Annotated in this window: 43 protein-coding genes and 2 pseudogenes (1 of these 45 running past the window's edge); 10 read left to right on the forward strand and 35 right to left on the reverse strand. The window is 64.1% G+C overall.

All coding sequences use genetic code 11. From position 1 onward, the window contains the following. From BUB09_RS12290 to BUB09_RS12390, 21 genes and pseudogenes are all read right to left on the reverse strand, one after another. Nucleotides 1-2,987: pseudogene (locus BUB09_RS12290) on the reverse strand (peroxidase family protein); the annotation flags it as partial. Between the two features lie 174 nt (nt 2,988-3,161). Continuing rightward, nucleotides 3,162-12,596 (reverse strand): calcium-binding protein, encoded by a 9,435-nt coding sequence (locus tag BUB09_RS17010; RefSeq protein ID WP_072898050.1) that lies wholly within the window; start codon nt 12,594-12,596, stop codon nt 3,162-3,164. A 416-nt stretch (nt 12,597-13,012) separates the two neighbouring features. Next, complete coding sequence (locus BUB09_RS12305) at nt 13,013-13,831, reverse strand: SDR family NAD(P)-dependent oxidoreductase (RefSeq protein WP_072898051.1); 819 nt, start codon at nt 13,829-13,831, stop codon at nt 13,013-13,015. 10 nt (nt 13,832-13,841) lie between these two features. Further along, the gene (locus BUB09_RS12310; RefSeq protein ID WP_072898052.1) at nt 13,842-16,256 is read right to left on the reverse strand and encodes an efflux RND transporter permease subunit; all 2,415 of its coding nucleotides are present in this window, start codon (nt 16,254-16,256) and stop codon (nt 13,842-13,844) included. After that, a complete protein-coding gene (locus BUB09_RS12315) occupies nt 16,253-17,365 on the reverse strand; it encodes a beta propeller repeat protein (RefSeq protein WP_084083397.1) in 1,113 nt (370 codons plus the stop codon). The genes BUB09_RS12310 and BUB09_RS12315 overlap by 4 nt, the downstream gene beginning before the upstream one ends. 171 nt (nt 17,366-17,536) lie before the next feature. Beyond that, a complete protein-coding gene (locus tag BUB09_RS12320; protein ID WP_072898053.1) occupies nt 17,537-18,748 on the reverse strand; it encodes an acetyl-CoA C-acyltransferase in 1,212 nt (403 codons plus the stop codon). A 26-nt stretch (nt 18,749-18,774) separates the two neighbouring features. Next, nucleotides 18,775-19,233, reverse strand: coding sequence for a MaoC family dehydratase (locus BUB09_RS12325; RefSeq protein ID WP_072898054.1), 459 nt, complete (start codon nt 19,231-19,233; stop codon nt 18,775-18,777). Nucleotides 19,234-19,269: 36 nt separating this feature from the next. Continuing rightward, a complete protein-coding gene (locus tag BUB09_RS12330) occupies nt 19,270-20,055 on the reverse strand; it encodes an SDR family oxidoreductase (RefSeq protein WP_072898055.1) in 786 nt (261 codons plus the stop codon). A 33-nt stretch (nt 20,056-20,088) separates the two neighbouring features. Continuing rightward, the gene (locus BUB09_RS17670) at nt 20,089-21,261 is read right to left on the reverse strand and encodes an acyl-CoA dehydrogenase family protein (protein WP_366486452.1); all 1,173 of its coding nucleotides are present in this window, start codon (nt 21,259-21,261) and stop codon (nt 20,089-20,091) included. Between the two features lie 69 nt (nt 21,262-21,330). Then, nucleotides 21,331-22,398 (reverse strand): annotated as a pseudogene (locus BUB09_RS17675) (acyl-CoA dehydrogenase family protein); the annotation flags it as partial. Between the two features lie 124 nt (nt 22,399-22,522). Then, nucleotides 22,523-22,954: an acyl-CoA thioesterase gene (locus BUB09_RS12340; RefSeq protein WP_072898057.1), complete on the reverse strand. Its 432-nt coding sequence runs from the start codon at nt 22,952-22,954 to the stop codon at nt 22,523-22,525. Next, the gene (locus BUB09_RS12345) at nt 22,951-23,829 is read right to left on the reverse strand and encodes an SDR family oxidoreductase (RefSeq protein WP_072898058.1); all 879 of its coding nucleotides are present in this window, start codon (nt 23,827-23,829) and stop codon (nt 22,951-22,953) included. Before BUB09_RS12345 ends, BUB09_RS12340 begins: the two co-directional genes overlap by 4 nt. A 50-nt stretch (nt 23,830-23,879) precedes the next feature. Then, on the reverse strand, nt 23,880-25,031 hold the full coding sequence (locus BUB09_RS12350) for an acetyl-CoA C-acetyltransferase (RefSeq protein WP_072898059.1): 1,152 nt from the start codon (nt 25,029-25,031) through the stop codon (nt 23,880-23,882). Next, the gene (locus BUB09_RS12355) at nt 25,024-26,118 is read right to left on the reverse strand and encodes an acyl-CoA dehydrogenase family protein (protein WP_072898060.1); all 1,095 of its coding nucleotides are present in this window, start codon (nt 26,116-26,118) and stop codon (nt 25,024-25,026) included. Before BUB09_RS12355 ends, BUB09_RS12350 begins: the two co-directional genes overlap by 8 nt. A gap of 12 nt (nt 26,119-26,130) precedes the next feature. Next, nucleotides 26,131-27,294 carry an acyl-CoA dehydrogenase family protein gene (locus BUB09_RS12360; RefSeq protein ID WP_072898061.1) on the reverse strand — a complete coding sequence of 388 codons (1,164 nt, stop codon included), beginning with the start codon at nt 27,292-27,294 and terminating at the stop codon, nt 26,131-26,133. A gap of 78 nt (nt 27,295-27,372) precedes the next feature. Continuing rightward, on the reverse strand, nt 27,373-28,131 hold the full coding sequence (locus BUB09_RS12365; RefSeq protein WP_072898062.1) for an enoyl-CoA hydratase family protein: 759 nt from the start codon (nt 28,129-28,131) through the stop codon (nt 27,373-27,375). Nucleotides 28,132-28,499: 368 nt separating this feature from the next. Continuing rightward, nucleotides 28,500-29,705 carry an NAD(P)H-dependent flavin oxidoreductase gene (locus BUB09_RS12370; protein WP_084083399.1) on the reverse strand — a complete coding sequence of 402 codons (1,206 nt, stop codon included), beginning with the start codon at nt 29,703-29,705 and terminating at the stop codon, nt 28,500-28,502. A 2-nt stretch (nt 29,706-29,707) separates the two neighbouring features. Continuing rightward, a complete protein-coding gene (locus BUB09_RS12375) occupies nt 29,708-30,604 on the reverse strand; it encodes an enoyl-CoA hydratase (RefSeq protein ID WP_072898063.1) in 897 nt (298 codons plus the stop codon). After that, nucleotides 30,601-31,395 (reverse strand): CoA-transferase subunit beta, encoded by a 795-nt coding sequence (locus tag BUB09_RS12380; protein WP_072898064.1) that lies wholly within the window; start codon nt 31,393-31,395, stop codon nt 30,601-30,603. Before BUB09_RS12380 ends, BUB09_RS12375 begins: the two co-directional genes overlap by 4 nt. Before the next feature lies 1 nt (nt 31,396). After that, nucleotides 31,397-32,272: a CoA transferase subunit A gene (locus BUB09_RS12385; RefSeq protein ID WP_072898287.1), complete on the reverse strand. Its 876-nt coding sequence runs from the start codon at nt 32,270-32,272 to the stop codon at nt 31,397-31,399. 5 nt (nt 32,273-32,277) lie between these two features. Continuing rightward, nucleotides 32,278-33,177, reverse strand: a complete 900-nt coding sequence (locus BUB09_RS12390; RefSeq protein ID WP_072898065.1) for a VOC family protein — start codon at nt 33,175-33,177, stop codon at nt 32,278-32,280. Between the two features lie 240 nt (nt 33,178-33,417). Between BUB09_RS12390 and BUB09_RS12395 the strand changes: the two genes are divergently transcribed. From BUB09_RS12395 to BUB09_RS12405, 3 genes are read left to right on the forward strand one after another with little or no spacing between them, the layout of a single operon-like run. Next, the gene (locus BUB09_RS12395) at nt 33,418-33,873 is read left to right on the forward strand and encodes a nuclear transport factor 2 family protein (protein WP_072898066.1); all 456 of its coding nucleotides are present in this window, start codon (nt 33,418-33,420) and stop codon (nt 33,871-33,873) included. Between the two features lie 29 nt (nt 33,874-33,902). After that, a complete protein-coding gene (locus BUB09_RS12400; protein WP_072898067.1) occupies nt 33,903-34,676 on the forward strand; it encodes a glucose 1-dehydrogenase in 774 nt (257 codons plus the stop codon). A gap of 34 nt (nt 34,677-34,710) precedes the next feature. Beyond that, nucleotides 34,711-36,270 carry a FadD3 family acyl-CoA ligase gene (locus tag BUB09_RS12405; RefSeq protein WP_217650298.1) on the forward strand — a complete coding sequence of 520 codons (1,560 nt, stop codon included), beginning with the start codon at nt 34,711-34,713 and terminating at the stop codon, nt 36,268-36,270. 18 nt (nt 36,271-36,288) lie between these two features. Here the strand turns inward: BUB09_RS12405 and BUB09_RS12410 are convergent, their stop codons facing one another. Next, on the reverse strand, nt 36,289-37,167 hold the full coding sequence (locus BUB09_RS12410; RefSeq protein ID WP_072898069.1) for a class I SAM-dependent methyltransferase: 879 nt from the start codon (nt 37,165-37,167) through the stop codon (nt 36,289-36,291). Between the two features lie 5 nt (nt 37,168-37,172). After that, complete coding sequence (locus BUB09_RS12415) at nt 37,173-37,973, reverse strand: SDR family NAD(P)-dependent oxidoreductase (protein WP_072898070.1); 801 nt, start codon at nt 37,971-37,973, stop codon at nt 37,173-37,175. A 218-nt stretch (nt 37,974-38,191) separates the two neighbouring features. On the opposite strand from BUB09_RS12415, the gene BUB09_RS12420 reads away from it, so the two are divergent. Continuing rightward, a complete protein-coding gene (locus tag BUB09_RS12420) occupies nt 38,192-40,519 on the forward strand; it encodes a TonB-dependent receptor (protein ID WP_072898071.1) in 2,328 nt (775 codons plus the stop codon). 75 nt (nt 40,520-40,594) lie between these two features. On the opposite strand, the gene BUB09_RS12425 is transcribed toward BUB09_RS12420, so the two are convergent. Then, entirely contained in the window at nt 40,595-41,617 is a 1,023-nt protein-coding gene (locus BUB09_RS12425; RefSeq protein ID WP_072898072.1) for an AraC family transcriptional regulator, read from the reverse strand. Nucleotides 41,618-41,720: 103 nt separating this feature from the next. Between BUB09_RS12425 and BUB09_RS12430 the strand changes: the two genes are divergently transcribed. Continuing rightward, the gene (locus tag BUB09_RS12430) at nt 41,721-42,020 is read left to right on the forward strand and encodes a response regulator transcription factor (protein WP_072898073.1); all 300 of its coding nucleotides are present in this window, start codon (nt 41,721-41,723) and stop codon (nt 42,018-42,020) included. A 44-nt stretch (nt 42,021-42,064) separates the two neighbouring features. Here the strand turns inward: BUB09_RS12430 and BUB09_RS12435 are convergent, their stop codons facing one another. Both BUB09_RS12435 and BUB09_RS12440 read right to left on the reverse strand, forming a co-directional pair. Further along, nucleotides 42,065-42,925, reverse strand: a complete 861-nt coding sequence (locus BUB09_RS12435; protein ID WP_072898074.1) for an SDR family NAD(P)-dependent oxidoreductase — start codon at nt 42,923-42,925, stop codon at nt 42,065-42,067. Between the two features lie 117 nt (nt 42,926-43,042). Next, a complete protein-coding gene (locus BUB09_RS12440; RefSeq protein ID WP_084083401.1) occupies nt 43,043-43,966 on the reverse strand; it encodes a methylated-DNA--[protein]-cysteine S-methyltransferase in 924 nt (307 codons plus the stop codon). A 174-nt stretch (nt 43,967-44,140) separates the two neighbouring features. Here BUB09_RS12440 and BUB09_RS12445 point away from each other — a divergent pair, with 174 nt between their 5' ends. Both BUB09_RS12445 and BUB09_RS12450 read left to right on the forward strand, forming a co-directional pair. Then, nucleotides 44,141-45,106 carry a patatin-like phospholipase family protein gene (locus BUB09_RS12445; protein ID WP_245793277.1) on the forward strand — a complete coding sequence of 322 codons (966 nt, stop codon included), beginning with the start codon at nt 44,141-44,143 and terminating at the stop codon, nt 45,104-45,106. Nucleotides 45,107-45,122: 16 nt separating this feature from the next. After that, entirely contained in the window at nt 45,123-46,448 is a 1,326-nt protein-coding gene (locus BUB09_RS12450) for a phospholipase D-like domain-containing protein (protein WP_072898075.1), read from the forward strand. Nucleotides 46,449-46,502: 54 nt separating this feature from the next. Here the strand turns inward: BUB09_RS12450 and BUB09_RS12455 are convergent, their stop codons facing one another. The 7 genes from BUB09_RS12455 to BUB09_RS12480 all read right to left on the reverse strand — a co-directional run bounded on the left by BUB09_RS12455 (nt 46,503) and on the right by BUB09_RS12480 (nt 54,024). Further along, entirely contained in the window at nt 46,503-47,060 is a 558-nt protein-coding gene (locus BUB09_RS12455) for a chlorite dismutase family protein (RefSeq protein ID WP_072898076.1), read from the reverse strand. Between the two features lie 284 nt (nt 47,061-47,344). After that, nucleotides 47,345-48,112, reverse strand: coding sequence for a hypothetical protein (locus BUB09_RS17015; protein ID WP_139250275.1), 768 nt, complete (start codon nt 48,110-48,112; stop codon nt 47,345-47,347). Nucleotides 48,113-48,475: 363 nt separating this feature from the next. Continuing rightward, nucleotides 48,476-49,282, reverse strand: a complete 807-nt coding sequence (locus tag BUB09_RS12460) for a thiol:disulfide interchange protein DsbA/DsbL (protein ID WP_072898077.1) — start codon at nt 49,280-49,282, stop codon at nt 48,476-48,478. Nucleotides 49,283-49,331: 49 nt separating this feature from the next. Then, nucleotides 49,332-49,829, reverse strand: coding sequence for a TspO/MBR family protein (locus tag BUB09_RS12465; protein ID WP_072898078.1), 498 nt, complete (start codon nt 49,827-49,829; stop codon nt 49,332-49,334). Nucleotides 49,830-50,103: 274 nt separating this feature from the next. Continuing rightward, nucleotides 50,104-50,865 carry an SDR family NAD(P)-dependent oxidoreductase gene (locus BUB09_RS12470; protein WP_072898079.1) on the reverse strand — a complete coding sequence of 254 codons (762 nt, stop codon included), beginning with the start codon at nt 50,863-50,865 and terminating at the stop codon, nt 50,104-50,106. 62 nt (nt 50,866-50,927) lie between these two features. Beyond that, nucleotides 50,928-52,646, reverse strand: a complete 1,719-nt coding sequence (locus tag BUB09_RS12475) for an FAD-dependent oxidoreductase (RefSeq protein WP_072898080.1) — start codon at nt 52,644-52,646, stop codon at nt 50,928-50,930. Between the two features lie 253 nt (nt 52,647-52,899). After that, on the reverse strand, nt 52,900-54,024 hold the full coding sequence (locus BUB09_RS12480; protein ID WP_072898290.1) for an acyl-CoA dehydrogenase family protein: 1,125 nt from the start codon (nt 54,022-54,024) through the stop codon (nt 52,900-52,902). 328 nt (nt 54,025-54,352) lie between these two features. On the opposite strand from BUB09_RS12480, the gene BUB09_RS12485 reads away from it, so the two are divergent. Beyond that, on the forward strand, nt 54,353-55,450 hold the full coding sequence (locus tag BUB09_RS12485) for a 3-ketosteroid-9-alpha-monooxygenase, oxygenase component (protein WP_072898081.1): 1,098 nt from the start codon (nt 54,353-54,355) through the stop codon (nt 55,448-55,450). A 91-nt stretch (nt 55,451-55,541) separates the two neighbouring features. Here the strand turns inward: BUB09_RS12485 and BUB09_RS12490 are convergent, their stop codons facing one another. After that, nucleotides 55,542-55,922 carry a steroid Delta-isomerase gene (locus BUB09_RS12490; RefSeq protein ID WP_072898082.1) on the reverse strand — a complete coding sequence of 127 codons (381 nt, stop codon included), beginning with the start codon at nt 55,920-55,922 and terminating at the stop codon, nt 55,542-55,544. 151 nt (nt 55,923-56,073) lie between these two features. Continuing rightward, nucleotides 56,074-56,280 (reverse strand): hypothetical protein, encoded by a 207-nt coding sequence (locus BUB09_RS17225; RefSeq protein ID WP_175550195.1) that lies wholly within the window; start codon nt 56,278-56,280, stop codon nt 56,074-56,076. On the opposite strand from BUB09_RS17225, the gene BUB09_RS12495 reads away from it, so the two are divergent. Then, complete coding sequence (locus BUB09_RS12495; protein ID WP_072898291.1) at nt 56,279-57,430, forward strand: helix-turn-helix transcriptional regulator; 1,152 nt, start codon at nt 56,279-56,281, stop codon at nt 57,428-57,430. The genes BUB09_RS17225 and BUB09_RS12495 overlap by 2 nt on opposite strands. A gap of 191 nt (nt 57,431-57,621) precedes the next feature. Then, nucleotides 57,622-57,671, forward strand: the 5' portion of a protein-coding gene (locus BUB09_RS17020; RefSeq protein ID WP_139250276.1) for a hypothetical protein. It continues 163 nt past the right edge of the window; 50 of the gene's 213 nt are visible here — the first part of the coding sequence; the start codon lies at nt 57,622-57,624; its stop codon lies off the right edge, out of view.

Here is a 57,671-nt window from a genome sequence, read left to right on the forward strand (position 1 = left end):
CTGACATACAGAGATCCGTTCTCGAATCGGATTTGGCCGGTTGCGTTGTCGCTGAACTGGGATGACCCAATGAAGCTGAGTGTCATGCCCAATGCATTCGACAGACCAGCAAAGTCGAGCTTGTCAGTGCCAGAGACAAAGTCAGTAATCAGGTCAACGAAATTCACGCCATCAGAGTTGGCTATTGCACTAAAGCCAAAGTAGTCAGCGCCAGCGCCGCCGACCAGACGATCGGACCCGCCTCCGCCCACCAACGTATCAATACCAGCCCCTCCGTTCAGCGTGTCATTGCCCCCGCCGCCAACCAGGCTGTTAGCTGCACTATTGCCCATCAGGACGTTGGCCGCACCGTTGCCTGTGCCATTGATTGCGGCGGAGCCCGTCAGAACTAGGTTTTCGACGTTAGCACTTAGCGTGTGGCTCACTGAGGACTGAATGACGTCGGTTCCTTCGTTAGCCGCTTCAACGACCACATCGCTCGTCGAATCGATCACATAGGTGTCGTTGCCAGCACCGCCCGTCAACGAGTCGTTACCCGTGCCGCCATTCAACGTATCGTTACCCGCGCCAGCAGCAATCGTATCGTTCCCGGCACCACCGGCAAGGCTGTTGGCGGCCGTGTTACCTGTCAGCACATTGGCCAGCTCGTTACCGGTGCCATTGATGGCGGCCGAACCAGTCAGCGTGAGGTTTTCGACGTTCGCCGCTAGCGTGTGGCTCACCGACGACTGCACCAAGTCGGTCCCCTTAGGGGCCAACTCAACGATCACATCATTCGTCGAGTCGATCACATAGGTGTCGTTGCCAGCACCGCCCATCAGCGAGTCGTTACCCGCACCACCATTCAACGTATCATTGCCCGCGCCAGCGGCAATCGTGTCGTTTCCGGCACCGCCGGCAAGGCTGTTAGCAGCGGTGTTACCCGTCAGCACGTTGGCCAGCTCGTTGCCGGTGCCATTGATGGCGACCGAACCGGTCAGCGTGAGGTTTTCGACATTCGCCGCTAGCGTGTGGCTCACCGACGACTGCACCAAGTCGGTTCCCTCATTGGCTGCCTCAACGACCGTGTCGCTAGCCGAATCGATCACATAGGTGTCGTTGCCAGCACCGCCCGTCAACGAGTCGTTACCCGCACCACCATTCAACGTATCGTTACCCGCACCAGCAGCAATCGTGTCATTTGCTGTACCACCATCGAGGCTGTTGTTAGCGATGTTGCCCGTCAGCACGTTGGCAAGGTCGTTGCCGATGCCATTGATGGCGGCAGAACCGGTCAGTGTGAGGTTTTCGACGTTCGCCGCCAGCATATAGCTGACGGACGACTGCACCAAGTCAGTCCCCTCATTGGCCAACTCAACGATCACATCGATCGGCGAGTCGATCACATAGGTGTCGTTGCCTGCGCCAGCGGCCATCGTGTCGATCCCGAATTGGCCATCGAGGATGTTGTCAGCGGTGTTGCCCGTCAGCACGTTGGATAGGTCGTTGCCAGTGCCATTGATGGCAGCAGAACCGGTCAGTGTGAGATTTTCGAAGTTCGCCCATAGCCGGTAGCTCACCGACGACTGCACCAAGTCGGTCCCCTCATTGGCAACCTCAAAGATAGCGTCGTTTGCCGCATCGATCACGTAGGTGTCGTTGTCAGCACCGCCCATCAACCAGTCGAAGCCCGTACCGCCATTCAACGTATCGTCACCTGCGCCACCGACGATGAAGTCGTCACCGTCGCCGCCGGCAAGGCTGTTGGCAGCGGTGTTACCCGTCAGCACGTTGGCCAAGTCGTTGCCCGTGCCATTGATGATGGCCGAACCGGTCAGCGTGAGGTTTTCGACGTTCGCTGTGAGGGTATAGCTAACGGACGACTGCACCAAGTCGGTTCCCTCATTGGCTGCCTCAACGACCGTGTCGCTAGCCGAATCGATCACATAGGTGTCGTTGCCAGCACCGCCGGCAAGACTGTTGGCAGCGGTGTTACCCGTTAGCACATTGGACAGCTCGTTACCGGTGGCATTGATGGCGGCCGAACCGGTCAGCGTGAGGTTTTCGACATTCGCCGCTAACGTGTGGCTCACCGACGACAGCACCAAGTCGGTTCCCTCATTGGCTGCCTCAACGACCGCGTCGCTAGCTGAATCGATCACATAGGTGTCGTTGCCAGCTCCGCCCGTCAATGAGTCACTGCCCGTACCGCCATTCAACGTATCGTTACCCGCGCTAGCGACAATCGTGTCGTTGCCGGCACCACCATCGAGGCTGTTGGCGGCTGTGTTACCCGTCAGCACGTTGGCCAGGTCGTTGCCAGTGCCATTGATGGCGGCCGAACCGGTCAGCGTGAGGTTTTCGACGTTCGCTGTGAGGGTATAGCTAACGGACGACTGCACCAAGTCGGTTCCCTCATTGGCTGCCTCAACGACCGTGTCGCTAGCCGAATCGATCACATAGGTGTCGTTGCCAGCACCGCCCGTCAATGAGTCATTGCCCGTACCGCCATTCAACGTATCGTTGCCCGCGCCAGCGGCAATCGTGTCGTTTCCGGCACCACCGTTAAGGCTGCTATTGTTGACAGACTCGTTAATTAGTACGTTTGCCAGGTTGTTGCCGGTACCGTTGATCGCAGAGTTGGTGAGAATTAGGTTCTCGACATTGTCGCTAAGCGTGTACGACCCAGCGATTGCCTTAACAGTATCCAATCCCTCGTTAGCCAATTCCACTATGACGTCATTTTCCGAGTTGACTATATAAACATCATCGCCGGCGCCACCATACATCGTGTCGCGACCTGGCCCGCCGTTTATAGTGTCATTTCCCTCTGCACCGCTGATGCTGTCGTTCCCATTGTCCCCACTAAGAAAGTCATTTCCTTCATAACCAAAGATGACGTCGTCACCACCATTGCCGTTGATTGTGTCGTTGGCCGATGTTCCGTAAAGGTCGTCTGCCCCCTCACTTGAGCTGGCAATAACTGTATTATTTTTACTTGCGCTCATTTTCAAAATCTTATTGTTAGAATAGATGATTCATATACAAATCCAGCCTATAAATACCAAGTGTCAACAATATTTATTCTTGTGTCATAAACTAACTTTATCTAATTGAGAGACATCTCTTAAATAAAATAAGCAGCGGGGACCGTTACCGATCCCCGCTACTTCGCAATCGACTTACAGGATGAAGTCAGCAGCCTGCAGGGAGTTAACACCAGCCAAGTCGATGATCATCTCAGCAGCTGAGTCGGCGTTGGTGCTGACATACAGAGACCCGTTCTCGAATCGGATTTGACCGGTTGCGTTGTCGCTGAACTGGGATGACCCAATGAAGCTGAGTGTGATGCCCAACGCACTTGACAGACCAGCCAAGTCGAGCTTGTCAGTACCAGAGACAAAGTCAGCAATCACGTCAACGGAGTTCACGCCATCAGAGTTGGCTATTGCACTAAAGCCAAAGTAGTCATTGCCGGCGCCGCCGACCAAGTAGTCCGAACCGGCACCACCGCGCAACGTGTCGTTGCCACCGCCGCCATTGATTACATCGTCACCACCTCCGCCTGAAAGCGTGTTAGCTGCACTGTTACCGGTGATCACATTCGCCAGTTCGTTACCAGTGCCGTTAACAACAGCGTTGCCTGTGAGTGTTAGATACTCAATGTTCGCACTTAGCGTGTAGCTGACTGACGACGTTACGCGGTCGATACCTGCGTTTGCAGCCTCCGTGACGACGTCGGCGGCGTTGTCAACGATATAGCTGTCGTTACCAGCGCCGCCCACCAATGTATCGACACCCGCCCCGCCATTTAGCGTGTCATTGCCCCCGCCGCCAACCAAGCTGTTGGCGGCGCCATTGCCTGTCAGGACGTTGGCCGCGCCGTTGCCCGTGCCATTGATTGCGGCAGAGCCCGTCAGAAGCATATTTTCGACGTTATCGCCTAAGGTGTAGCTCACTGACGACTGCACTACATCGGCACCCTCACTTGCCGCCTCAACGATCACATCGCTCGTCGAATCGATCACATAGGTATCGTTGCCTGCACCGCCCGTCAACGAGTCATTGCCCGCACCGCCATTCAACGTATCGTTACCCGCGCCAGCGGCAATTGTGTCGTTCCCGGCACCACCAGTAAGGCTGTTGGCAGCGGTGTTACCCGTCAACACGTTGGCCAGATCGTTGCCAGTGCCATTGATGGCAGCAGAACCAGTCAGCGTGAGATTTTCGACGTTCGCCGCGAGCGCGTGGCTCACAGACGATTGCACGACGTCGATACCCTCATTGACCGCCTCAGCGACTGCATCACTGCCGGAATCGATCACATAGGTGTCGTTACCAGCAGCACCCGTCAACGAGTCGTTACCTGTACCGCCATTTAACGTATCGTTACCGGCACCAGCAGTGATCGTGTCATTCCCGGCACCACCAGCGAGGCTGTTATCCGCAGTGTTGCCCGTCAGCACATTGGCCAGCTCGTTGCCTGTTCCGTTAATGACAGCAGCGCCGGTCAGTGTGAGGTTTTCGATGTTCGTCGCGAGCATGTAGCTCACAGTGGACTGCACCACGTCGGTGCCCTCATTGGTCACTTCAACGACTAAATCGTTCGTCGATTCGATCACATAGGTGTCGTTGCCGGAGCCGCCCGTCAACGAATCATTGCCTGCACCGCCATTCAAGGTATCGTTGCCCGCGCCAGCAGAAATGGTGTCGTTCCCGACGCCACCATCGAGGATGTTGGCAGCGGTGTTGCCCGTCAACGCATTGGCAAGGTCGTTGCCAGTTCCATTGATGCCGGCAGAGCCGGTCAGTGTAAGGTTTTCGACATTCGCCGCGAGCGTGTAGCTCACCGACGATTGCACGACATCGGTTCCCTCATTGGCCGCCTCAACGATCGCATCGCTAGGCGAATCGACCACATACGTGTCATTGCCTGCACCGCCTGTCAACGAGTCATTACCTGTACCGCCATTCAAGGTGTCGTTGCCCGCGCCAGCAGAAATGGTGTCGTTCCCGGCACCACCATCAAGGCTGTTGGCGGCGGTGTTGCCGGTCAGTGCATTGGCAAGGTCGTTGCCAGTTCCATTGATGACTGCCACACCGGCCAGCATGAGGTTTTCAACGTTCGCCGCGAGCGTGTAGCTGACCGAGGACATCACGTCGTCGACACCCTCGTTCGCCGCCTCGACCACGACGTCCGCCATGTTGTCGACGACGTAGCTGTCATTGTCCGCGCCGCCAACCAGCGAATCACCTCCGGCTCCACCATCCAGCGTATCGACACCACCGCCGGCCCGGATCGTATCAACACCACCGCCGCCGACAAGGCTATTGGCAGTCGAATTACCGGTGAGCGCATTCGCCAAATCGTTACCGATGCCGTTAATGGCGGCGCTGCCAGTAAGGGTGAGGTTCTCAACGTCAGCCCCAAGCGAGTACGTCACCGCCGAGAGCACTGTGTCCTCGCCCTCGCCAGCAAGCTCAACTACCACGTCGCTGGCGTTATCCACGACGTATACATCGTTACCTGCGCCACCAACCAACGAATCGGTGCCAATGCCGCCATCGAGCGAATCATTATCGCCGCCACCTTCAAGCGTATCGTTGCCATCTGAGCCCAACAGCGTGTCATTGCCGGCCAGACCTTGGATCGTGTCTGGATTGAGCGTTCCAACCAGCGAATCCGCACCTGCTGTTCCCACGATCAAGCCGGTCCCAACCGGCGCAAATGCGGGTATAAAGTTGTCAGCGACCAAGGTCGATGCTGTGACGTTTTGTAGCACCGCGACGTTGATGTAGCTACCGCCGCCCCCGGATTTGCTGAACTGTACCGCTGTATCGGATCCACTCTGAATGACTCGCAAATGCCCAGAGGCGAATGGATCACTTGAGGCGATGTAGTTTGTGGCAAGAGTCAGGTAACTGCGAACGTCGAGAACGTCTCCGGCACTACCGCCAGTAAAATCGGTGACGATCAGATTCATCGTCAATCCATTGATATTCGCGATCGTCTCTAAAACGTCCCGGCCCGAACCCAGAGTCACACGATGCGTACTTCCACTGACGACCACTACATCGTTACCGTCCCCAGCGTCGGTAGTCGATGAACTGCCGTTGAAGTTGGTATGCGCACGAACATAATCGTCGCCAGCGCCCGCACTGATCGAGTGGGTGCCAGAGTCGTAGACAGCCGTAACGCTGTCGTTACCCGCACCAGCAGTGACCGTCAATGATCCGCTGACAAATGTGACGCCGTCGCCGGTCGCGTCGATTACATCATTACCTTCACCGGCATCGACGACATCCGACCCAAAGCCGGCTTCAAAGAACTGGAACGTATCAGCCCCATCACCTCCGACCAGCGTGTCGTTGCCCAAGCTGCCTCTAATCGTGTCGTCTCCCGCACCACCGATGATGCTGTTGGCTGCCTCATTTCCAGTAATAACATTAGCAGCACTATTGCCGGTGCCATCTATAGCCGACGACCCTAGCAGCATTAGATTCTCAACGTTCTCGGCAAGTGTGAAAGAGACCAATGAGCGAACGCTATCGACTCCTTCGTCAACACCCTCGTTGATGACATCAGCCGCGGAGTCAACTAAATAAGCGTCGTCGCCCGTGCCGCCGACCATTGAGTCATCACCAGAGCCGCCGTCCAATGAGTCATTGTCAGCGCCGCCTTCGAGTGTATCGTTGCCCTCTGCGCCCGCCAGCGTATCGTCACCGCCAAGACCTTGGATCGTGTCAGCGCTGGCCGTGCCGACCAAAGAATCTGCACCCGACGTACCCACAATGGCCCCGGACAGATTCGGAGAGAATCCGGGCAAGAAGTTATCGGCGACCAACGCGGTTGTGACCACGTTCTGCAGGACTGCAACGGTGATGTAGTTACCGCCGCTGCCGGTCGAGCTGAACTGTAGGACCGTATCAGCACCGCTCTGCACCGCGACCAGATGGCCCGATACGAACGGGTTGCTTCCAGTCGTATAGTTGGTCGCCAACGCGAGATAGCTGCGGGCGTCGAGAATGTCGCCCGCGCTGCCGGTTGCAAAGTCAGTAACGGTAAGGCTCATCGCCAGGCCGTTGACGTTGGCACCCGCCTCGAGAAGGTCACGACCTGCGCCAAGAGTCACCCGATGCGTACTTCCGCTGACAACCACCACGTCATTTCCGTCACCCGCATCGGTGACGGATGAACTGCCGTTGAAGTTAACGTGGTTTCGGATGTAGTCATCACCAGAGCCCGCGTTGATCGAGTGGGTGCCCGCATCGTAGACCGCTGTGATGCTGTCATTGCCAGCGCCGGCGTTCACTGTTAGCGAGCCGCTGACGAAAACGATACCGTCACCGGTTGCGTCGATTACATCGTTACCGTCACCAGCATCGACTACATCGGAACCGAAACCGGCCTCAGAGAACAGGAATGTATCAGCGCCGTCACCACCGACCAGGGTGTCGTTGCCAAGGCCGCCCCGAATCGTGTCATCTCCAGCGCCGCCAACGATGCTGTTGGCTGCGTCGTTGCCGATCAGTATGTTGGCGAGCTCGTTACCCGTCGCATCGACCGCGGATCCGCCGATCAGAGCGAGGTCTTCTACATTAGCGGAAAGGGTGTAGGAAACTGACGAAAGGACGAAGTCGATACCTTGTCCAGCCGCTTCGCTGACGACATCAGCCGACGAGTCAACGAAGAACACATCGTCGCCCAATCCACCGGCCATCGAGTCATTCCCCGTGTCGCCGTCCAGCGTATCGTCTCCACTGCCGCCAATCAGAGTATCCGCCCCAGCACTACCGATTAAGTAGTCGGCGCCATCCAGTCCGGAGATCGAATCATTGCCATCCAGTCCGTTGATCGTATCGGCGGCGGAGGTACCCGTAAGTACATCGTTACCTGCTGTCGGCTGGCTGGGGCCTGCAGGAGGCGCTGCACTCGGACCGTTGAAGTTGGTGGGGATCAGCGTGCTCACATTGACGTTCTGAAGGGTTACGATGGTCGCAAATTGGTTCGTAGATCCCTTGCCATCAAGGTCGACCTGCACCAATGTGTCGGCGCCGCTCTGTAGCAGACGCAGATGCCCGGACGCAAAAGGGTCCCCGCCAGCATAGTTGGTGCAAAACTGGAGGAGTGGACCCAAGTCAAGCACATCGCCGCCGCTACCTGCAGCAAAGTCGGTGACGACAACAACATCTGGGGCCAATCCGACCAACAACCGATAACTGGAGACCGCAACGGTATCGACGCCCACACCGAGTGTGATCTGTGCTGCAGTCACGGCGTGCCCGCTACTCAGATCAATAAAGTCAAACAGATCGTCGCCAGCACCACCATCAATCGTTAAGGATCGCGACGTAGACAATAAGTTACCAACCGCGACCGTGTCGTTACCGTCATCGCCGTTTACGACGTCATTTCCAACATATGTGTAGAAGAAGTCAGCGCCATCACCTCCGCTGAGCGTGTCATCACCGCTGCCACCATCCAAGGTATCGCGACCAGCATCACCAAATAGCAGGTCATTGCCCCCGTCACCGAATAATGAGTCCCCCCCGGCATTGCCAAGGATGCTGTCAGCGCCGAGCGTACCGAGTAAGCGATCAGCTGACGCTGTTCCCGCCAGCAACTCAACCGCTGCGCCGGGCACCACCCGCACACCGCCGAGTGTGAAGTTGCTTGATGTCAGCGTGGATGCGGTCGTGTTAACCAGTGTCAGCATCGTCACGAAGCCGGAAGCGACATCGGCCCCATCAAGATCAACCTGGACAAGGGTATCAGCACCGCTCTGCAGCAGTCGGACATGGCCCGATGCGAACGGATTATTGCCCGCGATATAGGTCGTGTAATTCGAGACCAGACCGCCGAGGTCGACGACATCACCTCCAGCACCGCTGGCAAAATCGGTAATACGTACGTTGTCGGGGGTGTTACCCACTGCCAGCCGGTAGCTCGAGACGGAGATCGTGTCGACACCACCGCCGAGCGCAATATTGGCGGTCGTGACGGCGGCGCTAGAACTGACGCCAAACAGCACGACATCATCGCCAGCACCGCCGCTGATCGTCAGTGCGCGATTTGCCGCGACGCCGCTGTCCGTTGTGACATCGATAACATCATCGCCGGCGTCACCGTTGAGGATGCCGCTACCGTCGCCGTCATAAATGGCATCGTCACTATCACCAGCGCCGATCGTGTCGTCGCCTGCACCGCCGACCAGGGTGTCACGTCCCTGGTCACCGGCGAGCACATCGTTACCGGCGTCGCCATAAAGCAGATCGTTCTGCGAGCCACCACTGAGCGAATCGTTGCCGTTACCACCCGACAGCGTGTCAATCCCATGACCACCTAGTATGGTGTCGTTGCCGTCACCCCCACTTAGCGAGTCGTTGCGCCCGGCCCCAACGATCGAGTCAGCACCGCCAGCACCGCTAATAGTGTCGTTGCCGTTACCGCCGTTGATAGTCTGGTTCGCCGAACTTCCACCGTTGAAGACGCCAGCCGGGTTAGCCGAGCCATTAGGAGCGTAGTTGGTGCCATCGAGAACAAAGTTTTCGAAGGTCAGCGCCGAGGGCGCAATATTCAGAAGCGTAATCAGCGTGACGTAGTTGGACCCCGATCCCGATCCGTCCAGATCGATCTGAACCAATGTATTCGTACCGCTTTGCTGAAGCCTTACATGACCCGAAGCAAACGGATTCACACCGGGTGCACTGCCGAAGTAATCGGTGTAAAGCAGCAACTCTCTCAAATCGATGACGTCGCCGCCACCACCGGCCGCAAAGTCAGAGACGCGCACGATATTAGCCGACAACCCTGCAAACAGACGGTAGGTTGAAATCGACACGGTATCGATACCAGCACCGAGGCTGGCCGATATCGTGGCAATGCCGGACGCAACCTCGGGCCCGTTGTAGAGGACGTCGTCACCCGCACCGCCGGATACCGTTAACGACCGGTCAACGGATCCGTTATCAGTGGACGATGTATCAAGAACATCATCGCCATCGTCACCACTGATGCTGTCATTACCTCCGTTTGCATGCAGCGTGTCATCGCTGTTACCGCCAAACAATGTGTCGCTACCGCTTCCACCTCGCAGAACGTCGAGTCCTTGATCACCGAAAATGACGTCATCACCGATACCGCCAGAGACCGTGTCGTTACCCTCACCCGCAACGATGCTGTCGTTGCCGATAAATCCGGTAATCGAATCGCCGCCGATGCTGCCGGTGCGGGTCTCAACGACACCGCTCGGGATCACCGGTGTCCCGTTATAAACAAAGTTGCTCGACCCGAGATTCGCGGCCGCAACATTGGACAAGGTCACCATTGTTGCAAATGCAGACTGGGTCCCCGATCCGTCCATATCGAGTTGAACGAGGGTGTCAGATCCGCTTTGGACCAACCGGACGTGGCCCGTTGCAAACGGATCACCGCCGAAATAGGACGTGACCCACGCAAGCAACGGCGTCAGATCAATAACATCGCCGCCGGCCCCCGCTACAAAATCCGCTATTCGAACCTGATCGATCGTGCCTTCGTACAAACGATTGAGACTCGAGACCTCAACGGTATCAACGCCAGACCCCAAATTGACGATCGCTGTTGTAGCGCCTGCGTAAGTGGAGTATCCCCACGTCACGCGATCATCACCGCTGCCTGCATTAACGGTTAGATTGCGTGCGCCACTGTAGCTCAAAGACGACATATCAATGGCGTCGTCACCGTCACCGCCATCGACCACGTCGTTGCCTTCGGCCGCGATAATAGAGTCGGCGCCTTCTCCGCCATTAAGGGTGTCATCATCCACCCCACCATTAATGGAATCGCGACCCTGACCGCCCTCGATGACGTCGTTTCCGCTATCGCCTCGAATGGAGTCGTTTCCGGCGCCGCCAACAATACTGTCGTTGCCAATGACACCCGCGATCGAATCAGCGCCATCGGCCCCAGCACGAGTTTCGACGGCACCGCCCGGGATAACCGGAACGCCGTTGTAAATGAAGTTATTGGAGGTTAGGTTTGATGCACTGACGTTCGATAGGGTCAGCATCGTCTCGAACGACGAGTCAGTACCCACGCCATCAAGGTCGACCTGTACCACGGTGTCGGCGCCGGATTGCAGCAGGCGGATGTAGCCGGTGGAGAAAGGGTCGTTAACACCGTCGTAACGAGCAAAACTGAGAAGGGCATTTAGGTCAATGACGTCGCCGCCAGCACCGGTGGCAAAGTCCGACACGCGGATCACATCAATAGACCCGAAGTAGAAACGGTTCGTACTGAAAACAGAAACCGTATCGATACCAGCTCCAAGCGTAACCGATGCATCAGTAGCAGCTGCGTAGACCGTATTTCCAAAGCTGACAACATCATCTCCAGAGCCGGCTAAAACGGTGACGGAGCGCGTCAACGATGTATAGGCGACCGACGAGGCGTCAATCAAATCATCGCCATCACCGCCAGACACTGAATCATTCCCTTCTCTTGCAACGATGTGATCATCTCCGTCGCCGCCATTGACCGTGTCGTCACCGGAGCCAGCATCAAGGTAATCGCGTCCCTGATCACCCGAAACAAGATCATTGCCATTGCCACCGTTGATGGTGTCGGCCAGCGTGCCGCCGTTGAGCACGTCGTTGCCGTTGCCGCCGTCAATCACATCCCTGCCGTGACCGCCGGCAATGGTGTCATTGCCGTCACCGCCATCAAGCGTGTCATTCAGACCTCCACCCGAAATGGAGTCGCCACCGCCGGCGCCGCTTAGAGTGTCGGCGCCGTTGCCACCGGTAATGGTCTGAGCTGACGAACTACCCCCATTAAACAGCCCGGATGCCGTCACCGCCCCACTTGGGGCGTGGTAGTGCCCATTAAAGAAAAAGTTCTCGTAATGAAACAAGGAGGGCGAAACATTCTGGAACGTCAGTACGGTGACGAAGCTACTCGTCGTTCCGCCGGCGTCCATATCGAATTGAAGCAGCGTGTTGGCACCGCTCTGAATCAGTCGGACATGGCCCGATGCAAACGGATTTCCAGTGCCGGTGTAACTGCTATTGCCCAGCATTGGGCCAAGATCGACCGTGTCACCGCCAGGGCCGGCGGCAAAATCACTTAGCAAGATAACATGTGGTAACAAACCATCACCGAGGAGTCGAGATGCGTCGACGCTGACGGTGTCCAGCCCCGAACCGAGGGCGACAGTTGCAGTGGTAACGCCCTGCCCGAAGTCAGCCTCGAAACGAACGACGTCGTCGCCGGTCCCCGCATTGATCGTCAGATCGCGCGAGCTGCCATCTGCACTCTGTACGTACACCACATCGTCGCCAGACCCGGCGTCGATGCTGTCGCTACCCTGCAACGACACAATGGAGTCGTCGCCGCCCTCTCCCAGCAAAGTATCGTTGCCGGCATCGCCGTCGATCGTGTCGCGGCCGTCGCCACCCAGTACGGAGTCATTACCGGCCCCCGCCGATATAACGTCGTTCCCTGTACCCGCCTCGACCACGTCGTTGCCGCTGCCAGCCAGCACGTAGTCGGCGCCGTCGCCGGCCAAGATGCTGTCGTCTGAAGCAAACCCGTTGAGCGTATCGTTACCGGGCGTACCCGAGATTCTGTAAGCCATAAGTTATCCCCATTTATAGATATAGAAGCCCCATAGACCGCACGAGGTTAGCTGCCCTTAATTTCGACCGCTATCCGAAGTTGCACCCCATCGTTAAATAGTAAACACCAAATGTGACGCGATCGTCAGTTGTAATCTGGATAGTTGCGACATCGATTGCGCGCATGCGGATCGGCATTATTCCCCCGAAAAATCCGTGCCGACTTGATCGAACTAGATCGCAGGATCCTGCGCATCTATAACCACGTGCTGCATTGCAGCAGATGCGACTTTTCAAACGTTTCCACTTACATCCAGATTGATCCGACCCACTCGCTAGCCCAGGCAGGGCCGGGTATCGCGGCTACGGTGAATGAGGACCGTCCGAATGACTTAGGTTGAGCCACCTAATCCGGGCCGTATCGTTGCCCGCTTGCTCAGAGCGATGGCTCAACCGTGCTGGCGTCGCCGCGGACGGTGATGCCATCAAGCTCGTGCAGCGGTGCTTGCAATCGCTGCAGCAAGGCGCGGCTGTCGGTGACCTCGCCGGTCAGGCCACGGTCGATCAGCAGCCAGGCCGCTTCGGCCATCATCTCGACCGGCTCCAACCATTCGGGTCGCGTCGCCGCCACTTCGCGGGCCACCGCTTGCGCCGATTCGCTGAGCGCGATCCGCACCGGGCGCAGCGCATTGACGGTGATGCCGCTACACGTCATTTCGGCGGCCAGCGCACGCGTGTAGCGATCCAGCGCTGCTTTGCTGACGCCGTAGTAGCCGAGTGCGTGGATTTGCCGGGCCGGACCCGGATACGGGATCGGCGTCTGCGTTGCCATGTCACTGCTGATGTTGACGATGCGGCCCCAGCCGCGCTCGCGCATGCCGGGCAGCGCTTGCTGGCACAGGTCAACCGGCGCGTGAAGGTTGAGCTCCAGCATCGCGCGGCGTGCGCGCAGGTCGATGCGGCTCGGTGGTGCGTAGGCCGATATGCCGGCTGCGTTGTTGACCAGAATATCGAGGCCCTGCGGTGCGGCGCGGGCGATCAGATCGGCGCGCTCGGCGTCGTTGGCCAGATCGCAGCAGATCGCCTGCGCATGGCCGCCGGCCTGCACGATCATCGTCACGGTTTCATCGAGCGCCGTAGCCGAGCGCTCGCTGCTGGTGACGATCACCTGGCAGCGCTGCGCGGCCAGCCGACGCGCGATCGCGCGGCCGATACCGCGGCTGGCGCCGGTGACCAGCGCCGTGCGCATCGTCATGCCGCTGCGATCAGCGTGCGACCGGTGCGGCACCGGGCTGCGGTGCGCGCGGCGAGGTCACGCGGAACAGCCAGCTGCCCATCGCCGGCAGCAAGCAGATCGCGCCCAGCATGTTGACGAGGAACATGAAACTCAGCAGCAGGCCCATATCGGCCTGAAACTTCAGCGCCGACAGCGTCCAGGTGCCGACGGCCACCGCCATCGTGATCGCCGTGAACACAGCAGCGCTGCCGCGTTCGCGCATCGCATTCTCGAATGCCGCCGCGAAGCTGACGCCCTCGTCGCGCATGTGATGCTGGATGCGCTCGAATAGATAGATGCCGTAGTCGACGCCGACACCGACGCCCAGCGCGATCACCGGCAGCGTGGCGACTTTCAGGCCAATGCCGAGCGAGGCCATCAGCGCGTTGCAGAAGATCGACACGATCGTCAGCGGCACGATCACGCACAGCACCGCGCGCCAGCTGCGGAACGTGATCAGGCACAGGATCGTCAGCGCACCGAAGATCGCCAGCAGCATGCGCACTTCGGCAGCCGACACCGCTTCGTTGGTCGCGGCCATCACGCCGACGTTGCCCGACGCCAGCCGCATCGTCACACCTTCGGTCGGGTTCAGCGCGATGAAGCGCTTGATCTCCGAGATCACGTGGGCAATCGTCGCGCCCTCGTGGTTCTTCATGAAGATCATCACCTGGATGGCGCGACAGCTTTCGTTGTTGATGCCCAGGTTCGGATCGAAGCCCTTGGATCCGGTCGACAGCCCGACCTGCGATCGGGGCAGTGCTCGCATCCGCGGATTGCCTTCGTTGAAGCTGGAGATCACCAGTTTGCCGATGCCGGCCGAGCTGGTCACCGACTGCACGCCGGACACACCGTTGAGGAACAGCTCGAAGCGGTCGACCAGATTGATCACCGGGTACTGCAGGCAGCTGTCGCCTTCGAAGTTGGGCGCTTCGACGATCACCGTCAGCACGTCGGTGCCGATGTTGTAGCTCTGGTTGATCACGCGGTCGTCGTAGTTATAGCGCGAGTCGGCGCGCAGCTCCGGTGCGCCGCGGCCGGTGTCACCGATCACCAGACCGCGCGACAGCACGGTGCTGACGCCGAGCAGCACCAGGCAGGCGCCGAACACCCACAGCGAGTAGCGCGGATCGGCGCAGCGGGCAATGCTGCCCCAGAGGCGCGCCATGCGCGGTGAATCGCTGCGCGTGGACTGCTTGACGCTGCTCTCTTCCAGCTTCAGGTGCGTCAGAATGATCGGCAGGATCATCTTGTTGGTGATGATCATCAGCAGCACGCCGAGGCAGGCCGTGATGCCCAGCTCGTGCACGATCGGGATGTCGATGAACATGATCACCGCAAAGCCGAGCGCATTGGTCAGCAGCGCGACGGCGCCGGGGATGAACAGCTTGCGGAACGAAGCGTGCGCGGCCTCGACGCTGCTGGCGCCGGCGCAGACTTCCTGGCGCCAGGCGTTGGTCATCTGCACCGCGTGGCTGACGCCGATCGAGAAGATCAGGAACGGCACCAGAATCGACATCGGGTCGATGCCGAAGCCGATCAGCGGCAGGATGCCGATCAGCCACAGCACCGGCAGCAGCGCGACGATCACGGCCGTGACCGTCATCCGCGCCGAGCGCGTATACCAGTACAGCAGCGCCACGGTGATCGCGAATGCCAGGCCAAAGAACGCGAACACGCCGATCAGGCCGTAGATCACGTCGCCGAGCAAACGAGCGAAGCCGATGATGTTGACCTCGACGTTGCCCTTCTCGAACTTGTTGCGGATTTCTTCGAGCTTCTTCTGCACTTCCCAGTAATCGACGCGCTGCTGGTCGGCCGGCGCATTCGGGTCGTAGTCCTGCAGGTCGGCGCGCACCAGCGCGCTCTTGCCATCGTTGGCGACGATCAGGCCGATCTGGCCCGACAGGCCGACGTTGTGACGCACTCGCTCCAGTTCTTCGGGCGTGGCCGAGAACGTCGCCGGCACGACCGGCTCACCATTGAAGCCTTCTTCGGTGATCTCGATGTAGATCGTGTTCGGCGTGAAGATCGACGACACCTTGGTGCGGTTGATGCCGGGGATGAAGAACACCTCGTCGGTGGCCTCCTGCATCGCCTTCATGAACTCAGGGTTGTAGATGTCGCCTTCGCCCTTCCAGCGCAGGTTCACCAGCAGCGTGTTGGCGCCGGAGAAATCCTTCATGTAGTGCATCATCGTGCGCATGTATTCATGCTGCACCGGGATCAGCTTCAGGAACCCCGGATCGAGTTGCACCTTGGTCGCGCTGTAGCCGAAGAACAGCGTCGCGGCGACAAACACCACCGACCACACATTACGCAGGCCGATCAGCAGATCGGCGAACTTGTGAACCGTGCGTTCGATGAAACCATCGACCGCGTTACCGTGCGCCGCATTGCTCATTGGCCAGCACCCTCGCCCGGCATCGTCTGCACGGCGATACCCGCTTCGCCGGCAACGAGCCAGCCCTTGCCCTGAGCCAGCGGCAACACGCTGGCGTAGCGCTTGCGGTCGCCTTCCAGAATCTGCCGGAAGCTGGCGCCGCTGTCGGTCGAGCGGAACACGGTGCTGTTTTCGCCCACCAGAATCACCGCGCCGTCGGGGTCGATCACCGCGTCGTACAGCGACAGGCCGCCGTCGATGCGGCTGCGCGTCCACGTGCTGCCGTTATCGCGGCTGATGAACGCGTTACCGCGCATGCCGAACACCAGCAGCGTGTCGTCCGGCAGACGCTGCACGCCGTAGAACGAACCCTTGTAGATCTCCGGCAAGCGGGCCCAGGTCTGGCCTTGGTCGGCCGAGCGCGCCATCAAGCCCGTTTCGCCAACGATCAGCAACGACCCGTCAGCCGCCTGCGTCATCGCCGACAAGTGACGATCGCCGATGGCCGCGTGACGCTCGTGACGCCAGTTGACGCCGTTGTCGTCGGACACCAGGTACTGCCCGAACGCACCGTAGGCGTAGAGCTTGCCGCCAAACGGGCCGGCGACGCCGAGCACCGCTTCGCCGCGCTCCGGGTCGAACACCACTTCGTTCCAGGTCTGGCCGCGATCGGTGCTGCGGACGATCCAGCCGTCGTGGCCGACCGCGATCGCCGTATCGGCATCGGTGAAGATCACGCGCGTGAACGTCGAGCCGCGTTGCGGCTTGACCACCGCTTCGCGCCACGGGCCATTGGGCGAGTCGGCGATCAGGATGCGGCCCAGTTCGCCAACGGCCACGGTGCGCTCGCCCGACTGCGCGAGGCCAGTGACCAGCAAACCGTCGGGGCGCGTCGCCGTCTGCGGAAACGGCGGCAGTGGCCGATGCGAAAACGAGTAGACCGCCGCCAGCGCCACGATCACCGCCAGCAGCAACGCTGGCCAGCCACTGAGCACCCCAGGCGAACCCGCATCGGCCGGCACGGCAGAAGGCACCGATTGCAGGCGTGCATCGGGGGAGTAGTCACCGCGCGGATTCAACGTCGGCTGCTGACGTCCCGGATGGACGATCGCATTCGCAGTACGGGCCATGCATCAATCTCCTCGAACTCGAGCGCGCCGGTCTGACAGCCGGCTCTGCTCACTTGCAGGTATCGTCGCTGCAGACGGGTGAGCCGGCCTCATCCATACGCGTGAAGGCGGCCATCACCGCGATTTATGGCGGAGTTTTCTCGAAATTAGGCCATCTGGCGCGATGTCGCGTCAGCCGGGGATCTCGAACAGGCCGGCCGCGCCCATGCCGCCGCCGATGCACATCGTCACGACCACGTAGCGCACGCCGCGACGACGCCCCTCGATCAAGGCATGCATCACCATGCGGGCACCGGACATGCCGAACGGGTGGCCGATGCTGATCGCGCCGCCGTCGACGTTGAGGCGATCGTTGGGAATGCCGAGCTGGTCGCGGCAGTACAGCACCTGGCTGGCGAAGGCTTCGTTGAGCTCCCACAGGCCGATGTCGGCCACGCTCAGGCCATGCTGCTTGAGCAGCTTGGGCACCGCGAACACCGGGCCGATGCCCATCTCGTCGGCGCGGCAGCCGGCGACGGCGATACCACGATAGACGCCCAGCGGCTGCAGGCCGCGCGCAGCGGCCTCGCTGCGGCTCATCAGCAACACGGCGGCCGCGCCGTCCGACAGCTGCGAGGCATTGCCGGCCGTCACATGCTGGCCTTGAGCAACCCAGCGGCCGTTCTTCCAGACCGGCTTGAGCGCCTGCAGGCTTTCCAGCGTGGTGTCGGCGCGATTGCCCTCGTCACGCTCCAGCAGCACGCTCTGCTTGTCGGTCGGCTTGCCTTCCTTGTCGTAGAGCTGCTTGACCGAGGCCATCGGCACGATTTCGTCGTTGAAGCGACCGGCGGCCTGTGCCGCTGCGGTGCGCTGCTGGCTCTGCAGTGCGTACTCGTCCTGCGCCAGCCGCGACACGCCATAGCGCTCGGCGACCAGCTCGGCGGTTTCGATCATTGGGATGTACGCGGTCGGGTCGGCCGCGAGCACCGCCTCGGACACCGAGCGGTGGCTGTTCTTGTGCGCGTTCTGCACCAGCGATATCGATTCCAGACCACCGGCCAGCACGATGCGCTGCTCACCGACGATGATGTTCTTGGCGGCGACCGCGATCGCCTGCATGCCCGAGCCGCACTGGCGATCCAGCGTCATGCCGGCAACCGTGTTCGGCAGCCCGGCCGTGGCCACGCACAGGCGGCCCAGGTTGTAGCCCTGCGTGCCCTGCTGCGCCGCACAGCCGAGGATCACATCGTCGACCTCTTCAGCCGTAACACCGGCACGCTGCAAGGCGTGACGCAGCACATGGCCGCCGAGCGCCGGCGCCTCGGTATCGTTGAACGCGCCGCGGAACGCGCGGCCGATCGGCGTGCGGGCGGCGGAGACGATGACGGCTTCGGTGTTCGACATGGCGATTCTCGATGGCGTGAATGACTTCAGAAGTAATAGCGGCTGATCGTGTCGGCGACGCAGGCCGGGCGGTCCTGGCCTTCGATCTCGACGGTGACGCGAATCGTGGCCTGCACGCCGCCGTCCTTGGTGGCTTCGGCCGCGATCAGCTGGCCATGGCCACGCACGCGGCTGCCGACGCGCACCGCGTTCGGAAAGCGCACCTTGTCGCAGCCGTAGTTGACGCCCATCTTCATCTGCACTTCGAGCAACTGCGGCAGGAAGTAGCTCATCAGCGACAGCGTCAGATAGCCATGCGCGATCGTCGCACCGAACGGGCCGCTCTTGGCGCGCTCGGCATCGACGTGAATCCACTGGTGATCGTCGGTGGCATCGGCAAACAGATCAATGCGCGACTGCTCGATCGTCAGCCAGTCGCTGGTGCCCAGCGTGCTGCCGACCGCAGCAAGCAGCGATTCGGTGGATGCAAAAACAGGTTTGCTCATCGCAGAATTCTCAAGGGTTCAAAATGGGCGGCGCCACTAGGCGCGCTGGCTCGACGCGCTGATGACTTCACCGACCAGATACGAGGCATAGTCCGAGGCCAGGAACACGATCACGTTGGCGATCTCCCAGGCTTCGGCCGCGCGACCGAACGCCTCGCGGCTGGCCAGCTCTTCGAGCAGTTCCACCGGCGAGGTCTTGCGCAGATGGTCGTGAAACACGATCGACGGCGATACCGCGTTGATGCGGATGCCGTAATCAGCGGCTTCGAGTGCCGCGCAGCGCGTCAGCGCCATCACGCCGGCCTTCGCCGCCGCGTAATGCGTCTGTTCCTTCTGCGCGCGCCAGCCGAGCACCGAGGCGTTGTTGACGATCGCGCCCGCGCCGCGCGGCTGCATCTTGCGCAGCATCGCGCGCGTCATCCGCATCGTGCCGGTCAGCGTCACGTCTAGCACGCGATGCCATTCGTCGTCGGGCATATCGACCAGCTTGCGCGTGCCGCCGAGGCCGGCGTTGTTGACCAGCACGTCGACACCGCCCAGCGACTGCTCGGCGTAGTCGACCAGCGCTTGCACGTCGGCTTCCTGCGTCACGTTGGCCAGATGGTGCAGCACGATGCGATCCGGGAACTCGGCCTTGAGCTTGGCGGCGGCTTCTTCGGTGCGGCGCGGATGGATGTCAGCGACGACGATGCCGCGCGCGCCTTCCATCAAGCAGCGCTGCGCGGTGGCAAAGCCGATACCGCCGCCAGCGGCAGCGGTGATCAGCACGGATTTGCCGAGCAGCAGATTGCGCGGCGTATTCGGAGCGGGAGCAGCTTTCATTGCATCGGGGCTCGGTCGGGGACTCGGTCGCGCTCAGGCAGCCGGCCGCGCTTCACGCGGCAGGCCCAAGCCGCGCTCGGCGATCAGGTTGAGTTGAATCTCGTTGGTGCCGGCGTAAATCGTGTCGGCACGCGAGAAGTAGAACAGCTGCTGCAATGGCCGGATCGCATCGTCGTCCGACACCAGATCGGCCGCATCGCCGAGCACGTCGGCGCCGAGCTTGCCCAGGTCACGATGCCAGTTGGACCAGTGATACTTGTAGATCAGCGCTTCGCGCTTGAGGCCGATGTCGCGATTGCCGCCGAGCATCCGCAGCGCGTTGTAGCGGATCACGCGCAAGCCGCTCCAGGCCTGCGCCAGGCGCTGGCGCAGCAGCGCATCACCGAGGTTGCCGCGCGCGCGCATCGCCGCGACCACGCGCTCGAACTCATGCAGGAACTGCATCTGCTGACCCAGCGTCGACGTCCCACGCTCGGCTTCGAGCAGGCCCATCGCTACCTTCCAGCCATCGCCGGGCTTGCCGACGATGTGGCCGGCTTCGGCGACCGCTTCGTTGAAGAACACTTCGTTGAATTCGCTGCCGCCGCCCATTTGGCGAATCGGCCGGATCTCGATGCCCGGCTGACGCAGCGGCATCAGCAGGAACGTCAGCCCCTTGTTGCCACGCGAGCCGGGCTCGCTGCGCGCCAGCACGAAGATCCAGTCGGACTCATGCGCCAGCGAGGTCCAGATCTTCTGGCCACTGACGCGCCAGCTGCCGTCTTCGACCTGCCAGCAGCGCGTCTGCACGTTGGCCAGGTCGGAGCCGGCGTTGGGCTCGGAATAGCCCTGCGCCCAGAACTCGCGGCCGGCGATGATCTGCGGCAAGAAGCGCTGCTGCTGCTCGGCGCTGCCGTACTCGATCAGCGTCGGGCCGGTCAGGCCTTCGCCGATGTGCCCCATGCGGCCGGGGCCACCGGCACGCGCGTATTCCTCGTGAAAGATCACCTGCTGGGCGATCGACAGCCCGCGCCCGCCGTGCTCGCGCGGCCAGCCGACGCCGGTCCAGCCGCCACTGGCCAGTTCACGCTCCCACTCCTTGCGCAGTTCGGGATCGGCTTCTTCATCGCCAGGGCCGCCGCGATGCTTCAGCGACGCAAACCGACCCGTCAGGTGCGTGCGCATCCAGGTCGCGATCTCAGCGCGGAAGGCTTCGTCTTCGGCCACGCCGGCAGCCGCCGGCTGGCGCACCGCGTCCAGCGGCGTTTCGGCGGTCACGTAGCCGGCGATGCACTCACGCAGCGCTTCGGCGGTGCCGAGCCAATGCGTGGCGGCCTGCGCGCGCTTGAAATGCAGCTGCGGGTCGTATTCCCAGGTAAAACCAACGCCACCGTGCAGCTGGATCGCTTCACCGGCGCACCAGAAATACGTATCGGCTGCGAGCTGCCGCGCCATCGCCGTCTCGCATTCCAGCGCTTCGACGGATGTTGTGGACGCGGCCACTTCTGCCGCACCGGCCACGGCCGAGCGCAGCGCTTCGATCCGCACCATCATCTCGGCGCAGCGATGCTTGACCGCCTGAAAGCCACCGACGACGCGGCCGAACTGCTTGCGCTCGCCAACGTAGCGCACGGTCAGGTCCAGGCACTGCTGGGCGCCGCCGAGCGCTTCGGCCGCCAGGTACAGGCGCACCAGTGCCGCGGCGCGACGCAAGCCCTGCTGCAGCGTGGCGCTGTCGGCATCGAGGCGTTGTGCACTGCCGACGCCGGTCAGGCGGACGCTTGCAAAGCGGCGCGTCAAATCCCAGCCATTGAGCGCATCAACGCGCACGCCATCGGCCTTGGTGTCCACGGCAAACATGCCGATGCCATCGGCCGTCGTGGCCAGCACCAGCAGCGTGTCGACGCTGTCGGCGGTCGGCATCCGCACGATCTCGCCGTCAAGTTGCCAGCGGCCATCAGCAAGCGCGCGCGCTTGCACGCGGGTCGCAGCCTGCTGCCACTGCAGCGTCGACGGCAGCGGCGCGGTCATGCACAGGCTGCCATCGGCAATGCGTGGCAACCAGCGTTCGCGTGCGGCTTCACTGCCGGCCGCATCGATCAGCGTCGCCGACAAGGTCACGGTGGCGAAGTAAGGCGAGCAAAGCAGATGCTTGCCCATGCTTTCCATGACCAGCGTCTGCTCGACCGGGCCCAGGCCCATGCCGCCATAGCCCTCGGGGATCGACAAGCCGCACCATTGCAGCTCGCCGGCAATGCGATCCCATACGCTGCGGTCATAGCCGAGGCTGGATTCCATCGCACGCCGTACCGAGGCCGAATCGCTGACATCGGCGAGAAAGCTCTCGGCCGCGTCACGGATCATCTGCTGGTCGTCGTTGAGCTGTAGGTTCACGAAAAATGCCGGGACTTAAACGGGTCCGTGCATTATTCGGCCGAGCCGTTTCCGGCTCTTCATCCGATGGGACGACGAGGGCTGCGCCCGGGTATCAGCGGTGGCGCTGTTCGTGCAGCGTGGCCAGCGCGGCTTCGTCCAACGGCAGCGAGCGGCGCGCCTGCGTATCCCAGCGCACCAGCACCGACAGGCCGGTGGCATGACAGACATCGCCGCAAAACACCGCATTGCCGACCTGATAGGAACTACGGCCGACGGCGACGATACGCGAGCCAACGCGCAGCGTCGCCGGGTAGCGCAGCTCGCGGATGAAGTCGATCTCGAGCCGGGCGACGACGTTCTGCACGGCGGCATCGGGTATCCACAACCCGATTTCGCGCAAGTAGAACGCGCGACCCTCCTCGATGTAGAAGCCGTAGATGCTGTTGCTGACGTGACCGAGCGTGTCGAGGTCGGCGTAGCGCACCGACAGTGGCGTCCAGTGACGATACGCCGCGGCGTCGCGCGCCGTCAGCGGCTCGCTCACGTGCCGTAGACCTTCTGCGGTTTGCGGCCGCGCTCGATCAAACCGTGGATGACCTCGGTCAGCTCTTCGGGATTCCAGCGCGCCTGCTTGTCGGCGACTTCACCGGTACGCCAGCCATCAGCGACCGACACCTTGCCGCCTTCGACTTCGAACACGCGGCCGCTGACGTCCTTCGACAGCGGGCTGCACAGCCACACGACCAGCGGGGCGACGTTTTCCGGCGCGTAGTGGTCGAAAGCCGCGTCGTCCTTGCGTGCCATCAAGTCGGCAAACACTTTCTCGGTCATGCCGGTGCGTGCTGCCGGCGCCAGCGCGTTGGCGGTGACGCCGTAGCGCGCCAGCTCGGCCGCCTGCACCAGCGTCAGCGACGCGATGCCGCCCTTGGCCGCGGCGTAGTTGCTCTGCCCGACCGAGCCCTGCAGGCCCGCGCCGGAGCTGGTGTTGACGATGCGCGCGTCGACCTTGACGCCCGCCTTGACCTGATCGCGCCAGCGCTTGACCAGCGTCTGCGTGATGCAGAAATGGCCCTTCAGATGCACCTTGACCACCAGGTCCCAGTCGTCTTCGGTCAGCGACGCGAACATGCGATCACGAACGATGCCGGCGTTGTTGACGACGCCGTGCACGTCGCCGAATGCGTTAACGCCGGCGGCGACGATCGCCTCGGCGCCGGCCATGCTGGTGATGTCATCGCTGTTGGCCACGGCCTTGCCGCCGGCCGCCACGACCTCGGCGACGACGGCTTCTGCGGCTTCGCGGCGGATGTCGTTGACGATCACGCCGGCGCCTTCAGCCGCCAGCGCGTGCGCGTAAGCGCGGCCCAGGCCGCCACCGGCGCCGGTGACGATGATGTTGCGGTTGTTGCAGATGCCCATGTCGTAAGGATTCCGGATGATGCGGGGTTTCGATGTGGAAACGGCGCGTGCTACAGACGCTCGATGATCGTCACGTTGGCGACACCGCCGCCTTCGCACATCGTCTGCAGGCCATAGCGGCCGCCGGTGCGCTCGAGTTCGTGCAGCAGCGTCGTCATCAGCTTGGCGCCGGTGGCGCCCAGCGGATGCGCCAGCGCAATGCCGCCGCCGTTGACGTTGGTCTTCTCGACCGGATACCCGGTCTCCTTGAGCCACGCGAGCACGACCGGCGCGAAGGCTTCGTTGATTTCGACGAGGTCGATGTCGCTGAGCTTCATGCCCGCCTTCTGCATCGCCACGCGCGTCGCCGGGATCGGCGCCGTCAGCATGAAGATCGGATCGTCGGCGTAGACGCTGATGTGGTGAATGCGGGCGCGCGGCTTGAGGCCGTACTTCTTCAGCGCCGCTTCCGACACGATCAGCACCGCTGCTGCGGCATCACCGGTCTGGCTCGACACACCCGCGGTGATCGTGCCGCCCGGCGCCAGCGGTTCGAGCTTCTGCATCTGCTCGATCGACGTATCGCGCGTCGTTTCGTCGTGCTCCAGGCCATTGATCGGCACGATCTCGCGCTTGAAGCGGCCTTCGGCGATCGCCTTGCGCGCGCGCTGATGGCTCATCAGCGAGAAGCGCTCCATGTCGTCGCGGCTGATCTCCCACTTGTCGGCGATCATCTGCGCGCCGACGAACTGCGACACCGGCTGCGTACCGAAGCGTTCGACCCAGCCCTTGCTGCCGGAGAACGGATCAGAGAAGCCCAGCGGCTGCGCCGCGATCATCGCGCTGCTGATCGGGATCTGCGTCATCGTCTGCACGCCACCGGCGACGACGACGTCCTGCGTGCCGCTCATCACCGCTTGCGCGGCAAAGTGGATCGCCTGCTGCGAGCTGCCGCACTGACGGTCGATCGTCACGCCGGGCACGTGCAGCGGCAAACCCGCTGCAAGCCAGCAAGTGCGTGCGATGTTGCCGGCCAGCGGGCCGATCGCATCGAGGCAGCCGAACACCACGTCGTCGTAGTCAGCAGCCGGAATCGCCGCGTTGCGCTCGACCAGCGCCTTCAGAATGTGCGCGCCGAGGTCGGCACCGTGGATTGCAGACAGCGTGCCGCGACGCTTGCCAGTCGGCGTGCGGATCGCGTCGACGATATAGGCTTCAGCCATATTGAATTCCTTTCATGGGTCGTTCGATGCCACCAGCGAAGCTTTCGCCGGGGCCCAGTCGAGCATCGACGCCGAGCACCTGCCCGGCGACGCGCTGCTTGTGGAAGATGCTGTCGCCGTAGGCGCTGTCCAGAGCCCAGGCGCGCTTGACGAACATCTGCAGGTCGGCCTCCCAGGTGTAGCCCATAGCGCCGTGGACCTGGATGCTGTGGCGCGCCGACAGGCGCGCTGCCTCACCGGCCATCAGCTTGGCTTGCGACACGAACGTGGCGCGCTGCGGCCATTCGTTGGCCACGGCATACGCCGCGCGATGGATCACCGGCTCGGCGAATTCAGCCTTGACCGCGACGTCGGCCAGATGGTGCTTGACGGCCTGGAACGAGCCGACCGGCTTGCCGAACTGCTTGCGCTGCGCCGCGTGGTCGACGCCAAGATCCAGCATCCGGTGTGTCAGGCCCAGCAGCTGCGCCGACAGCGCCAGTGCGCCGCGGTTGAGCACGCCGTCCCACAGTTCGCGCCCGGGCGATGCCGGGCACACGCGCGTGTCGCGGCTCGGCGTCCACTCGACGCGGAACAGGCGACGCGACATGTCGATGCTGGCATTGGCGGTCAGCTTGACCTGCTCGCGCGTCAGCGCGTGCACTTCGTCGTCGTGCCACAGCAACAGCAGGTCGGCCATTTCGGCGTCGGACACCAGCGGGTTCAGCGGATGCCCGACCGCAACCCGCGCACGACCTTCGGCGATGCGCGGCAGCCACTGGCGCTTGAATGCCAGATCGCAGGGCATGTTGTTCAGCAGGTACACCGCCAGATACGCGGTGTCGGTCAGCGAATCGGGAATCGCGTAATAGCCGAGTTCCTGATGCACCAGAATCCAGTCGAGATCGGTCTGGCCGATGCCGCCGAATTCCTCGGGCACCGATAGCGCCGTCAAACCTTGGTCGGCGAGCTTGCCGCGCAACTCGGCGCTGCGGCCGCTATGCGTTTCCCACACTTCGCGCAGCATTTCGGGCGCTGCTTCCACCATCAGAAACTTGCGGATCGCATCGCGAAACGCCAGCTGCTGGTCGTCGAATGTAAAGTCCATGATGACCTCGCCTTATCGCGGCAGGCCGAGCATGCGCTCGGCAATGATGTTGCGCTGAATCTCGTTGGTGCCGGCGTAGATCGGGCCGGCTTGTGCGAACAGGAAGCCGTCGAGCCACTGGCCGGTGCCGGCGGCATCGGGCGCTTCGGGCATCAGCTCGCCGCGCGCGCCGAGGATGCGCATCGCCGTCTCGTGCATCTGCAGATCCAGCTCGGACCAGAAGATCTTGTTGGTGCTGGCTTCGGCGCCGATATGGCCGCCCTTGGCGAGCCGGCACGCAGTGCGATACGTCGCCAGCGTGTAAGCCTCGGCGCCCATCCAGGCTTGCGTGACGGCATCGCACAGGCTCGGGTCGGCCGCTGCGCGGTCGGGATGGCGACGCAGCAGCTCGGCCAGCAGGCGCGCGGTCTGCTGGAAGCGCGCCGGCGAACGCAGCATCAAGCCGCGCTCGAAGCCGGCCGTGGCCATTGCGATATTCCAGCCCGCGCCTTCTTCGCCGAGCCGGTAGGCCACCGGCACGCGCACATCGTCCATGAAGATTTCGGCAAAGCCCGGCAGCCCGTTGAGCTGGCGGATCGGGCGACGCGTGATACCCGGCAGATTCAGCGGAAACAGGATGAACGTCAGCCCGTGATGGCGCTGCGAGCCTTCCTCAGTGCGGAACAAGCCGAACGCCCAGTCGGCGAACACCGCGCGCGTCGACCAGGTCTTCTGGCCGGTGATCACGTAGTGGTCGCCGTCGCGAACCGCCTTGCTACGGATCGCCGCCATGTCGGAACCGGCACCGGGCTCGGACCAGGCCTGCGCCCAGACATCTTCGCCGGTGGCCATTCGCGGCAGGATCATCCGCTTCTGAATCTCGGTGCCGTATTCCATCAGCGTCGGCGCCAGCAGAAAGATGCCGTTCTGATTGACGCGCAGTGGCGCGCCCGCCGACCAGTATTCCTCTTCGAAGATCAGCCATTCGACGAGGTCGGTACCGCGGCCGCCCATGTCCTTGGGCCAGGTCACGGCCGAGTAGCCGGCCGTCGACAAGGTGCGCTCCCAGGCGCGGTGCTGGGCAAAGCCCTCCTCGGTGTCGAAGCTCTTCAGCGGTTCGCGCGGCACATGCTCGCGCAGCCACTCGCGCACTTCGGCGCGGAAGCGGTTCTGCTTGTCGGTGTATTCGAGTCTCATCGATCGGTCCTGTCCGCAGCCCATTGGCTGCGGATCGATTGCGTGCGCGCCGCGGCGCGCCTTAACGGAGTGATGGCATCAGTTGTTGAGCTGGGCCTGGCGCTTTTCGACGAAGGCCGCGCGTGTTTCGGCGCTGTCCTTGGTCATGTAGGCCTGCAGCGTGAAGCCCTGTTCCCAGCGGTATTTGTCTTCGAGGTTGCCGTCCTCGATGCCGTTCAGCGATTCCTTCGCGAGCCGGATCATCGCGGTGCTCTTGGCGGCGATCTTGCGCGCGATGTCGAGCGCGGCATCGCGCAGCTGCGCCGGCGCGACAACGCGCTCGACAGCGCCGAGCCGATGCGCTTCGGCCGCGGTGATTGGCTCGCCGGTGAAGTACATCATCCGCACCTTCTGCACCGGAAACAGACGCTGCAGATGCGCGCCGCCGCCCATCGCACCGCGATCCACCTCGGGCACGCCGAACGTGGCGTTGTCAGCGGCGACGACAATGTCGGCCGCGCCGGCCAGGCCGATGCCGCCGCCGAGCACAAAGCCATGTACCGCGACAATCACCGGCAGCGGATTGCGATGCACCGCCTCAAAGCTGCGGTAGTTGCCCGCGTTGACCGACACGATGCGCTCGGGATACGCGTTGAGTTCCTTGATATCGACGCCAGCGCAGAAGCCGCGACCTTCGGAGCGCAGCACGATCACGCGCGCGGCTGGATCGCGACCAAGCCGCGCAATCTCGTCAGCCAGCGCATGCCAGCCCGCATCATTGAGCGCATTGACCGGCGGTGCGTCGATGACCAGCTCGGCAACGCCGTCGGTAATCGTGGTCTTGAACGGATGGGTCATGGGATCAGTCGGCAGCAATGGGCCCCGCTCCGTTCAGGAGCAGAGCTGGGAATGTGGAAGGTGCGATGTGAGCAAGCTGGTGTGTAACGGAAACGCCCTCACCCCTGGCCCCTCTTCCGGTGGGAGAGGGGAACAGCGATGCACCGCTGTTCCACTGGACCAGGGGGACCGAGTGAGGAACTTGCAGCGCTAGCGACAGGTGGAAACGCGACAGCACGCGCTGCACTCGAACTTCGAGCGGCAAAGGCGAGTAATGCCGAGTACGAGCCAGCTTGCGCGTAACGGAAACGCCCTCACCCCTGGCCCCTCTCCCGGTGGGAGAGGGGAACAAGGCGGCACCGCTGCTATGTACAGGCGTGAGTTCCATCTTACGAACGAGCCGCCGCAACACTCCCCTCTCCCACCGGGAGAGGGGCTGGGGGTGAGGGGCTTGCAGTGCGCGCAAGCGATGGCATGGCGGCAACACCATCTACGCTGGCCGCAGTAAGGGAAGCCGGCGGCAGCAAGGCGGCGAGTCGGGCTTGTGCCTGCGTGACGATGCCGTCGATCAGTTCGGCGACGCTGGGCAGCGAGCCGATCACGGCCGCAACCTGGCCGCTGGGCAACACGCCCTCATCAGGGCGGCCCTCGACCATCGCGCGCTGGATCAATACCGGTGCATTGGCCGCCATCATCGTCTGGATCGCGCTGTCGCCTTCGCGCAAGGCACCGACGAAGGTGCGCGCCATGTGCGCGACCGACATGCCGGTGTGCGCGCGCCACTGCCAGGCACTGCCGAGTGCGACCAGCAAGCGGCGCAGCAAGCCACCACTCTCCAAGCGCAGCAGATAGCGGTTGTCGATCATCCGCTGCGGAATGCCGTCGACGGCGGTCGAGGCGCGGATCTGCGCCGGCTCGCGCACATCGAGATACTTCTGCAGCGTGCTGCGCGGCACCGGCGATTCGGCCGTCATCAAAAAGCGCGTGCCCATCGCGATGCCGGCGGCGCCAAACGCCAGCGCGCCCGCCAAGCCGCGACCATCATGAAAGCCGCCGGCCGCGACGACCGGGACCTTGACCGCATTGAGTACCTGCGGCAGCAGCAGCGTCGTCGGTACCGAGCCGGTGTGTCCGCCGCCTTCAGCGCCCTGCACTGTGATGATGTCGGCGCCCAGCTCGACGGCCTTCTGCGCGTGCTTCAGCGCGCCGACGGTCGGCATGCACAGCACACCCGCGTCCTTGAAGCGCTTGATCGTGCGGGCGTCGGGACCGCGACCGTAGGACACGGCGCGAATCCGGTCGGCATTGCTCAGCACCAACTCGATCACGTCCTGCGCATTGGGCTGGAACATGTGGAAGTTGACGCCGAAGCGATGCGGTGTCGCCGCGCGCACACGGGCGATCTCGGCGGCGAGCAGCTCGGTGCTCATCGTCGCCGCCGCAAGGAATCCAAAGCCGCCCGCATTGCTGGTCGCCGCGACCAGCTTGCTGTCGGCGACCCAGCCCATCGCGGTCTGCACGACCGGATAGCGGCAGCCGAGCAACTCGGTCAGCGCGGTCGGCATCGGCGCCGGTGTCGATGAAGGCTGGCCCATGCTCATGCCTCCCCGCTCTGCTTCTTGTTGGCGGCCGCCATGCTCTTGCCGTCGAGTCCACCAAGGCTATTGCCGGTGGCGAGGTCGTTTTGCGCGTGTGCGAAGTGATGCATGTGAAACACCGCGTCCATTGCGGTGCGCTTGCCGCGCAGATCTTCGACTTGGTGAATCGCCTGCTTGGTCAGCCACAGGCCGAGGCGGCCCTTCTTGCACAGGTTGGCCGCCATGCCGCGCACCTCGGCTTCGAGTGCATCGCGCGGCACGCAGCGGTTGACCATGCCGAAGCTGTGGGCACGCGGCGCCGGCATGCGCTCGCCGAGCATCAGAAAGTCCTTGGCAACGCGCGGCGGCAGCTCGAACGCATGCGCAAAGTATTCGACGCCCGGAATGCCCATCATCTGCACCGGGTCCTGGAAGAACGCATCGTCACTGGCGACGATGAAGTCGCAGATCCAGGCCAGCATCAAGCCGCCCGCGATGCAGGCGCCGTGCACCATCGCAATCGTCGGCTTGGGTATATCGCGCCAGCGGCGGCACATCCCCAGGTAAACCTCTTGTTCGCGCGTGTACAGCAGCTCGGCGGCCGGCTTGTTGGTGTGGTCCGGCAGCAGGTGACGACGCTCGAACGTCTTGTGCAGATCGCGGCCGGGCGTGCCGATGTCGTGGCCGGCCGAAAAGTGCTTGCCGTTGCCACGCAGCACGATCACGCGCACGGCGTCGTCACTGACCGCGCGCTGGAAAGCGGCGTCCAGCGCATAGGTCATCTGCGAATTCTGCGCGTTGTTGAACGCAGGCCGGTTCATCGTCACCCAGGCGATGCCGTCTTCAACCGCGTACAGCACCGGCTCGTCGGTTTCGTAGACGATGTCGACAAGCTTGGGCTCGACCAAGTCGCTCATGCGGCAGCCTTGATCGCCGGCGGATCGTTCTTGATCACGGTGGCGCGCAGCCGGTGCGGATCGAGCCGCGCGATGATCGCAAGCTGCTCGTCGGTCGGCAGCGGCGTTTCGTGCAGATCGGGCGCAGCCAGCACCGGGAAGCCGGTGGCCGCCTGCACCTGCTCGAAGCTCACGCCGGGATGCAGCGAGCGCACGCGGATCGCGTGATCAGGGCCGCCGAAATCCATCACGCACAGGTCGGTGACGATGCGGCGCAGGTCGACGTAGTCCTGCTTCATGCCCGGCAACCAGCGCTCGGGCTTGTAGCCGACGCCCGACACCATGTCGACTTCGCCGGCGACGAACACGCGAGGGCCGTGGTTGGGCACGAACAGCGAGTTCGCGTGATTGATGCTGTTGCCCGGCAAGCCGCGCACGCCGAGGATCGCGGTCTTGGGCTTGTCGTAGCTGCCGCCGACGACCGACAGATTGGTCTGACCCCAGCGGTCGATCTGCGTCGGGCCGATCATCGCGTGACGCAACCCGCCCCAGACGCATTCGAATACGCGGTCGAAGGACATATAGCCTTCGTATCGCGGCTGGTAGTCACCGCGCGGCCCCAGCGGAATCGGCTCGGACACCAGAAAGGTTTCCGAGTCGGTCATCAGCAGCTCGGGCGTGTGCGTCAGCTTGGCGAGGCTGGCGCCGAGCCGCGGCACGATGCCGATGCCCGAGGCCAGCACTTCACCGTCACCCCGCCAGCATTCGCTGGCGGCGACGATCATCAGTTCGGCAAGAGTGGCTTGGGTCATATCAGAACACCGGCGGCTTGAGCTGGGTGATGCGGGCAAGGCCGCCGGCTTTTTCCTGGTACTGCGCTTCGCTGACGTCGACATAGTCGGCGACATAGCGCGCCCAGCCGCCTTCTTCGGTGGCCGAGGCGTTGTAGCGCTTCAAGTGGTCCATATCCCAGCCGTAGTCGGGACTGTTGTAGGTTGGGTGCGCGCCGCCCGGTGCGTGAACAACGCCGCGCACCAGATAGCGTTCGAACAGGTTGAAGCGAGCGGTCGCCGCGTCGAGTTCGAGCTTGTCGTGCAGGCGCTCGCAGCTGACGTAGCAGGCGTCGGCCGCACGCGCGAACAGGTTGTCGAATAGCGGGTCGTGCGCCGTGATCAGCGTATTGCCCCAGCGATCGGCGTCGTTGACGTGCAGCAGCGCCGCGTCGAGTTTCAGCGCCGGCATCGCCACGTAGACTTCGCCGTCGTCATACGGCGAGGTGATCGTCTTGATCTGCGGATTGCGCGCGAGCACGTCGGTGGCAAGGCCCACACGCGTCGGCAGGAAGCTCATGCGCATGCCAGCCGCGCGCAAGCCCCATTCGAACATGCCTTCGTCCAGCTCCATTACTTCGATCTGCCCGGCTTCGCGCGCCTTGCGGAAGTACGGCTCCAGCGGAATCGCGTCCATCGTCACGAAGCCATAGACGAGCTTGCGCACCTTGCCGGCGGCGCACAGCATGCCGACTTCAGGGCCGCCGTAGCTGACCACGGTCAGGTCGCGGATATCGCTGCGCAGCAGCTCGCGCACCAGCGTCATCGGCTTGCGGCGCGGACCCCAGCCGCCAATGCCGATCGTCATGCCGCTGCGCAGTTGCGCGACGACCTCGGCAGCCGAGCGTTGCTTGTTCAGCGCCATTAGCGGAAGCCCACCGAAAAGTCGTGGCCCCAGATGCTGACGCGCTGGGTGTACGTGGTCTGCCAGGTCGGCGGGTCCACAATCAGGCCGCCATAGCCGTATTCGATCGCGAAATTGCCGGGCGTCATCATATAGAACGAGGTCATCTTGTCGTTCTCGTGTTCGCCCATCGTCGCCATCTCCTTGACGCCGTGCGCGCGCATCCGGTCATAGGCCTGACCGACTTCGGTCAGCGTGGCGACTTCGACCATCATGTGGACGCAGCCAGCCGGGTTCGGCATTTCGGCCAGCGCGACGCTGTGATGCCGGCCGCTGGCACCGTGCAGGAAGTAGATGCGGATCACCGGCGCATCCGGCCCCATCTGGAAATTGAAGACGTCGCTCAAGCCCATGCCGAGCACGTCCTTGAATAGCGCCAGCTGCGGCTCGAACGGCAGCGACGGCAGCACCGTGTGTCCGACACCGTAAGCGCCGGTCTTGAACGTGACACCCAGTGGCGACACGAACGGCGTCTGCGCGCTGGTATCGCCCAGCACCAGCTCGTGGTGGTTACCGGCCGGATCGGTGAAGCGCGCCAGGCGCTCGACGCGGCGAGCCGCGGCCAGGTCCTTGCTGCCCGCTTCGACGGCGATGCCGGCCGCGCCCAGCGCGGCAACCGCCGCATCGAATGCGGCGGCATCGGCCGCCAGCAAGCCCGAAGCCGAGTAGCGGTCCTGGGCGCCGGGGACGACGACGATGCGGAAGTCGCGCGCATCCATTTTCAGCCACAGGCTGCCGTCGGCCGCGTCGATCGCGGCCATACCCAGCACCTGGGTCGCGTAATCGCGCCATGCGGCGAGGTTGGTGCTCTCGACGACGGTGTACGCCAGAGCGGAAATCTTCGGGGAGCTGCTTGCCATGAGCTGGTCGGTCCTGCCCGCTGATCGGGTTCTTTTGCTGATGGCGGGATTATCGAAACCACCCCCGTCGACCGCTTCATCCGTTGAGGGTAGTTCGCGGTAGCAGCGCGTACTGGCGCTTTGGCAAGCCGCTGCAATCGCTTGCATCGGCGTCTCATCCAAGCGGACGGTTCATCGGCTGCGGCGCACTCTTAGCCTTGGCAGGGACGCAGGCGATCGGGCCGGCGGGAGACCTTGCGCATGCTGAGCCTGCAACAGATATCGGACCGGCTGGAGATCCAGCAGCTGTTCGTCGACTACGCCGACGCGATCGACCGTCGCCAGTGGGACGCGCTGGACCAGGTCTTCACGCCCGATGCGTACATCGACTACCGCGCGATGGGCGGCATCGACGGCCGCTATCCAGAGATCAAGGCCTGGCTGGCCCAGGCGCTGGCGCGCTTCCCGGCGTACTTCCACATGGTCGGCAACCTGTCGATCAAGGTCGATGGCGACACCGCCAGCAGCCGCATCATCTGCTTCAACCCAATGAGCATCCCGCTCGGCGATGGCAAGACGCAGACGATGTTCCTGGGCCTGTGGTACTGCGACCGCTTCGTACGCACCGCCGACGGCTGGCGCATGTGCGAACGCATCGAAGAGCGCTGCTTCGACTACAACGTGCCGCAGGCGATGAAAGACGCCGTCGGCAAATAACACAGCAATACGCGATCAAGGAGAGGCAAATGGCGGGACGTGTCGAAGGCAAAGTCGCAATCGTGACCGGTGCGGCCAGTGGCGTCGGTAAGGAAGATGCGCTGCTGCTGGCGCGCGAAGGCGCGCGCGTCGTACTCACCGACGTCAACGAGGACGCCGGCCGCGCCGTTGCCGCCGAGATCGGCGACGCGGCGCTGTTCATCAAGCACGACATCGCCGATGAAGCCCAGTGGCAGGCCGTCGTCGGCCAGACCGAAGAACGCTTCGGCGGCCTGGACATTCTGGTCAACAACGCCGCGATCCTGATCTACGGCAACATCGAGAACACCGATCTGGCCACGTGGCAGAAGATCCAGCGGATCAACTCCGACGGCTATTTCCTCGGCTGCCACTACGGCTATGCCGCAATGAAGAAGCGCGGCGGCGGCTCGATCGTCAACATGTCGTCGATGGCCGGCATCGGCGGTGTCTCGTCGTTCTGCGCCTACAGCGCGAGCAAGGGCGCCGTTGCCGCGATGACCCGCTCGATCGCGGCGCATGCGCGCACCACGCTGTCGAACATCCGCTGCAACTCGATCCATCCCGACGGCATCCGCACGCCGATGGTGTCGAACCTGCACAGCACGATGCCCAAGGGCGTTCAAAGCTCGGTGCGGATGATGGATCAGAAGCAGTTGATGGCGCGCTTCGCCGAGCCCAAGGAAATCGCCAACCTGGTGCTGTTCCTGGCCAGCGATGAGTCGCGCTTCATCAACGGCGCCGAGATGCGGATCGACAACGGCTACCTGATGTGGGCCGACTGAGCCTGCGCCGACGATGACTTCCAGCGCTGCCCCGATGAGCCTGACCGTTGCATCCGCGTTTGCCGAGTCGGTACGCGACCACGGCGACCGCATCGCCCTGCGGGGCGAAGACGGCCGAGAACTGCGCTACCGCGAGCTCGACGCGTTGCGGCTGCGCGCGACGCGCGCGCTGATCGCCTGCGGCATCAGCAAGGGCGACCGCGTCGCGATCTGGGCGCCCAACGGCATCGAGTGGATCGTCGCCGGCTTGGCGATTCACAGCCTCGGCGCGGTGCTGGTGCCGGTCAATACGCGGATGAAGGGCGCCGAGGCTGGCTACGTACTGCAGCGCAGTGGCGCACGGCTGCTGTTCTGCGCCGGCAGCTTCCTGGGCAGCTACTTCCCCGCGATGCTTGGCGCGCATCGGCCGGCATCGCTGGCGCAGTGGGTCGTCATCGGTGACGCGCAGGGTGACGACACCGGCTGGGATGCGTTCCTGCATCGCGGCGATGCCGTCGCCGAAGCGCGTGCGCTGGAGGCGGCTGCTGCGGTGCGACCGCAGGACCGGATGGACATTCTGTTCACGTCCGGGACGACCGGTGCGCCGAAAGGTGTCGTCACCACGCACGAACAGAACCTGCGCGTGATCCGCGAATGGAGCGCGCGCGTGCAACTGGAGCCGGCCGACCAGTATCTCGTCGCGATGCCGTTCTTCCATTCGTTCGGCTACAAGGTGGGTTGGCTCGGCGGCTTGATCGCTGGCTGCACGGTGTTGCCGCATGCGGTATTCGATGCAGCCGTCGTCATGCGACGCATTGAACGCGAGCGGGTATCGGTGCTGCCGGGCCCGCCGACGATCTTCATCAGCCTGCTCGACGATCCGGCACGCGCCCAGACCGATCTGAGCTCGCTGCGCGCGACGATCACCGGAGCCGCCGCCGTGGCACCCGCGCTGATCGAGCGCATCCGTCGAGAACTCGGCTTTCGCATCGTGCTGACCGGCTATGGCCTGACCGAGACCTGCGGCGTTGCAACGCTGACGCAAGCCAGCGACAGCGCCGAAACCATCGCCAGCACCTGCGGCCAGCCGATTGCCGGCACCGAGATCAAGTGCATCGACGAACACGGCCAGCGAGTGCCCAGCGGCGTCGCCGGCGAAGTGCTGATCCGCGGCTACAACGTGATGCAGGGCTATCTCGACGACGACGCGGCGACGCGCGAGGCCATCAACACCGAAGGCTGGCTGCACACCGGTGACGTCGGCGTGCTCGACGAGCGCGGCTATCTGCGGATCACCGACCGCATCAAAGACCTCTACATCACCGGCGGATTCAACTGCTATCCGGCCGAGATCGAAAAGCTGATCGCCGCGCACCCGGCCGTCGCCCAAGTGGCGGTCATCGGCATTCCGGACGAGCGCATGGGCGAAGTCGGCAAGGCCTGCCTGGTGCTGCGCCCCGGCGCCACGCTGGAAGAGCGCGACTTCATCGCTTGGTGCCGCGAGCAGATGGCGAATTACAAGGTGCCTCGCGTGGTCGAGATTCGCAGCAGTCTGCCGACCAATGCCTCGGGCAAGGTGCTGAAGTTCGAGTTGCGGCAACGCGCCGGCCAGTGACCGCGGCCGCGTGCGCGGTCAAATTGTTTGCCGGCTGCGCGCCTGAAGAATCTGCACGCGGTCGCCGCCCTTGATCCGCGCGTAATCACGGGTGGCCGGCAGCTGCGCCGGATCAATCACCTCGGCCTCAGCAAAACCGGCAGCCATCATCGACTCCACCGCATGCGGCGCACTGCTGAAGTGCGGGCTGATGCGGCCTTTGACGAATGCGCCCAGCAAGCGGCCGAAACCGGCATACAGGCCTTCGAGCCGCTGCTGCGGTGGCTGCGGATAGATGTCGGCCAGATAGACACCGTGGTCAAAGCCGCCAAGTGTGTCGGCAATGCGCCGCCACAGTCCCTGTGCCGTCGGCAGGTCGAAGTAGTTGACCAGCCCTTCGGTGATGATCGCGGTGCCGCGACGCGGATCGAGTGAAGCCGCGACCGCTGCCAGCGACGCAGGTCCGCTATCGGCCAGCGCATCGAGCGTGACGACGCGGTGATGGTCGCCAAGCCAGCCGGCACGCTCGCACAGCTCATGCTTGAGCGTCGCCATCGCCGGCAAGTCGGTCTCGACATAGGTGAGCGCAGCGCCATAGCGCGAGGCGAATCGCCAGCCGCGCGGTGACAAGCCCGCTGCGATTTCAATGACCTGGCTGACCTGCCCGCTGTCGATCGCCGCAGACAGCTGCGCATCGATGCCGCGATGCCGCGCCTGCATCAGCGCTTCCATCGACACGCCGCTGAAGCGCTCGATCGCGCCGAGAAGCAGGCGAAACACGCGGTCGAGCCGGCGCCCTCGCGCCGTCGACAGCGCGGGATGCGACAAGCCCAGCCGCTGCCACAGCTCGCCCGTGGCGTAAGCGGTCGGGCTGATCGCGTCGGACGCCGTGGCGGCCGGCGCGTGCGGCAGCGCCATCGACGTCAGCCGACGCCGGGCGCGCCCGGATAGCCGACGTAGTACTGGCCCACCACCAGACCACCATCGACGGCGATCTCGGCGCCGTTGATGTAGCTGGCATCGTCACTGGCCAGAAACAGCGTCGTGGCCGCGACTTCCGACGGCGCGCCAGCGCGCTGCTGCGGCACCATCGCGTACATCGGGTCGAGCTGCTCGCGCGACACGCCTTGCGGGTTGGTCATCACCGTATCGATGCCGCCCGGGTGTACCGAGTTGACGCGAATGCCGCGATGCCCCAGCTCCATAGCTGCGACCTTGGTCAGGCCGCGCGCGCCCCACTTGCTGCTCGCATACGCGGCCAAGCCGTTGGCGCCCTTCATACCGTCGACCGAGCTGATGTTGACGATGCTGCCGCCACCGTTGGCGATCATCTGCGGCGCAATCGTGCGGATGCCGAGGAACATGCCGGTCAGGTTCACCGACAGAATGCGTTCGTAGTCGGCCTTGGTCGTTTCCAGCAAGGTGCGGAACAGCAGGATGCCGGCGTTGTTGACCAATACGTCGACGCGCCCGAAGCGCGTCATCGCCGCGTCGAGCACCTGCTGCCACGCCGCCTCGTCGGCGATGTCGTGGTGCATGAACGTTGCTTGTGCGCCCAATTCGGCAGCCAGCGCCTGGCCCGCTTCGTCGAGCACATCGGTGAACAGCACCTGCGCGCCGTGCTCGACAAACAGACGCACGGTCGCGGCGCCCATGCCGCGCGCACCGCCGGTGATGATCGCGATCTTGTTGTGCAAACGGCCCTGCGGATTGGCGCTGCTCATGCGGGGATACCCTCGTGGTGGATGCCGCGCCGATGCGCGTGCGGATGGCTTGAGCGTGGCACCACCCGCCGCTTGCGGATTCACCCGAATGCATCATGGCGCCCGCGAGTGTCAGCCGATCGGACGATGTTTCGGCGTTCACGCAAGCCTATTGATAGCGGCGAGCAAGCGGCCAAGGCAGTTTCCGATAAGGCCGCGCCCCTGGAGAGAGGATCAGCATGAAGCGAATAACCCACCTGGGCCTGGCCTTGGCCGGCTCGCTGTCGCTGCCTGCACTGGCGCAGACCGACGCACCGTCAACGACCCGCACCGTCACCGATACCCCCACTGCTGCCGCCGAAACGATCGAAGAGGTCGTCGTCACCGCGCAGCGTCGTGAAGAAAAGCTGCAGGACGTGCCGCTGGCCGTTACCGCGTTCAGCCCCGACCAGCTGCAGTCGCGCGGCATCGAAGATGTCACCGACCTGTCGGCACTGGCGCCCGGCTTGCGCATCGCCAAAACGCCGAGCAACAACACGATCTCGCAGATCAGCATCCGCGGCGTCACGCAGATCAACCCGGCGATCTACTGGGACCCAGCGGTCGGCATCTATGTCGACGGCGTTTACATCGGCAAGGCGCAAGGCTCGGTGTTTGACGTGGTCGACCTGACTGCGGTCGAAGTGCTGCGTGGTCCGCAAGGCACGCTGTACGGACGCAACACGCTGGCCGGTGCGATCAACCTGCGCACGCGCGCGCCCAGCGGCGTGTTCGGCGGCAGCGCCAACGTGGAAGTCGGCAATTACAACTCGCTGGTACAGAAGGCCAACCTCGATCTGCCGCAGTGGGGCATCGCGCGCGTGTCGGTCGGCGTGCGCAGCGAGCGTCGCGACGGCTGGGTCAAGACCGAACGCACCAGCGCGGTCAGCGAGCTGAACAACCGCAACAACGACGCATTCCGTGTCGCGGCCGACTTCGACTTCAGCGACCGGTTCAAGGCCGAATACCGCTTCGACGCCAGCAACGTCAACCAGACCAACAACTTCGACCAGCTGTATCGGCTGGAGCCGACCGGCATCTTCGCGCCGGCCACCGACACCACGCCGGCCGGCTTTCTGGCCGACTTCTTCCCGGTGCTGGCCGGCTTTGCATCGCAAGACCGGCAGACGCGCGCCGACGTCGATGCGCCCAGCTTCGAAGTCAGCCGTATCAGCGGTCATGCGCTGACGCTGAGCTACCAGCTCGACGAGCACAACACGATCAAGTCGATCACCGGCTACCGCCGCCTGGAATGGAACGACTCGCTCGACCTCGACGGCTCGCCCAACGACGTCGTGTTCACGCAGCGCTTCACTGACTACGACCAGACGTCGCAGGATCTGCAGCTGCTCGGCAGCCGCGGCTCCCTGACATATGTTGCCGGCGTCTACTACTTTGCCGACGACGGCAACACCGACAACCCTCAGCGCTTTTTCTTCGGCAATGCGCTGTTCGACTCGCGCTACGCGACCAAGACCGATGCCTGGGCCGGCTACGGCCAGGTCGACTACAAGCCGGTCGACGCGCTGACGCTGAGCGCCGGCATCCGCTACACGCGCGAAAAGAAGGAGCTGAGTCGCGTGTTCGGCGTCAGCGCATCGGCCGCCGATCCGTTCTTTTACTTCATTCCCGAAGGCACGCAGGCCAGTCGCACGTTCGACGCGACCACGCCGATGCTGTCGGTCGCCTACAAGCTGACGCCGCAAGTGAATCTGTACGCGCGCTATGCCGAAGGCTTCAAGAGCGGTGGCTTCAACGGCGAATACAGCAACACGGCGCCGCCGGCTGATCGCCCGAACATCAACATCGACGAGACGCGCACACCGTTCAAGCCGGAGCGCCAAAAGTCGTTCGAAGTTGGCAGCAAGTCGACGCTGTTCGACGGCCGCGCGCTGCTGAACGTGGCGCTGTTCCACAACGAGCTGACCGACCTGCAGCAGTCGACCTTCCTCGGCGGCGCCGAAAGTGCAGCCGGCTCGGTGATCCGCAACGCGGGCGAAGCCACCGTGTACGGCGCCGAACTGGAAGCGACCGTGGTGCTGATGCCGGGCACGCGACTCAGCGGCAACTACGCGTACCTGCATCCCGAGTTCGACCGCTTTGATGACGGCGGCGTCAATCAGGCCGACAACCGTGCGTTCGTGCACGCACCCAAGCACACGTTCAACGTGCTGCTCGACAGCACCGTGTATCGCGCCGCTTGGGGCAATGTGCGCGGCCTGATCGACTACGCCTACACCGATTCGATCTTCACCTATCCGTACCAGCTCGACGGCAGCAATCCGAACGCGCAGCTCGCTGCCAATTCGCAGGTGAAGGCCTATGGCCTGCTGAACGCGCGGATCGGCGTTGGCGACGTGAAGCTCAGCGAATCGGCGACCGGCGATCTGTTCTTGTGGGTGCGCAACCTGGCCGACGAAGACACGGCGAGCAACTTCATCGACTTCGGGCCCGGCTTCGGTAACTTGGCGGTGGCCAACTTCGTCGAACCGCGGACCTACGGGCTGAGCCTGTCGGTGCGCTGGTAAGCGTTCGGCAGATCGCTCACACGCCGCGTGACCCTCACGCTACGACCGGCGCATCAACGCCGGTCGTAGCGCGGCTCAGGACGCGGCTTGCTGCAGGCCCGCACGTATCGCACGCGGGCTGGCCTGGAACCAGCGATGGCAGGCCCGCGTGAACGTGCTCTGCTCGCTGTAGCCGATCAAGCCGGCGACTTGCGAGATTGTCATCCGCGGGTTGGCCAGGTATTCCAGTGCGCGCTCGCGACGCACTTCGTCGACGATGTCTTCAAATGCGCGGCCGCGTTGGTCCAGATGGCGCTGCAGCGTGCGCGGGTGCATCGACAGATGCTCGGCGACGCGCGACAACCGACACTGCTGCGTCGGCAGCAAGCGCGCAATCATCTGCTCGACGTGCTGCTCCATCGGCGGCGCTTGCGCCTGAATCAGCGGCTGCAGGTATTCGCCGACCATGCCGTGCATCCGCTGGTCGGCCAGCGCCAGCGGCTGGTCGAGGCAGCGGCGCGGCAACACGATCGCGTTGACCATCTGCCCAAAGCGCGGCACCACGCCGAAATAACGCCGATAGACCGCCGCCGGCAGATTGCTCTCGTGGCGGAACAGCACGTCGATCGCCTCGAAGCGCTCGCTGACCAGCATCCGTAGCACGTTCATCGCGATGCCCAGCGAGAACTCGGCCTTCTGATGACGACGCAAGCCGGCACCGATGCGCAGATTGATGTCATAGACAAAGTTCACTGCGTCGCCGGTCTGAGATTCGTCGATCTCGATGACCACCGCGGGGCTGTAGGTCGGCATGTAGCGGGCGACCGTGACCAGGCTTTCGCGCACCGTCTTGCAGTTGGCCACCAGCAGCGCCAGCGGGCCGAGGTTTTCGAGCCCCTGGCAGCGCGACAGACGCAGGCCGAAATCGGGGCAGTCCAGCTCGGTGGCGGTGGCCTCAAACAGCTTGAGCACCGACACGTACGGGACGAAGCTGGACACCAGCTCGCTCTCGGTCACGCGGACGCCGTGGCGGTCGAGCAAGTCGTCGGGATCGCCGCCCAGCTCGCGAACCACTGCGCGGTAGCCGGTCAGCACATGGGATCGGATCAGGGTCTGCATGGCGTCAAATGCTAAAAGAATGTCGCCAAGAGTCAACCCCGGGCTGGCCACAATCGGAATACTCGCCCTATACCGACAGAAACGCGACGAGAGGAGAAAGGCAGTGCTCGATCCGATTTCAAACACCCACGCCGAACCGCACAAGCCGCAAGGCTATGACGCACCGTTGCTGGGCCGTGGCTTTCGCATGCCGATGGTGCATGCGGACGCGCTGACCGAACGCGAGATGGACGTGCTGCGCCTGGTCATCGGCGGCGCATCCAACCGTGAAATCGCACAGCGCGCCGGCGTTAGCGAAAACACCGTCAAGTTCCACTTGAAGAACGTCTACTCCAAGCTCGACGTGTGCAGCCGCACCGCGGCCGTCAAAGCAGCGGCCGATCTGGGGCTGTTCCGCAACTAGCGGCTTGGCGTTACGCGGCGCGCCATTGCGGCGCGCCGACTCGCTTACTCAACGATGGCCGGATGCGCCTGCGTCGGGCTGCCCAGCATCGGGCGATGCGACGGCGGCTGCCGGCCTTCATCGGTAATGCCGTAGGCCTGCGCCGCTTCGGCGCCGATCAGCACCTGGCCCGACTTGGCGCTGCGCTCGGGATCACGGTAGATCGCGCCGATCACATGGCCAGTGAATTCCGGCGTTTCGGCGATATCCCAGAAACCCGCGTACTTCTGCGGCTCGCTGTCCATCACGCGGCGCGTGCGGTCGGTGCGCAGCATGCCCATCCAGATCGACACGGCGGCCACGTTGTCGGCGCGCAAGTCGACCGCCATGTCCTTAGCGAACTTGTCGACGCCGACTTTCTGCGCGCCGTAGGCCGGCCCGTGCATGTAGCAGCTGGCGCCGAACGACGAGGTAAACGCGATCAGGCCATTGCGCTGCGCCACCATCAGCGGCGCGGCGTAGTAGCTGGCGACGTAACCCGAGCGCAGGCCGACGTCGAGGATGTCGACCAGGTCGAGCGACTTCTTCCAGAACGGGCCTTTCTCGATCAGCTGGTCGTGCAGGAACGTCGCGTTGTTGACCAGGATGTCGACGCGGCCCTGCTCGGCCTTGATGCGCTCGAACAGCGCGCGCACCTGCGCGTCATCGGCGTGGTCGCAAGCCACCGCAATGCCGCGTCCGCCGGCCTGCGTGACCGCAGCGGCCGTCGCGCCGACCGTGCCCGGCAGCGCGGCGTCGCCCTCGTTGACGCTGCGGCCGGTCACGTAGACGGTGGCGCCCTGCGCGCCGAGCGCGATCGCAATGCCCTTGCCGGCGCCGCGCGAGGCGCCGGTGACGACGGCGATGGTGTTGTGCAGGTCGGCCATGTGCGGGTTCCGGTCCCATCAAGCGAAGGCGCCAGCGCGCCCGATTCCGGCAATCTGCCAGCGCGAGACGCGGCTGGATTCGTCCGATTGCGGGATCGCGGCAATGCGCGGCCGGCGCTACGCGGGCCGACGCTCGATGTCGATCAGCGCGCGCTTGCGTTCCAGCCCCCAGCGATACCCGCCGAGGCCGCCGTCGCCACGGATCACGCGATGGCAGGGCACCAGCACGCCAACGCGGTTGGTGGCGCAGGCGCTGGCCACCGCGCGGACCGCGCTCGGGTGGCCGATCGCAGCAGCGACTTCGGTGTACGAGCGCAGCTCACCGCTGGGAATGCGCAGCAAATAGTCCCAGACCTTCATCTGGAACGCAGTGCCGCGCAGATCCAGCGCCAAGCTCGCGGCGGGTGCGCGCGCGCCATCGCCGCGCAGATGCGCGGTCAGCGCCGCCATCCACGCCGCGAACTGCGGACGCGCTGCGTCGGGCATCGGCTGCAGGTCCGCCTGCGGGTATTCGTCGCGCAAGCGCTGCAGCAGGCCGGCGGCCTCGTCGCCGAAGTGAACGAAGCACAGGCCGCGATCGGTGGCGGCCATCAGCAGCGGGCCGAGCGCGCTGTCGTCGATCACGTAGCTGATCGCCGTGCCACGCCCGCCATCGCGATACTGGCGCGGCGTCATGCCCAAGTGCGTGGCGATGCGCTCGTAGACGCGGCTGGGCGAGCCGTAGCCGGCCTCGACGATCGCGTCGGTGACGCGGCCGGACGGCTGATCGCGCAAGCCGCTCTTGAGCAAGCGCAGCCGCGCCGCTTCCAGGTATTGGCGCGGACTGACACCGGTGACCGCCTTGAAGCGGCGCTGCAGATGAAAGCGGCTCAGCGCGGCGCGCTCGGCCAGCGCGTCCAGCGTCAGCGGCTGGTCGGCGTGCGCGTCGATGTAACGGCACAAGGCTTCGATCCGCTGCGTCGCCAGCGCGCGGCGCGCGTCGGCGTCGGATGGCGTATCGGACGCGGTGTGCGGTGCGGTGGGGAATGGGGAGTCGGACATGGCGGTGACGGGCGGCGACGAGGCGTGCTGCATCTTGGCCGCGCCAGCGCAGCCGCGCTATCCGAAGCTTGCGCCGTTGCGCCACAGCTGAACGCGGCCCGCTGCCGCGCGGCGTTCACGCCACGCTCGCTACACTGGCCGCCCGACCGTTTGCCCGCCGATACGACGACGACCATGCCGCGCCACCCTCGCCTGCCTCGCCCCTGGCTGCCGTTGATGCTGCTGACGCTGGCCGCCGCGCTGGCCGGCTGCCAGGGCCAGCCGCGCCCCGAACCGCCGCCGGCGCCCGAGCCGGCACCGCCGGTCATGGTGCCGCAGCCGCCACGGCTGGCGCTGGCACTCGGCGGCGGCGCCGCGCGCGGCTTTGCTCATGTCGGCGTGATCAAGATGCTCGAATCGCAGGGCATCAAGCCCGACATCGTCGTCGGCACCAGCGCCGGCAGCGTCGTCGGCGCGCTGTACGCAGCCGGCAACGGCGGCTTCGCGTTGCAGGAAATGACCTTCGACATGGACCGCAACGCGTTTGCGGATTGGCAGTTCTTCGGTCGCGGCCTGCTGCGCGGCGAAGCGCTGCAGAAGTTCATCAACGACCACGTCGGCAAGCAGCCGATCGAAAAACTGCCGATGCGCTTTGGTGCCGTGGCGACCAAGCTGCGCAGCGGCGAAGGCGTGCTGTTCGAGCGCGGCGATGTCGGCCTGGCGGTGCGGGCGTCGTCGGCGATCCCCGGTGTGTTCGTGTCGCCGGTGATCGGCGGCGAGGAATACGTCGACGGCGGCACCGTCAGCCCGGTGCCGGTCAGCTTTGCGCAGCGCATGGGCGCCGAAGTGATCGTCGCGGTCGACATCAGCCAGGTCGTTACCGAGTCGCCGAGCGACACCACGGTGCGCACCGTGCTCAAGACCTTCGACATCATGGGCAATGCGCTGAAGGCCAACGAACTCAAGCTCGCCGACGTGGTGATCACGCCCAACGTCAAAGGCATTGCCTCGGCCGACTTCGAAAGCAAGCAGCGCGCGATTCTGGAAGGCGAGCGCGCGGCGCTGGCGGCCGTGCCGCAAATCCGCGCCGCGATCGCCGCCAAGACGCGTCTGGTGCCGGCGCCGACCGCACCGGCGCGGCTGCCGCCCGCAATCGACTGAGCGCAGGCCCCGACGGATGCTGCCTCAGCGATCCGAAAGCGACTTCATCGAGGCGCTGACCGCGCTGCGTCACCGGCCACTGATCGGCGGCAACCGGCTGACGCTGCTGCGCGACGGCCCGCAAACCCATGACGCGCAATTGGCGGCGATCGCCGCGGCGCGCCATCACGTCCACCTGGAAACCTATCTGCTGACCGACGGCGTCGTCGGCCAACGCTATGCCGACGCGCTGACCGAACGCGCCCGCGCCGGCGTGCGCGTGCGGCTGATGCTCGACGGCATCGGCGCGCTGGGCGCAGGTGACGACTACCGTCAGCGGCTGCTCGACGCCGGTGTGCGGCTGCGCGAATTCAACCCGGTGAATCCACTGCGCGACCCGCGGCTGTGGCGCGTCACGCGGCGCACACACCGCAAGACGCTGATCGTCGACGGCCGCATCGCGTTTACCGGTGGCGTCAACATCACCGACGCCTATCGCAGCGCGGCCGGCGAGCGCGTCGGCGACGACGACGAACCCGGCTGGCGCGACACGCACCTGATGATCGAAGGCCCGGCCGTTGCCGAGTTCCAGCGCGTGTTTCTGACCTACTGGGCGCGGCTCGGCAGCCTGCGCAGCACGCGCGGCTACTACCCTGCGCCGAGCCGACCCGGCACCAGCCTCGCCTGCGCGATCACCGACCAGGGCGAAGGCTTCATCGATCATTGGGTCGGCGGCGCAGCGCGCGAGGTCGAGCAAAGTGATGATGACGAAGACAGCGACGACGACCGCGACGCCGACGACGACGGCGCGCGGCTGCCGCGACCGCGCAATCCGCTGCGGCCCAAGTACCGGATCAAGCCGCGCATCTATCACGCGTATCGCGACGCGATCTCGCTGGCGCAGCAACGCGTCTGGATCACGCAAGCCTACTTTGCGCCCAACGGCCGCTTCATCCGCGCGCTGTGCCGCGCGGCGCGTCGCGGTGTCGACGTGCGGCTGATTCTGCCGGCCCGCACCGACGCCAGCCTGCTCAAATACGCCGCACGCCAACGCTATGCCCGGCTGCTGCGCGCGGGCGTGCGCATCCACGAATACCAACCGGCCGTGCTGCACGCCAAAACGGCGGTGATCGACGGGCTATGGTCCACCGTCGGCAGCGCCAACCTCGACTACCGCAGCTTCTTCCACAACGACGAAGCCAACGCCTTCGTCATCTGCCCGCGCTTTGCACGACAGATGGAAGCGATGTTCGAAGACGACCTGCAACGCTGCACCCGCATCCACGCCAGCGCCTGGCGTCGACGCCCTTGGCGTCAGCGCTTGCTGGAAGCGTTCGCGGGGGCGATCAAATGGTTGCTGTGAGGGGCGCGCGCGGCTGACGGCGCGCTAGATCCGGGCACCACGTGATGCGCCGCCTCAGCCCGGGACATCCCTCACCAGCCGGATATCCACTTCGCGCTCGATGTAAGTCCACTCAGGCGACGCGCGAAGCCGCACCAGAAGCGCTTCAAACGCCGCCGTGTGTTCCGGAGCGAATTCGAACCACGTCAGAAAATCGAAGGGCTCGCCCAGATCGCGGGAATGGTGGAGTTGTCGGGCAATCTGCGGCAGATAGTCCAAACCAATCTCGGTGTGATGGGACTGCGTCTCGAACACCGCGCGCCGCTCGTCCTGCGACAGCGCCCACCAGGCCGCGTTTTTCCTGATCGGAATCAGCGCCGCGCACGACGACACCGCACGACCCAGACCTTCCTGCTTGGCTCGCAATTGATTGATCTCGTGACGCTCGGCATAGCGCACGTTGCTGGTGAAGCCTTGCAGCACCCAAGCACCACGATCCGGCAGATCGAGTGCCGGCGCATTGATCACCGAAAGCCTCGGCACCGCCTCCAGCGGCGCCCCGACGATGGTGTCGCAGCCGATGACGCGCCATGGGCCTTCGGTACCGCCGACAAACGAGTAGTGATGGGTCATGTGCAGGGCTCGGTGTGACGCCGGATCAACAAGATCGACCACGCCCCGAGATTGCCTGAATGGCGCGGGCTTTCGCTATCGCATTGATGTTGGTCGAATGCGAAGCGGACAAATCAAATTAAATGGAGAATCCGCAGCCCAGACCTGTAAGTTGCATCGTCGCGTTTCAGTCGTGAAGCCTATGAATACTGGTTAAAAAGGCTGCGACCAGTCAAACCACAACGCGCGATACTCACCGACGGTCCACCTCAATGCCCGCAAGAGAAGTGTGCCAATTTGGCTCATCAGGGAGCCGTTGACGGTACGGATTTATAAGAGGCCTTGAATTCGTGGCTATCGCCGCACACACCAATCTTGTAGTTCGCCTCTGCGGCCTTCCATCCAGCGAACGGCGCTTGAATTGCCACAATTGAACTGTACGTATCGCCGGGCATCAGCGTATTAGTCGCTAAGAACGTTGTTCTAGCCGCCATACCTTGCGCATATCTAGCATCCGCTGCGCTGGTCATCGCAACTGAATTTGCCAACCCCTGCTGCTGGGCTTGTGCGGCAAGAGATGGGGAAGACACCGTCGATTGGAACGTTGTAACTTGCCCTGACGGGCTTTTGACATAGCCGCTCTGAGTTGTGGGTTGGGCCGACTGAAGGGCTGCCGACAAACCAACCATAGCAGCCTCAAACCGCTCCGAGGCACGCTGCTGTTCGAGTTGAGTAATCCGCGTGTTTCGGTCCACTACGTATAAAACGTCTTCTTCACCCCAAGCCCCAGGCGTAGAAGCGACTAGATCCTTCGGCTTTACGAGAATCGCTTCTAGGGTCAAGTTGGTCACGCTGAGCAGAAACATCGTATCGCTTTGTTGATTCTGGACTTCATCTAACGGGCCGAATACCACAGAGCAATTCCCGCCGGACGAAGAGACCAGTCCAGCGCCACTGTAATAGCGAAGATTTTGGTTTTCTTTGGGCACGGGAGTTACAGCGACCATACTTACGCAACCAGTACTCAATAAGGCGGCCATGCTGAGCTGAGTTACGTGCGCCAACAATCTCATTTGCTATCCCCTGTCGTGTGTATTCTTCGCTTCGAGCGGCAACCAAAGCCGGTGCCATTCCCGAATGATATATGTGACGACTTAGACGAGCGCATCCAGCGACGCGCTCGAGGTGACCGGGCGCACATCTCGTCGCGTACCGCGTCGATGTAGTTAGTCGCTATCGTCGGTCAAAGTCGGGGTGAAGTTATCGCTCAAAAAACTTTGTGCGTCGACATCCTTCAGCGACGAAAGCGGGAAATCCACATGCCGGTTAACAAGCCCAATCGCGCAATTTCACATCTGGTAGCCACACGCCGCGCTAGCACCACGACGCTCGCATGAAGGCCACGCAGGCGGCATGCGGCGCGAGCGCCGCGCCGCCTAGCGCGCGCTGCGCTGCTGGGCGATCAGGTGGTCGGCGATGCGCAGTTTGTCTTCCCAGCTGTTGCCCTTGACCAGGTACTTGCCGTCGATGATCAGCGCGGGGGTGCCGGTGACTTTGCTTTTGACGGCGAACGCGCGGGCGGCGCGGATTTTGGAATCGACAGCGAAGCTGCGCATCGCGCCGAGGAACATCTCAGAGCCGACGCCGTACTGGGCGTAGAACGCGGCGACGGCGGCTTCGTCGGGCGGCACGCCTTCGGCCGGCAGGCGGTGCAGGTCGTGGATCGCGGCGTAGACGGCGTCGTGCGCCTTGTCGGTCAGGCCGAAGGATTCACCGGCGAAGAACGAGCGTGCATACGGCACGAAATCGGGGCGGAAATCAGCGGCGAGGTAGACGACGCGCACATCGGCCGGCAGCGCTTTTTTCCAGGCCTGGAACGCCGGGTTGAACGCAGCGCAGGCCGGGCAGATGTAGTTGAAGTATTCGACGACTTCGATCTTGCCGGCGACGCGCTCGAACGGCTGGCCGTCGGGGATCACGACGTAGTCGGTGCCGGCGACTGGCGCGCCGGCCGGGGCAGCCGGCGCAGCGGGTTCGGCAGCAGCAGCGGCGGGCGCGGGTGCCGCCGTCGCAGCCGGTGCAGACGGCGCCGCAGCAGGCGCCGATGGCGTTGCAGCGGCCGGTGCAGGCGCAGCCGGCGCTGCGGGTGCAGCAGGCGGTTCGGCCGGCTTGGAACAGCCGCTCAGGGTCGGCATCGCAATCAGGCAGGTGCTTAGCAACAGCAGCAGGCGCAGGGACTTCATAAGAGAGCTCGTCAGTTAGGAAATTGGAAGGGGCGGGCTTTGCTGGCGCTCAGACCAGCTGCGACGGATTGAGTTGCCAAGTGGCGTAGGTCAGCGCGCAGGCCAGACCCACCCAGGCCAGATACGGCAGCAGCAGCCAAACCGCGAGCCGGTCGTGGCGGCGAAACGCGAGCATCGTCGCGGCGATCATCAGCCACAGCAGCACGACTTCGGCCAGCGACACGGCGCCGAGGCGCCAGACGAAATACAGCCAGGTCCACACGGCATTGGCGGCGAGCTGGGCGACGAACAGCGTCAGCGCGCCGCGCGCGGCGGCCCAGCCGTTGACGCGCCAGACGCGCCACGCGGCGATGCCCATCAGCAGGTACAGCGTCGTCCACATCGGCGCGAACAACCAGCCGGGCGGCGCCCAGTCGGGGCGTTGCAGCCCGGCATAGAACGTCGCGGCCGATGCCGATGCGACGGCGCCGATGCCGGCGGCGGTAAACGTCAGCAGCAGCCAGCCGGCCAGACCGAGAGCTTGGGTGCGAGGAGTGAAGGCCGACATGCGCGTAACCGATCATACGGGGACCGGCAATCTAGCAGGGCCTCGGCCGCGTTGGCGCCAGCGGGCCGCAGTGCAAGCGGCCGGGGCGGTGCATCGCGGTGAATGACGTGGCGCCGCGCGGCGCGTTGCGGTGAACGCCTGCCGCTGTAGCGCGCAATGCCGCGCGATGAGCAGCGATCGATGCGATGACCGTGATACGCCGTGCGAGGCTCGGCGAACCGTGCACGCGGGCTGTGGTACGCCGTGCGAGGCGCAGCCCAGAACAGCGCGCCGATCAGCCGAGGAAGGCTTGCCCGCCGTCGACGCCGATGCTCTGGCCGTTGATGTAGCGGCAGTCGTCTGACACCAGCGTGGCGACGAAGCGACCGATGTCGGCCTCGCATTCGCCGACGCGCTGCATCGGCACCGTGGACACGAACGCGGCCGCTTCTTCGGGGCGCGCAGCGGTCCAGCCGGCCATCGCCGGGCTGTCGCCCAGCGGCAGGATGGCATTGGTGCGGATGCCATCGCGCGCCCATTCGCAGGCGGCGGCGCGGGTCAGCTGGCGCGTGGCTTCCTTGACGGCGGCATATGCGCCGTAGTTCGACACGTCCCAGCGCATCGCCGCGACGGTGCACAGGTTGACGATGTTGCCGCGCCCGCTCTTTTTCAGATGCGGATGGCACAGCTTCATCAGTCGCAGCGTGGCCAGCGGGCCCGATTCCCAGCCGGCCATCAGCGCGTCTTCGCTCAAGGCCAGCAGCGGCGCAATCGGCACTTCCTGCGCGTTGTTGACCAGAATGTCGATGCCGCCGAATGCCGCGACGACCTGCTCGACCGCACCGCCAAGCTGCTCGGCGCGCTTGATGTCGGCTTCGACCGCGATCGCCGTGCCGCCACGGCGCTGAATCTCGGCAACCGTGACGTCGAGCTTGGAGCGCGTGCGACCGATGACGGCGATGCGCGCGCCCTCGCCTGCCAGCGCATACGCGATGCCCTGGCCGACGCCCTGGCCGGCGCCGGTGATCAATGCAACCTGGTTCTGCAAACGTGCCATGTGCGGGTATCCGGTCAGCCGATGATTCGTGCGGTAACGCGTGCGGTGACGCGCGGGGTGGCTCAGGCCGCGATCGACAGCGGCGCGGCGACGCTGGCCTTGGCCATGTGCAGCGCGCCGACGTAGCCGAAGGTCATCGCCGGGCCCAGCGTGGAGCCGGCGCCCGGATACGTCGGGCCCATCACGGCCGCCGTGGTGTTGCCGGTGGCGTACAAGCCGTCGATCACGCTGCCGTCTTCACGCAGCACACGCGCATATTCGTCGACGTCGAGGCCGCCCTTGGTGCCAATGTCGCCGGCATCGAGCTTCACCGCGTAGAACGGCGGCTTGACGATCGGGCCGAGGCAGGTGTTCGGCTTGACGCTCGGGTCGCTGTAGTAGCGGTCGATCGGCGTGTTGCCCTTGCCAAATTCTTCATCGACGCCGGTGGCCGCGTAGTGATTCATCCGCGCCACAGTGCGGCCGAGTTCGGCCGCCGGCACGCCGATCTTGGCGGCCAGCGCATCGAGCGAGTCGGCGCGGTAGTACACCTTGTCAAGCCAGTCCTTCGGCAGCTTGCTGTCGGGCTCGATCTGGCCGGGCAGAAAGATGCCCATCGGGTACTTGTAGCGGAATGTGGCATCGAACACGAGCCAGCACGGCGCCGCGTCGTTGGCGTACATCGCCTTCAAAAAGTCCGGATACGCAGCGGCTTCGTTGACGAAGCGCGTGCCGCGCTGGCTGACGGCAACACAGCCCGGCATGCCGCGCTCGACGAACAGCGTGATCTGCTGCGGCACGCCCGGCTTCTTCACGGTCGGCGAGCCCCAGACCATGTTCATGTGCTTGAGCCGCGCGCCGAGCGTCTGGCCCACGCGGATGCCGTCGCCGTGATTGATCGGCGGCGCGGCGCTCCACGCGGCGCTGGTCGGCTTGGGCAGATACTGCTCGCGCATCTGCTGGTTGGACTCAAAGCCGCCGCAGGCCAGCATCACGCCGCGCGTGGCGCGATAGCGCAGCTTGCGACCCTTGTGGTTGACGACGACGCCGATCACGCGGCCGTCCTTCTCGATCAGCGAATCCATGCCCGCTTCCAGCATCAGCGGCACGTTGCGCTTGAGCATCGCCAGCCGCAGCCGGGCGACCAGCGCCTGGCCCAGCGTCATGCGCCGGTCGCGCGGCGTCTTGCGGCGCCAGCCGAAGTCCAGCCAGTACTTGAGCACCATCCGCAGCGTCAGGCCGACCCAGCCCTTGCCACGCGAAAACAGCGTGTGCGCCTCGACCTGGTTCATCGAGATGCGGCCCATCAGCATCGTGCCCGGATAGCTCGGGCGCATCTTGTCGAGCTCGTCGCCGAGCAGCTTGGCATCGACCTGCGCCGGCTCCATCGACCGCCAGCCGGCTTTGCCGCCCGGCACCTCGGAGTAATAGTCGGGGTATTTGACGACGCTGTTGAACGGCAGGTCGAACTCGCGGCCGACGTAGCGCACCATCTCCGGTGCGTGCCGCAGGTACGCTTCGATCCGCTCAATCGGCGTGGCGTCGCCGACCACGTTCTTCAGGTAGGTCAGCGCTTCTTCGAACGAATCGTGCCCGCCGTTGGGCGCGATGTCGTGGTTGTTGGGGATCCAGATACCACCGCCGGAGACGGCGCTGGTGCCGCCGAACAGCTTGTCCTTCTCGATCACCACCGAGCTCAGGCCCTGAGCCTTGGCCGTCAGTGCCGCCGTCATGCCACCGGCGCCGGAGCCGACGACGATCACGTCGTACTCGGCATCCCAGGAAGTTTCGTTGATGCCCATCGGGTGCTCCGTTGTGGTTCTGTGAATCCGCTGTGCTGGCGGGTGCGGGGTTGTCGGCGCCGGGTGCGGGATCAGGGTTGGTAGAACCCTGCGAGGCCCTCACCCCTGCCCCTCTCCCGGGGGGAGAGGGGTTCAAGCACGGCGGCCCTTTCCGAACGGGACAGGGCGGGCATCGTCAGCGTCCGTGCCGTGCGGCCACCGCGGTACGAGCTGGCGCGCCTCTCGATCCGTGGAACGAGAGGCGCGCAGCCGACTACAGGAAGTAGTCGGTGTTGTCGCGGCCCAGCATCACGCCGCCGAAGTTGCGTTCGAACTGGTCGGGGTTGTTGGCGTAGTGGCCACGCGCCGCGAAGATGTCGAACACATAACGGTGCAGGTCGAAGTCGGTGAAGATGCCGCGGCCACCGCAGGCGCTGAACAGCTGGTAGGCATGCTTGGCGCTGCGGTCGACGACCTGAGCGGCCTGGGCGCGGAACAGCAGGCGCTGGTTCAGATCCAGCGGCTGCTTGTTGCGGACCTTGTCCATCAGCACGCCGAAGTTGCGGTGCAGCACCAGCTTCATCTCGTCGATCGCCATCGCGGTTTCAGCGGCCGCGATCTGCGCCGGGCCCTGCTCGCTGGTCTTGTTGCCCATGTCACCGACGCGCACCTTGGCGAAGTCGATGAACGTGTCGAGCGCGCCCTGCAGACCGCCGATCGCCGCGCTGGACACGGCGCGGACGAAGATCTGGCCGAACGGCAGCTTGTACAGGTCGGCCGTGAACGTGCTGCCGCCCGGGTTGGTGCCGGCAAAGCCGTCGCTGGCCTTGTGCGTGCGGTACTCGGGCACGAACGCGTCTTCGACGACGATGTCCTTGGAGCCGGTGCCCTTCAGGCCCATCGTGTGCCAGGTGTCGATGACCTTGTAGTCGGACTTGGGCACGAGGAACGTGCGGTATTCCGGCGGCTGGCCCTGGTTGAAGATCAGGCCGCCGAGCAGCACCCAGTCACAGTGGTCGATGCCGCTGGAGAAGCCCCAGCGACCGCTGAACTTGAAGCCACCCTCGACCGGCGTGACCTGGCCCTTGGGCATGTAGGTCGACGCGATCAGCACGCTGGTGTCCTGGCCCCAGACGTCTTCGGCAGCGCGCGGGTCGAACAGCGCCATCTGCCAGTTGTGGACGCCGACGACGCCATAGACCCAGGCGGTCGACATGCAGCCTTCGGCCAGCGTCATCGCCACGTCGTAGAACACCTGCGGGTCCATCTCGTAGCCGCCGTAAGCCTTGGGCTTGAGGACGTCGAAGAACCCCGCCGCTTTCATGTCGGCGATCGTTTCGGCCGGCAGCATGCGCTGCTCGATGGCCTGGGCCGAGCGTTGTTTCAGCACCGGCACCATGTCGCGGGCGCGCTGGACGATCACCTGGGAATTGATCGGCGTGGTGGTGGCTTTGGCTTGGGCGGTTTGCACGGGGGGACTCCATAGACGGGCCTTCTGGGCCGGTCGGCAAGGGTTGACGACGGGCCCCATAGCCCGCCGAGACGCTTTTTTCGCATTTGGTAGGGGCCGCCACCTCACCCGAAATGACTAGCTTTGTCCCTACCCGTCCCGCACCCCGAAACACTCCCCGGACCTTCATCCATCAGGACGATGCCGCTGCCGGAGCCGGGGCGAATACTCGCCGCACGATTTGTAGACCCAATGCATCAGCAACCGGACACAGGGCATGGCAACCACCAAGGATTACGGCATCGGCGAATTCGACTTTCCGCGAGGCTGGTTCATGATCGCCGACAGCCACGACGTCGGCTCCGACAAACCGCTGGCGGTGCGCTACTTCGGGCGTGACTTTGCGCTGTATCGCGGCAAGGAATCGGGCAAGGTCGTGCTGCTGGACGCCTACTGCCCGCACATGGGCACCCACATGGCGCTCAACTCCACGTCGTACGTGGCTCAGGACGGCCCGATCGAAGGCGACTCGCTGCGCTGCCCGTACCATGCCTGGCGCTTCGGTGCCGACGGCAAGTGCAACCACATTCCTTATTCCAGCGGGCCGATCCCGCCGGCGGCCAAGGTACGCAGCTGGCCGGTCAAGGAATCGATGGGCGCGGTGTTCGTCTGGCACGACCCGGAAGGTGGCGAGCCCGAGTGGGAGGCGCCGTTCCTCAGCGAATGGGACGAGCCGAACTGGGTGCGCTGGGACCGGATCGACGACCTGGGCACGATCAACACCCACCCGCAGGAAATCGTCGACAACATCACCGACGCCGCCCACTTCGGCCCGGTGCACGGGTCGCGTACGCGCTACTTCGAAAACGAGTTCAAGGGTCACTTGGCGATTCAGCGCATGGCCGGCGGCCACCGCACGCTGGCGGCCGAAGGCGGCCCGCTGCTGGTGACCGAGGCGATCTACAACGGCCCGAGCATCCTGATCACGCGGATGAGCGGCCTGTACGACAGCTACATCTTCATCGCCCACACGCCGGTCGACGACGGCAGCACGCACGTCTGGCATTCGCTGCTGGTCAAGACCGCCAAGGGCGGCGCGGCCACCGACGAGGACCGGGCCGCCGCCAAGATGTTCTCCGACATGGCACTGGCCGCGTTCGCTCAGGACTTTGAAGTGTGGAAGTACAAGAAGCCCTGCCTGACCGGCATGTTCGTCCAGGGCGATGGCGCGTTTCTGAAGCAGCGCGCCTGGTACAAGCAGTTCTATAACCCGCGTGCGATGAAGCAGGAATTCCTAAAGCAGGTCGAAGGCATTCATGTGCCGCGCGGCATGCAGGCCTTCCCGAAGGATCACGCGGAACTCGCTGCGGCCTAGCGGTACCGATCTGCCGGGCCAGCCCGCAACGGGCGGCCCCGGCAGGCGCCGATACCGCGCCTCGATGGGTGCGCGGTATCGGCGAGCATCATCAGCCCGGCATTTCCATATCGCTCGGGCCCCAGAACGCCCGCATCGACGTGAACTTGCCGTGGGCATCGAACTTGAACGTGTCGATGACCCGGATCAGCGCCGGGCCCTGCGGCATGTTCAGCTGCACGTCGAACGCCATGGCCGCCTCGTTGGCATGCGAAGCGCGGATCGGCGCCGCCAGCTTGAGCCGCGCGCCGGTGGCGACCGACCGCTGATAGAACGCAGCGATGGCCTCGCGGCCGCGAATCAACTCGGCACCAACCGGATCTTCGACGGTGGCATCGTCGGCATACAGGCCCGCGATCGCCGCCGGGTCGGATGCGTTGAAGTGGTCGATGTACGCCTGCAACGCCCGCTTCATGCCTGCTTCGTCACTCATGCCTGCTCGCTCGTTGAATGGGAGGGGGTGCGTTCGACTATGCCCAGCGGCTTGGTGAGTCGGGCTCACCCTTTCGGATGAGACGGGGCCCGCGATGCAGCGCTACCTTTTCGTGGCGCATTGACGGTGGTCATCGACAGGGTTGGTTTTCCTAGTCCACCCGACGCGCCGATCGGTTCAAATGCACATCAGATCGCCACGAGGCGACAAGCGTCACCAATAAACAGGTAAACGGAGGAGATTCCGAAATGCCGACCCCCGCTGTATCGATGAACGATGCTCGCAGCGCATCGCGTGGTACTGGCAACTCGCGCAGTGCCACCTCGCCTTCCCATGTCACCGCAATGACGATGCCCATGGCCCCCTATCTCACCGACGGGGAGGACCAGCGTATCGACATGCTCGACCGTCTGATCGGCTCGATTTACGACGGCCCGATCGAATCCACACCCTGGCAGACCGCGATGCAGCTGCTGCGCGAGCAGCTCAATGCCGCGCACGTCACGCTGATGCTGCGCCCCCCGTCCACCGACAGCGCTGGTGTGATGCTCAACACCGGCAGCACGACCACGCAAACGGTGCAGTCGTACGAAACCCACTTTTTTGCGATGGACCCGTTCGTGCGCCTGCCCGAAGGCGAGGTCGTCGCTGCCGAAGAACTGATTGGCAAGCAGTGGCTGCAGTCCACGGTGTATCTGGACTTCCTGAAGCCGCTGAACATCCGCCACTTGCTCGGCGCCGACATCAACACGCGCGACGGCATCGAATGCCGGCTGCGTGTAACGCGCCTGCACGGCAGCGAGCCGTTCTCGGCCGAAGACAAGGCGCTGTGCCGCCTGCTGCTGCCGCACTTGAAGCGCTCGATCCAGCTGCACGCCCGGCTCGACTTTCTGGAATGCGAGCGTGCGATGTTTGCGGGCGCGGTCAACCGCATGCAGCTGGGCACGATCAGCATCGACCAGAACGGCAACATCATCGAAAGCAACCAGGAAGCGCGCCGCATCCTGGGTGAAAAGGACGGCATCTGGCTGGCCGGCAACAACCTGTGCGTGGACAGCGCGCTGGAAAGCCGCCAGCTGCAGCAGATGATCCGTCACTGCGTGACCAATGCCTGCGCCGCCGATGGCCCGGGCGTGGTCGAGGCGATGTCGGTGTCGCGTCCGTCGGGCCGCGCCAAGCTCGGCATCCTGGTTCGTGCGATCCCGCTCGGCCCGTATTCCGAGAGCAAGCAGCGCCCGGCCGCCGCCGTGTTCCTGCGCGACCCGGAAGCCAGCGCCGCACAGCCGTCGCAGGAACTGGTGCGCCGCTTGTTCGGCCTGACGCGGATGGAAGCCTCGCTGGCGCTGCTGCTGACCGAGGGCTACACGCTCGACGAAGCGGCCGAAAAAATGAACGTACGCCGCAATACCGCGCGTACGCATCTGCGCTCGATCTTCTGCAAGACCGGGGTGACCCGGCAGACGATGTTGGTGCGCTTGTTGCTCAACAGCGTATTGAGCTTGGGGTGATGTAAGGCTGGGCAGTACAGAAGGGCCGGTGGGGACCGGAGGCGGGCCGAAAGGCCCGCCTTTTTTGTTGTCCGGCGCCGGCCCGGCACCGTCCACAGGTGATCGGCGGTGATCAATCTCGGAATTTCCTCCGTTCTTTACGTCATATGACGTGGACAATCGGCATACCCAACTCGCCCCGGTAGCCCGACATGCCCGCCTCCCGCGTGACGCCCCTTGCTCCCAGCGGTCGGATTGCGGC

Origin of the sequence: Hydrocarboniphaga daqingensis (assembly GCF_900129825.1) — a bacterium.
Taxonomy (GTDB): domain Bacteria; phylum Pseudomonadota; class Gammaproteobacteria; order Nevskiales; family Nevskiaceae; genus Hydrocarboniphaga; species Hydrocarboniphaga daqingensis.

Bases quoted from the DNA above. Each gene is read 5' to 3' on its own strand.
- BUB09_RS12475 (WP_072898080.1), bottom strand. From the start codon at position 52,646: ATGGGCATCAACGAAACTTCCTGGGATGCCGAGTACGACGTGATCGTC.
- BUB09_RS12315 (WP_084083397.1), bottom strand. From the start codon at position 17,365: ATGGCCCGTACTGCGAATGCGATCGTCCATCCGGGACGTCAGCAGCCG.
- BUB09_RS12405 (WP_217650298.1), top strand. From the start codon at position 34,711: ATGAGCCTGACCGTTGCATCCGCGTTTGCCGAGTCGGTACGCGACCAC.
- BUB09_RS12425 (WP_072898072.1), bottom strand. From the start codon at position 41,617: ATGCAGACCCTGATCCGATCCCATGTGCTGACCGGCTACCGCGCAGTG.
- BUB09_RS12330 (WP_072898055.1), bottom strand. From the start codon at position 20,055: ATGAAAGCTGCTCCCGCTCCGAATACGCCGCGCAATCTGCTGCTCGGC.
- BUB09_RS12420 (WP_072898071.1), top strand. From the start codon at position 38,192: ATGAAGCGAATAACCCACCTGGGCCTGGCCTTGGCCGGCTCGCTGTCG.
- BUB09_RS12465 (WP_072898078.1), bottom strand. From the start codon at position 49,829: ATGTCGGCCTTCACTCCTCGCACCCAAGCTCTCGGTCTGGCCGGCTGG.
- BUB09_RS12395 (WP_072898066.1), top strand. From the start codon at position 33,418: ATGCTGAGCCTGCAACAGATATCGGACCGGCTGGAGATCCAGCAGCTG.
- BUB09_RS12375 (WP_072898063.1), bottom strand. From the start codon at position 30,604: ATGAGCGACTTGGTCGAGCCCAAGCTTGTCGACATCGTCTACGAAACC.
- BUB09_RS17015 (WP_139250275.1), bottom strand. From the start codon at position 48,112: ATGAGATTGTTGGCGCACGTAACTCAGCTCAGCATGGCCGCCTTATTG.
- BUB09_RS12470 (WP_072898079.1), bottom strand. From the start codon at position 50,865: ATGGCACGTTTGCAGAACCAGGTTGCATTGATCACCGGCGCCGGCCAG.
- BUB09_RS12350 (WP_072898059.1), bottom strand. From the start codon at position 25,031: ATGGCTGAAGCCTATATCGTCGACGCGATCCGCACGCCGACTGGCAAG.
- BUB09_RS12310 (WP_072898052.1), bottom strand. From the start codon at position 16,256: ATGAGCAATGCGGCGCACGGTAACGCGGTCGATGGTTTCATCGAACGC.
- BUB09_RS12435 (WP_072898074.1), bottom strand. From the start codon at position 42,925: ATGGCCGACCTGCACAACACCATCGCCGTCGTCACCGGCGCCTCGCGC.
- BUB09_RS12415 (WP_072898070.1), bottom strand. From the start codon at position 37,973: ATGAGCAGCGCCAATCCGCAGGGCCGTTTGCACAACAAGATCGCGATC.
- BUB09_RS12400 (WP_072898067.1), top strand. From the start codon at position 33,903: ATGGCGGGACGTGTCGAAGGCAAAGTCGCAATCGTGACCGGTGCGGCC.
- BUB09_RS12485 (WP_072898081.1), top strand. From the start codon at position 54,353: ATGGCAACCACCAAGGATTACGGCATCGGCGAATTCGACTTTCCGCGA.
- BUB09_RS12320 (WP_072898053.1), bottom strand. From the start codon at position 18,748: ATGTCGAACACCGAAGCCGTCATCGTCTCCGCCGCCCGCACGCCGATC.
- BUB09_RS12495 (WP_072898291.1), top strand. From the start codon at position 56,279: ATGGCCCCCTATCTCACCGACGGGGAGGACCAGCGTATCGACATGCTC.
- BUB09_RS12460 (WP_072898077.1), bottom strand. From the start codon at position 49,282: ATGAAGTCCCTGCGCCTGCTGCTGTTGCTAAGCACCTGCCTGATTGCG.
- BUB09_RS12370 (WP_084083399.1), bottom strand. From the start codon at position 29,705: ATGGGCCAGCCTTCATCGACACCGGCGCCGATGCCGACCGCGCTGACC.
- BUB09_RS12480 (WP_072898290.1), bottom strand. From the start codon at position 54,024: ATGGTGCCGGTGCTGAAACAACGCTCGGCCCAGGCCATCGAGCAGCGC.
- BUB09_RS12455 (WP_072898076.1), bottom strand. From the start codon at position 47,060: ATGACCCATCACTACTCGTTTGTCGGCGGTACCGAAGGCCCATGGCGC.
- BUB09_RS12325 (WP_072898054.1), bottom strand. From the start codon at position 19,233: ATGAGCAAACCTGTTTTTGCATCCACCGAATCGCTGCTTGCTGCGGTC.
- BUB09_RS12410 (WP_072898069.1), bottom strand. From the start codon at position 37,167: ATGGCGCTGCCGCACGCGCCGGCCGCCACGGCGTCCGACGCGATCAGC.
- BUB09_RS12440 (WP_084083401.1), bottom strand. From the start codon at position 43,966: ATGTCCGACTCCCCATTCCCCACCGCACCGCACACCGCGTCCGATACG.
- BUB09_RS12305 (WP_072898051.1), bottom strand. From the start codon at position 13,831: ATGACGATGCGCACGGCGCTGGTCACCGGCGCCAGCCGCGGTATCGGC.
- BUB09_RS12390 (WP_072898065.1), bottom strand. From the start codon at position 33,177: ATGGCAAGCAGCTCCCCGAAGATTTCCGCTCTGGCGTACACCGTCGTC.
- BUB09_RS12355 (WP_072898060.1), bottom strand. From the start codon at position 26,118: ATGGACTTTACATTCGACGACCAGCAGCTGGCGTTTCGCGATGCGATC.
- BUB09_RS12345 (WP_072898058.1), bottom strand. From the start codon at position 23,829: ATGGGCATCTGCAACAACCGCAACATCATCGTCACCGGCGCCGGTGGC.
- BUB09_RS17225 (WP_175550195.1), bottom strand. From the start codon at position 56,280: ATGGGCATCGTCATTGCGGTGACATGGGAAGGCGAGGTGGCACTGCGC.
- BUB09_RS17010 (WP_072898050.1), bottom strand. From the start codon at position 12,596: ATGGCTTACAGAATCTCGGGTACGCCCGGTAACGATACGCTCAACGGG.
- BUB09_RS12360 (WP_072898061.1), bottom strand. From the start codon at position 27,294: ATGAGACTCGAATACACCGACAAGCAGAACCGCTTCCGCGCCGAAGTG.
- BUB09_RS12450 (WP_072898075.1), top strand. From the start codon at position 45,123: ATGCTGCCTCAGCGATCCGAAAGCGACTTCATCGAGGCGCTGACCGCG.
- BUB09_RS12380 (WP_072898064.1), bottom strand. From the start codon at position 31,395: ATGACCCAAGCCACTCTTGCCGAACTGATGATCGTCGCCGCCAGCGAA.
- BUB09_RS12445 (WP_245793277.1), top strand. From the start codon at position 44,141: ATGCCGCGCCACCCTCGCCTGCCTCGCCCCTGGCTGCCGTTGATGCTG.
- BUB09_RS12490 (WP_072898082.1), bottom strand. From the start codon at position 55,922: ATGAGTGACGAAGCAGGCATGAAGCGGGCGTTGCAGGCGTACATCGAC.
- BUB09_RS12365 (WP_072898062.1), bottom strand. From the start codon at position 28,131: ATGACCCATCCGTTCAAGACCACGATTACCGACGGCGTTGCCGAGCTG.